The sequence below is a fragment of the Rhizobium sp. BK112 genome (assembly GCF_014193215.1).
In the GTDB taxonomy this organism is placed as follows: Bacteria; Pseudomonadota; Alphaproteobacteria; order Rhizobiales; family Rhizobiaceae; genus Rhizobium; species Rhizobium anhuiense.
Window position 1 is genome coordinate 57,672 of record NZ_JACHYZ010000015.1, and the last position, 57,671, is coordinate 115,342.

Consider the following 57,671-nt stretch of genomic DNA (forward strand, 5'->3'; position numbering starts at 1 on the left):
TTACCTTCTCAGGCTCGATGACCCTCAACGGCGGCGATCTGACGCTGGAGCTCATTCATACGCCAGGACATACGCCCGACCATATCGCCATATGGATTCCCGAACTTCGCACCTGCCTGGCCGTCGACGCGGTGGAATACCCCATTCCCGAAGTCTGGAGCAGAACTGCTGGCGACCTTCGCCTGATCCGTTCCTCGCTCGAGCGCATACGCCACCTCAAAGCCAGACTGGTCATCCCTGCGCACGGCCGCACGTACTCTCCTTCGGCAGTCGATGAGAACCTGGCCTATTTCCAGGCCCTGGCCGATCGTGTCGGCAGTTTGAGCGAATGCCGGCTGGCGGATTCACAACTCGGCAGCTCAAGCGGCCTGCGGCTGGAAGACTTCGTCCCCATCCCCGACGGAATGCCTTCCGACACGGTGACGTTCTACCGGAGCTGTCATGAGACAAACCTCGGCGCGACGGTTCAGGCCCATATCGAAAGACTGAAATCCGCCTAGAATATCTTTGGAGATCGCGAAGTGAAACCATTGGAGGGCGGGCGAACCGCGCAGATCTGGCGCGACGGCGATACCGTCATCCGACCATCGGGCGCATGGACGCCGACGGTGCATCGGTTTTTACGCCATCTGAGGAGCAGCGGCTTTGCGAGAGCACCTGATCCCATTGAGATAACCGGCGAAAATCAGGAAGTCGTCAGCTATGTCGCCGGGCGTGTCTGCGAAGACCTGAACGATCCGTTTGTCGGATCGGAGCGCATGCTGGTTTCCGCAGCCCGGCTCCTGCGCGATTTTCATTCGGCATCTCAAGGGTTTCTGCAGAGGGATCGCGAGGTCCAGACATGGATGCTGCCGCCGCAAGAGCCGTGCGAGATCATATGCCACGGAGATTATGCGCCCTATAATGTCGCCACGGCAGAGCATGAGGCTGTCGGGATCATCGATTTCGACGCCGCCCATCCCGCACCGCGGGTATGGGATCTGGCCTATTCGGTTTATCGCTGGGCGCCCTTATCCGATCCCGCCAATCCGCATGTGCCATTCGACCTCGACGAACAACTGCGGCGGGCGGACATCTTCTGCATGGCCTATGGGGCGACGGCGGAGGAACGGCTCCAGCTCCCCGAAACGATCTGCCGGCGCCTTCAGGCGCTCGTCGATTTCATGCTGGCGAGCGCCTCAACCGGAGATGAGACATTCGTCGAGGACGTGAATGCAGGAGACGCCCGGCTTTATCTCAGCGATATCGACTATATCGGGAGCCATCGGGATCGACTGCTGAAGGCGCTGTGCTGACGCGCCTCGCCAATGCAGACGTCCCGTCTGCCGCGTGTCCGCAGCGCTCACGTATCTAGAGCCATTTCCTCCGACGGAAGAAAGTGAAGAGGAACAGACACAAGAAGGCGATGACGGCTAGCACGACGAAATAGCCATACTGGAATTTCAGTTCCGGCATATCGCTGAAATTCATCCCGTAGATGCCGGCGATTGCGGTGGGGACGGCGAGAATCGCCGCCCAGGCGGCGAGCTGGCGGGCAATCGCCGTCTGCTCCGTCTGGCCAATCATCACGCTGGCCTCGAAGGCGAAAGCGAGGACCTCGCGCAGCGCGTCGATATCCTCCTGGACCCGGCGCACGTGATCCGTCACATCGCGAAACAGCGACTGGAGCGTCGGATCCATGCCGGGAAGATCGATATGCTCGTAGCGCCGACAGACGTCGACCAGCGGCACCACGGCGTTGCGCAGCCGCAGCAGCTTGCGCCGCAACAGGTAAAGCCGCTCGATGTCGGATTTTGCCAGCTGTTCGCGCAGCACCAGATCCTCGAGCTTCTCAACCTCCTCCTGCACGACCTCGATCACCGGCATGTAATTGTCGACGATGAAATCGAGGATGGAATAGAGAATGTAATTCTCGCCGTGGGCAAGCGCCGTGGGCGTGGCCTCGCATCGTAGCCGCACCGCAAGGTACGAGGACGAGTCCCCGTGGCGAACGGAGACGACATAGCCGCGACCGACGAACAGATGCGTTTCGCCGAAGACGATTTCGTCATCCTTCATATGCGCAGTCCGGGCGACGATGAACATCGCGTCCCCATAGATCTCCAGTTTCGGGCGCTGGTGGGGCTGTGCTGCGTCCTCGATCGCCAGCGGATGGAGATTGAACTCGGCCTGAACCTGGTGCAGCAGCACTTCATCCGGCTCGTGCAGGCCGATCCAGACGATGGCATTCTCCCGGCCTCGCCATTCGCCGGCCTCTTCGATCCTGATGTCCCGAATGCGTTGCCCATGCTGGTAAACGGCGGCAGCCACGACACCGGGCCGTTCAAACGGCGGCGATGTCGAACCGCTCCCTCCCCACTTGGGAATACTGTCCAGATCCTTCAGCTGTTCCAATCCTGCCACCCTCCCATCCCTACGCATCACATATCCGCGGCCAACTCGTCCGCCGGCCCGGCGCGCAGCCGATCATAATGCTATTTGGTAAAACATGCATCATCCGCCTCGGTGGCGGCTGACTAGGCGCTTTTCGTGGCCGGACCCGGGCCGCATCATGTGTCCGTGGATATATCGTCCCAGTCCTGATCCATGTAACCGGTCAGCCAGTTGAGGGCGTAATGCCGTTCGTAAACCACGCCCTTATCCAATCTGGCGGGTGGCTCTTCGCCCTTCAGCCGCGCGTTCACGGCGGCCCAATCGTAACGGTAGACAAGGTCGGCGGCGTCGAGCAGCTCTTTCTGCGGGCGCAGCCTGGCACGCCGCATGAGCCCTTCCGTCCCCAGTTCGCGAAGCGTGTTCGCAATGAATGGCACATCGCAAATATGGTCTGGACGCTCGAGGTCCGGCGAGATTCCGAGCGCCCACAGCATGACGTGGACACCCTCGTACCGCCAGGCGAAATTCGTCCGCTCCTGATCCGAGGGATCCGGATCGTCCATGAACGCCTGTTCCTTCGGGGTGAAAAAACCTGCGGCGTTAAACTGGCGGATGAGAGCCTGACCCATTGCGTGGTCGCCGGTCTCGCCTTTGACGGCAACGATTGCAAAGGCGATCGTGCGCTGAACGACAGCCTTGGTATTGCGGCGGGTGCCCTCGTTTTCGGGCTCGATGGTCGGCAGATGATCGATGGTCGGAACGCCTTCCGATCGAAGCTGGGCGATAGACCGGGCTTTACGCGCTCCCGCCTCGTCAGCGGGTTGCGAAACGGCTGCCTGCACCGGCAGGATCAGTGCGAGATAGGCGGAAAAAATGCGCTTCATCATTATCTGGCTCCCAGCATCGCCGACGACGCATGGATAGCCATTTTCCAGTCTGAGCGGGATCCCGAGACCGAAGGCAGCGGCGATATTCCGGAAAACTGGTAAACGGCTTTTTTACATCCCGGAACAAATCGTTAAATTTTTTTCGATACAAAAGTTCTCAGCCAAACCGGTATGAGGCCGGACCTTCGATGGGGACTTTCAATGCGTCGTCCAAACATAAAATCGAGTTTGCTGTTGATTTTCAGCGGCATAGCTCTTCTTTTCGGCCTTGTCGCCTATCTCGCGGTCGACGGCCTTCGAAAGACGAACGGCTCCACCGAAGAAATTGCTGCCCATTGGCTGCCGAGCGTGCAGGCTTCCCAGGCGATCAATCTCGCCATGACGAATTTGCGCCTTGCCTATCGTGATCACATCATCGCGCAATCGGATGCGGAAAAGAAAACCCGCGAAGAGGCCATCAAAGTCGCCGAGGATACCGTCGGCAAATCGGTGGACGCCTATCTTTCGCTGGCTTCATCCGAGCACGAGCGCGACCTGATCAAGACGATCAAAGAGAGCGTTGGAGGCTACATCGCCAGCAGCTCGCAGTTGCTCGCCCTTTCCCGCGCCAACAAGACCGAAGAAGCCGGGCAATATCTGGGCGGGGAGATGCGCTCCTATTCGGACAAGCTCAAGGAAGCCACCACGACCCTGGTCGAATTGGACGTCAGCGGCAGCAACAAGGCTGCCGAACTCAGCGAGGAAACCTTCGACTCCATAGAATTCTACCTGCTTGCCACAATCGGCGTTGCAGGACTGCTCGTTCTCGGCGCCGTCGCCTTCGTGCTGACCGGCATCGCCAACCCGATTACCGGCATCACCGCCGCGATGCGGCGGCTGGCCGAGGGAGACACCGCTTCGAAGATTCCGTTTGCCGACCGCGCCGACGAAATCGGATCGATGGCGGGCGCGGTGGAGATCTTCCGCCAGGCCGCGATCACGAACAAGCGCATGGAAACGGAAGCCGAGGAAAGCCGCAACAGGGCGGAAGGCGATCGCATTGCCGCTCAGCAGCAGGCGGAAGCCGACGCCTCGGAGCGGCTGCGCATCGCCACCTCGGGTCTCGCCGCCGGTTTGAAGCGACTGGCCGCAGGCGACCTCGCCTTCCAGCTCAACGAGGCCTTCGCCCCCGACTTCGAGGCGCTGCGCCATGACTTCAACCAGTCCGTCAACCAGCTTGGCGCGACGCTGAGAGCAATTTCCGAAAGCATCGGCACGATCGACGAAGGCACGCGGGAAATCTCCTCAGGGGCGAGCGATCTTTCGAAGCGTACGGAACAGCAGGCGGCCTCGCTCGAAGAGACGGCGGCAGCGCTGGAAGAGATCACGGCAAACGTATCGAACTCCAGCAAGCGAACCGAGGAGACGCGTACGGTCGCCACGGAGGCAAATCGCAGTGCCGGGGTCTCCGCGGAAGTGGTCTCCCACGCCGAAGAGGCGATGGAGCGGATCGAGACCTCGTCGCAGCAGATTTCCAACATCATCAGCGTCATCGACGAAATCGCCTTCCAAACCAACCTTCTGGCGCTCAATGCCGGCGTCGAAGCGGCAAGAGCCGGCGAGGCCGGCAAGGGCTTTGCCGTGGTCGCCCAGGAAGTGCGCGAACTCGCACAGCGCTCGGCAAGCGCTGCCAAGGAAATCAAGGGCCTGATCCAGAACTCCTCGAAGGAAGTGGAAAGCGGCGTCAAGCTGGTGCGCGATACCGGCCAGGCCCTGAAGACCATTGGCGGCTTCATCACCCAGATCAATCACCATATGGATTCGATCGCCACCTCTGCGAAAGAGCAGTCCATCGGGCTGAGCGAAGTCAATGTTGCGGTCAACCGGATGGACCAGACGACGCAACAGAATGCGACCATGGTGCAACAGTCGACGGCGGCATCCGATTCGCTGGCGCAGCAAGCCCAGAAGCTTCGCGAACTTATCGCCCAGTTCAGGCTCGACGATGGGGCCTCCAGCCAGTCCGCAGCCCTTCGCTCGACGGCCAGAACGATGGCGCAGCCCTCTGCCCGTTCAACCATGCATGCGGTCGCCGCACGCCGCTAAAACACATGGCGGCAGGAAATCGGATATGAAAGGCGCCCGGCAATTGCCGGGCGCCTTTTCATTCGGTCATGACGCGAAGGCGGGATTGCGGCGCGCGCCCATTCTCAACACGAAATAGATCGCCCCGCCGATGGCGACGCCGAAGAACCAGCCGTAGGTGCCCCACCAGTCCGGAAGGATGGACGTGAAGGTCGGCAGGATCGAGGAGAACAGCGCCCCCACGGCAAATGCGACGAAGGCGCTGCCGTGCCATCCGCTCTGGAACCGGAACTCGCCATTCTCATGGTAGAGCGCCTCAACATTCAGCTGGCTTTTCCGGATAAGGTAATAGTCCACCATCATGATGCCGAAGATCGGCCCCATCGTCGATCCGATGAAATTGACGAAATGCGCCGCACCCGTCTCCCAGGGAGCAAACGGGTAAAGCACGAGAGCGATCAGGGCGGCGATATATCCCCCGCGTTTGAAGTTGATCTGCCGCGGGAAGACATTGGCGAAGTCGAAGGCCGGCGACACGAAGTTCGCGACGACGTTGATGCCGAGCGTTGCGATCGCAAATGTCAGCGCCGCAAGCAGCGCCAGGAACCAGCTGTCGAATTTCGCCGATATCATTTCGGGATGTAGCAAGACCTCGCCATAGACTGTGAAGGCGGCCGTGGTCGTAACACCCGCGACGAGGCAGAACGCCAGGAGATTGATCGGCAGCCCCCAGAGGTTGCCTTTCCGCAGCGCCTTTTCGCTCGTGGCATAGCGCGAGAAATCGCAGAAGTTCAGGTAGAGCGCCGCGAAATAGGTGATCCAGGTGGCCGCCACGGCGGCAAGCGCCGCGATCGAGCCGGGTTCACCCGGCACGCCGGCATCCTTGGTCTTCTCGATCAGCACTTCGCGCGGGATTTCGGAACCGAAAGAGAAGGTGCCGGATTTGACGACCAGATAGACTGCGAGGATCAGCATCATGATCCAGACGGCGGGACCGGCCCAATCCTGGAATTTGCGAACCGTTTCCATCCCCCGCTGGATGATCAGTAATTGCAAACCCCAGACGATGACGTAGCAGATGACTTCGAGGGTCGAGTGGCCGAGCAGGTGGCTGTTCTGATGGAAGGCGAGCAGGCTTTCGTTGCGGATCAGCAAGGCGACGATAGCGCCGGACGCGGCCGCGGTTTGCGCCCCATACCAGAAGCAGGCGACCACCGCGCGGACCAGTGCCGGAACATTCGCCCCGAATGTGCCGAAGGAGGCGCGCGCCAGAACCGGAAAGGGTACGCCGGTACGCACGCCGGCATTGCCGACCAGGCTCATCAGAAAGAAGATGACGAGGGATCCGATGCCGATGGCGATGACGAAATTGACGAAGCTGCCGCACAGCAGGAACAGGCTCGCCGCCAGATAATAGCCCCACAGGCTGTGGACATCAGATGTCCAGACATTGAAGATGCTGAATGCACCCCATTTGCGCTCCTCGGCGGGTGCAAGATCCTCGTTATACAACGAGGGAGACGGATTTCGTACGCTCATGAATGCCCTCCCATATCCTCGAGGTCAATTTGACCACAGGCGGAAGTCTGCTCTTCATTTGGGCATCTGACAATTTGATAGTCACATTGTACACATCTCTTGGCGATGCCTGAGGATTAGCCATCGCCGCCGGCTCTTGCTTCAGTCCATTCATTGCGCGCCGACGACACGTCCGGCCAGGCGAAACGGACTTGCCACCGCGGCGCCGGCGGCATCGAAGACATAGGCACCAACATCACCGGCGGTCGAACGCCGCCCGCTTTCGAAGGAGGCGAGCTGCGCGCCGAACTTGGCGAGCGATGCATAGCGATCATGCCCCAGCCCGTCGGAGGCCTGGATCGAAGTGATGTCGATGACCCGAAGCCTTTCCTTCAAGGCAGCCTCCTCGATGACGGGATCGTCGATATCGAGGCGCCCGACGCGCGGCCGCTCCCCCGCGATGAAACTCGAAGCCACGAGCGCCCGGTCGTCCTTCGATACGAGAAGGGATATCGGGAGCGGCATGCGCCCGATATCCTTCAGCTGGGATCGGAAGACATCGACGTCGATGTCAGGGGCGGCCAGGATTACCGCCAGCTTGGCGATGACGTCATCGCGATGTTCCAGCTTGAGCTGACGCACCGTTTCCATGACCAGGAACCCGCCCATGCTGTGGCCGAAAAGAATGATGCGTTTCACCTTCCCCGAAGCCGAAAGCGATCTGACGAGGGCGTCGAGGTCGCTGCGCGAGGAGAGCGCCGCATCCCGGTCGGCGACATAGCCGGCAACGGCCGCAGCCGAGGGCCAGGAAAATAGGATCGGTGCACCCGGAATGTTGGCGTCCGCGGCGATCTGGGCGGTGCGATAGAGCGCCTCCTGGTAGCTGTAGTTGTAGCCATGCACGAAGATGCCGACGGTGCCGTCGGGTTGCACGGAGGCGAGCGCCTGATGCACGAAGGCGTCCTTCGGCAGCTGCTTGCGCTCGACGACCGCAAATTGGCGTTCGGGATCCGGTTTTGCGCTGGGGTAAGTGATGGCGGTATTCTTCCTGCCGGAAGGGACCGAAAATGCGTACTGCTCGTAGGTGAGATTGTCAGCCCATGCACTGCCGAAGCCGCCCCGCACACTGTCGGGAGTTCTGTTGGTCGCGGCAAGAACGCTCACGCGATCCGGTGCGACGTCATCCGCATGAGAGGCTTCATCGCGATGAACCGCCAGATGGACCGGGTTCAAGACCTCTGGCGAGGGCCTCGTGGCGCAACCGGCGAGCACTGCCAGACCGATCGTGGCCAGCATCGGCGGCGCGCCCTTCGGAAGCCATTTCAAACGCAGTTCCGTCATCGAGCCGTCCCCTCGGAGACCAGGAGATGCAGCGGCCGCCCTGGCGGCCGCATGCGATATTCGGGGACACGCGTGCTCATGCTTCTGCAACGGCGTCGGCCTGGACGTCTTCATCGCGCGGGATCCGGAACCAGGCGACATAGAGCGCAGGCAGGAACAGCAGGGTGAGCGCGGTGCCGACGACGATGCCGCCCATCATGGCGTAGGCCATCGGCCCCCAGAAGATTTCGCGCGAGATCGGGATCAGCGCGAGGGTGGCGGCGGCGGCCGTCAGCATGATCGGCCGCATGCGGTGTTCGGTGGCCTCGATGACCGCCTTCCATGGCGCCATTCCTTCGCTGCGCAGATGCTCGATCTGGACGACCAGGATAACCGAGTTGCGGATCAGGATGCCGATCAGCGCCAGCACGCCGAGGATCGCGACGAAGCCCATGGGGGCGTTGCTTAGCAAGAGTGCTGCGACCACGCCGATCAGGGCCGTCGGCGCGACGGCGAACACCAGGAAGAGACGGCTGAAGCTCTGCAGCTGGATCATCAGGATCGTCGCCATCGTAAAGAGCATCAGCGGAGCGACCGCAGCGATCGGCCCTTGGGCTTCCGCGCTGGATTCGACCGCGCCACCCACTTCCACCTTGTATCCCACCGGAAGGTTCTTCTGGAACTCCTCGACCTTCGGCTTCAGCTGGTCGACGATGGTGGCCGGCTGTGTCGAACCGATGACGGCAGCCTTGAGCGTGATGGTGGGTTGCCGGTCACGACGCCAGATCGTCGGCTGCTCGAGTTCGTAGCGGAAGTTCGCCACGGCCGAAAGAGGCACGACCTTGCCGTTGGAGGTGGAAAGCTGCAGGTTCTGCAGCGTCTGGATGGAGTCCCGTTCGGATGCCCTGGCTCGCCCGATGACGTTGACCAGATAGATATCGTCGCGGACCTGCGTTGCCGTCGAGCCTTCGACGATGCCGTTGAGGGCGGTGGCAATATCCTCCGAGGAAACGCCGAGCTGGCGCGCCTTGTCCTGCAGCACGTCGACCTTCACCACGCGGGACGGCTCGTTCCAGTCCAGGACCATGTTCGACAGCAGCGGATGCGAGCCGACGACGCCGGCAAATTGCTGCGAGATGTCGCGAACCTTTTGAATATCGGGGCCGCTGATCCGGTACTGAACCGGCTTGCCCACCGGCGGGCCGATGTCGAGAAGCTTCACGAAGGCGTCGGTGCCGGGGAAGGTTTTTGTCAGATAGTCCTGCAGCTCCGCCCGCACCTTGTCGCGCACCTCGAGCCCTTTCGTGACGATGATCGTCTGTCCGAAGGTGACATCGGGTGTCTGCACGTCGAAAGACAGGATGAAGCGGGGCGCACCCTGGCCGACATAGGTCGTCCAGTGATCGATATCCTTATTGTCGGCCAGCATCTCCTTTTCGAACTTGGCCATCTGCCTGTTGGTCTCGGCGATCGAGCTGTTGTGGGGAAGATTCCAGTCGATCACGAGCTCGGTTCTGTCCGAGTTCGGGAAGAACTGCTGCTGCACCAGCCCCATGCCGCCGACCGAAAGGCCGAAGACGCCGACCGTGAGGATGATGGTGACCCAGCGCCAGCGCATCGCCAGCCCCAGAAGCCAGGAGAAGATCGAGGCGAAGCGCCCCTTCTTCTCATGATGCGACTTCATGGTCTTCGGCAGGATCGTGACGCCGAGAAGCGGAGTAAACAACACCGCCACCACCCAGGAAACGATCAGCGACACCGCGATGACCACGAACAGCGTGAAGGTGAATTCGCCGGCGGCGCTGCTGTTGAGACCAACCGGAATGAAGCCCGCGATGGTGACGAGCGTTCCCGTCAGCATCGGAAAGGCGGTCGACGTGTAGACGTAGGTGGCGGCTTTCCTGAGATCGTCGCCCGCCTCCAGGCGGGCAACCATCATCTCGACGGCGATCATCGCGTCATCAACGAGCAGTCCGAGCGCGATGATGAGCGCGCCGAGCGAGATACGCTGAAGCGAAATGCCGGAATATTCCATCACCACGAAGGTGATGGCGAGCACGAGAGGTATGGAGATCGCCACCACCATGCCGGCGCGAAGACCGAGACTGATGAAGCTGATGACGAGCACGATGACGATTGCTTCGAAGAGTGCGCGGGTAAAGCCGGACACCGCTTCGTCGACGACGGCAGGCTGGTCGGAAACGCGGTGGACGTCCACGCCGATCGGAAGATCGGCGACGACGCGCTTCATCTGTGCGTCCAGCGCCTCGCCGAATTCCAGGAGATTGGCGCCCTGCTTCATGCCGATGGCAAGCCCGATGGCGGGCTGGCCCTTGAACCGGAACAGCGACGAGGGCGGATCGACGTAGCCGCGTTTGATCGTGGCGACATCGGTCAACGGGAAGAAGCGGTCGTTGATCCTGAGGTTGATCGTCCGGAGGCTTTCCTCGGAAGTGAACTGTCCGCTCACCCGCAGGGCGATGCGCTCCGGCCCGGCATCGACGAAGCCGGACTGGGTGACGGCATTCTGCGCCTGCAGGGTCTGGATGACCGACTGCTGGTCGATGCCGAGTGCTGCGATCTGGCGCGTGGAGAACTCCAGATAGATCGCCTCGTCCTGAGCGCCGATCACATCGACCTTGCCGACGTTGGGCACGGTCAGAACCTCGGAGCGGGCATTTTCGACGAGATCGCGAAGCTGCCGCTGGGTCAGTCCGTCGCTCGTGAAGGCGTAGATATTGCCGAACACGTCGCCGAAGCGATCATTGAAGAAGGGACCGACGACCCCGCTCGGGAAATCGCCCTTGATGTCGGCGATCATGTTGCGGATGCGCAGCCAGGTCGGTGCGACATCCCTGGCCTTGGTCGTCGGCAGCAGTTCGACGAAGACGGTCGTCTGGCCGGCAACGGTCTCGCTCTTGGTGTAGTCGAGCGATTCCAGTTCCTGGAGCTTTTTCTCGATCCTGTCGGTCACCTGCCGCGTCACCTCTTCGGCGGAGGCGCCGGGCCACTGGGCGGTGATCACCATCGTCTTGATCGTGAAGTTCGGGTCTTCCTCGCGGCCGAGGTTCAGATAAGAGAAGGTGCCTGCGAGAATGAAGACGATCATGAAGTACCAGACGAGCGAACGGTGTTCGAGCGCCCAGTCGGAAAGGTTGAAGGACTTCACTGGCTGATCTCCTGGTCGATCCTGATGGTCTGGCCATCTTCAAGTTTATGCACGCCTGCCACGACCACCCGTTCTCCAGCGGCGATCCCTTCGGTGACGCGGACGGTACCGCCGTCTTCGACGTCGCCGTCGATCGTCACGCGGCGCAGCGATACCTTTTTGGCCGGCGCGTCGACGATCCAGACGCTCGGGCCGTCGCTGCCGACAAGGATGGCAGAGGAAGGCAGAACGATCTGCGGATCGGCGGCAATGGTTGCCGAGGCCGAGATGACGGAGCCGAGCCTGAAAGTTTCAGGCGGATCGCTGAGCGCGATCTTGGTTCTGCTCGTGCGGGTGGCGGTCTCCGCCTCCGGCGCGATCTCGCGCACCACCCCGGATGTGCGGATGGTCGGATCGAGCTGCAGCGTCACTTCGAAAGGCGCGCCGATTTTCAGTTTCTGGGCGGCTGCCTGTGGCACATCGACCACGGCGTCGCGCCTGTCCGGCCGGGCGATGGTCACGACCGTCTGGCCGGCCGAGACGACCTGTCCGACCTCGGCCGAGGTCGCCGTCACCACGCCATCGAATTCCGCCTGAAGCTGCGCGTAGCCGAGCTGCTCCTTGGCCTTGTCGAGGTTGGCCTGCGCCTTGGCGACGGCGGCCGCGGCCGTCCGTCTCGCCTGCTCGGCCTCTTCGAGCGAGGCTTCCGTGCCGGAACGCGACTCCACCAGCGCCCGCTGGCGCTGCTCCGTGGTCACCGCGTTTCTGAGCTGGGCGTCGCTGTTCTCCACGTCCGACTGTGCGTTACGCACGGCAAGCTCCAGCGCCAGCGGATCGATGGCGGCGACGACGTCGCCCCGCTTGACGATATCCCCGACATTGACATTGCGGGCGATCATCCGCCCGAGAATCCGGAAGCCGAGTTCGGTCTCGATCGTCGGTTCGATCGTGCCGGTCAGGCTGAGGCTCGAAACGGACGTCTGTTTGACTGTCATCGACAGCACGGGACGGGGCGCATCCTCCTTGCTTTCCTCCTGCTTCGTGCAGGAGGAAATCAGGGCCGTACCCATCATCAGGGCGACTATCTTGGGACGAATACTCACTTGGAAGCTTCCTTGACATAAGACACGATTTCAGCCGGCCTGAGGAACTTGGTCCCGTCGGTCACCACGACGTCACCCGCCGACACGCCTGATTTGACGATGAAGCTGCCGGTCTCGTAGCCGGCGACATCCACAGCCCTTGCCGAAACCGCAGAGGATGCGGGATCGACGATCCAGACGGCCGGCTTGCCGTCCTTGGACGTCATGGCGGACCAGGGAAGCTGGATGACGTTCTGCGAGACGTAATTGAATCTCCCGACGACGGGAGCGCCGAGGGGAATGGGCGCGTCGCTCGATATCGCAACCTTGACCTTGATGGTTCCGGTGGAGGAATCGATGGTCGGCGAAATCTCGCGCACCTTCGCCGCGATCTTCTGTGAAGGGTCCGACAGAAGGGTCACAGTTCCGTCGCCGTCGATCGGGCGTAGGAACGCGCTTTCGACCACCTCGAAGACGGCATCGCGGTCGCCGCCATGGGCAAGGGTGAAGACGACCTGCGCGGCCTGCGCCACCTGCCCGACCTCGGCATTGCGGGCGGTGATCATCCCGTCGGCATCCGCCTTCAGCTCCGTGTAGGACAAAGTGTCCTGAGCCGTTTCCAACAGCGCCTGCGCCGACTTCGTCGATGCCTGCGCGGTCAGAAGCGCCTCCTGCGCCTGGTCGAGCGCCGCGCGCGTCGTCACCTGCGTTCGAAATAGGCTCTGCTGACGGTCATAGGCGAGCTGTGCCTGGGTCTGCTGGGCTTCAGCCGACTGAAGATTGGCAGCCGCCACATCCAGTTCGGCCTTCTGCTCTTCCGGATCGATCCGCGCCAGCAACTGCCCCGCCTTCACGGACTGTCCGACTTCCACCAGCCGTTCGATGATCTTGCCGCTGACACGGAAGGACAGATCGGTCTGGACACGTGCGCGAACTTCCCCGGTGATCGCACCGCCCTCAACCAGCGGCTCGGGTTTGGCGACGACGACGGTGACCTGCCGCGGGGTGGACTCAGTCGGCCCGCCCGCATCGCTGCATGATCCGAGACCGATGGCGCATACGATCGCTGTGGCGACCAGAATGGTTCTCATAGTTGACCTCTTGCTCTCAACGGCAGCTGCTATATAATTGACTGACGCATTAGTCAATGAAACTTTGTGCCGCAGGGGACGAGGCGCGCACGACACGGGAGGCAAGGAAAAAAATGGCAACTCCGAAGAAACTCACACGCGCGGAACAGAAAGCGCTGCGGCCCATCCAGATCCTGGATGCGGCCTTCGAAGAATTCGTCAGAAGCGGTTTTTCGGGCACGCGTGTGGAAGACATCGCCGAAAGGGTCAACGTCACCAAAGGCACGGTCTATGTCTACTTCGAGACGAAGGAGAAGCTTTTCGAAGCGATGATCCACCATTTCTCCGTGCCGTTTCAGGAGTTGCTGGAGACGGCCGAGGGCCTCAGCGGCAGCGCTACCGACAGGCTGCTTTCCATTCTCGGCCTGCTTTACGAGCAAATTGCCGAGGATCGCACGACCCGCGAATTGACGCGGCTCGTCATATCCGAAGGGCAGCGGTTTCCCGACCTGATCGACCGCCACCATGATGAGTTCATTGCGCCGATCATCGCCAAGGTCGACGGCCTCATTCTGGAGGGCGTGGCGTCGGGGGAATTTCGGGCAATTCCGGTGGAATTCTCCGACATCGTGGTCGCACCCATCCTGACGACGACGGTTCTCAGGCTTATATTCGACGACCGCCGCGAGCCGCCCCCCAACAAGGAGGCCTTCCTGCGGGCCTATTTCGACCTGCTGCTGCACGGCCTGCTGGCCAAGCCTCACTGATCACAGAATGACGAAAAATACCGCGCAAAGCGCATAGCTTTTCTCAAGTTTTTATGTGAAAACATCGAGTTAGCGATGCCTTCGAAGGCATAGCCTCAATTCGTGACGGAAAAAGTGGAACGCAAAGTCAATCTCAAGGATGTCGCGCGCGATGCCGACGTGTCGCTGAGCACGGCCTCGCACGCGCTGAACGGAACCGCGCCGCTGACGATCGAGGTGCGCGAGAGGGTTCTCGACTCGGCCAAACGCCTGGGTTACCTCGACCGCCGGAGGAAGAAGGCGACGATCGCGGCCTTGCGCGTTCTGCTGCTTGCCATTCCCGACGACGCCGCGCCGCAGAGCGATCTCAACCTGGTGAGCTGGACGATCCTCAACGGCCTTCGACGGGAGTGCGAGCGCCGCGGCATCAGGATCGTGCCTTTCGTCAGCACCGGCCGACGCATCGACGGCGCTCAGGTCAGGCAGATCGCGCTCACGGAGCGCGCCGACGGCATCGTGATCCTGAACGACGATCAGCCGGAACTGATCCGAAGCCTCGCCTTCCCCGACATGCCCGTCGTCCTCGTTAACGGCGAGGATCCAGCCATGCTGGTCGATACGGTCACGCCCGAAAACCGTTTCGGCGCGCGGCTCGGCATCGAGCACCTGCTGGGGCTCGGGCATCGCCGCATCCTGCACCTGACCTGGAAGGGCCGCACCACGATCCAGCGCCGGTATGACGGCTTTTCCGATGCCTATCTCGCCGCTCAGCTTCCCGTGCCGGAGGATATGATCGTCGAGGCCGAAGGATATGAGCCGAGGCATGGCGAGGCTGCCATCAACGCGCTGCTCGACCGCGATCCCACAATGAAAGGAGCGACGGCCGTCTTCTGCGCCGCCGACAATCTGGCGCTCGGCTGTTTGAAGGCCTTGGCCGATCGCGACATCCGTGTGCCCGAAGCGATTTCCGTCCTCGGCTTCGACGACATCGTCCCCGGCGAATTCAGCCGTCCGCCGCTTTCGACGATCAGCGTTCCCACCGACAGGCTCGGCGCCGCCGCTTTGGCGCTCATCGAGCAGCGGCTGATCGCCAACGACCCGCAGCGGCCGGCCCATCGCCTGGAGCTCGGATGCCATCTCGTCTTGAGGGGTAGCGTCGCGCCGCCGCGCTAATGTCTAGTTCCGGGCACTAGGCTGAATTCCCGGCATTTTCGTAAAACGGAATTGGAGAGATCCAGGCGATCACGTGCGAACCTCTGTGCCTAGGCGACGGTGCGTGTCGCTCGAAAAATGGCCGGCCGCCTTGGGGGCCTCGCACAACAAAGACCGAAGCGCGCCGCATGAAACAAGTTCAATGCGACGCGCTTCAGTCGGGAGGAAGACGCAGTATGGGTTCTCCGACGGGGCGAGGAGATCTTTCTCCCCGCCTTGCCGTTCACTTCATCCCTGTTCCGGCAATGCCTGTGGTGATGTACTTCTGCAGGAACAGGAAGACGACCGTGACAGGCAGCAGGCTGAGGAACGTCATTGCCAGGATATAATGCCACTGCACAGAGAACTCGCCCTGGAACGCGTTCAGACCGACCTGCAGCGTGAAATTCTCGCGGCTGTTGAGGACGATGAGCGGCCAGAGGAAATCGTTCCAGCGCCAGAGCACGGAAAAGATCGCCAGCACCGCCAGTGCCGGCGCCGTCAGCGGCAGGATGATACGCCAGAAGATGCAGAATTCGCTCGCCGCATCGACGCGCGCCGCCTCTATCAGCTCATCGGGTATGGTCAGCATATATTGCCGCAGCAGGAAGACGGCGGTCGGAGAGGCGACCGTCGGCAGGATGACGCCCCAGAGATTATCGGCGAGCCCGACCCCGACGATAACGAGATAGGCCGGCACCATGACGACGGCGAGCGGGATCATCAGGGTTGAAATGATGATGACGAAGACCGCGGTGTCGCCTGCAAATTTGTATTTCGACAGGGCAAAGGCCGCCATGGCGTTGACGATCAGCGTCAGCAGCGTTGCGACGAAGGTGACGAAGACCGAATTCTTGAGGAAGGTCAGGAAGTTGAAGCGCGTCAGCGGATCGGTGTAATTTTCCGTGGCGACCGTCAGCTTCTGCACCGGCGTCAGCCCCTTCACGTCGACGCTGACGGGCTGTCCCGGATTTGCGGGGTCGACCATCTGGGCCTTGAGGCCGATGCGCCGAACCATGGCCATTTCGCGCTGTTGGCCGTCAACGGTGACCTGCCAGAGGCTGAGCGGCTTGTCGAAGCCGGGTACGGTCTGCTCCACGGCGGCCCGGGGAAGCAGGGTCGGTGGAAACCGGGTAATTTCGGCCGCCGGCTTCAGCGAGGAGAGGCCCGCCCAGAGGACGGGAACCAGCACCGCGAAGGTTCCGCCGATCAGCCAGACCCATGACAATATGTCGGTTATATCGATGCGTCCGGCCCGGCGGGTGCGCGTGAGAAAACTGATCGGATTCATACGGCTGTTCATCTCAGGACTCCATTCGCTTGCCGATGCGCAGCTGTATGAGGGTGAGGACCAGAAGCACCAGCCCCATCAGAACCGATGCGGCGGATGCGAGACCGAAGAGACGGAGATCGCTGCCGAATGCCATCTGGTAGATATATTGCACGATGAAGCTGTTGGCCGTGCCGGGACCGCCGCCATTGGTCAAAACCCAGGCCTCGTCGAAGATCTGGACCGATTTGATCATCAAAAGAATGAACACGACCAAGAGATTCGGGGCCAGCAGGGGAAGCGTGATCCTGAAAAGCGTGCGGCGCGGTGAAGCAGCATCGATGGAGGCAGCCTCGTAAAGCTCCTTCGGAATAGCCTGAAGGCCGGCGAGCAGGATGAGGGTATAAAAACCCATGTGAAACCAGACCGAGACCACGACGACGAAGAAGCGTGACCAGCCGACGTCGAGCAGGAAGATCTCAGGGGGAACGCCGATCATCTGGAAGAAGGCGTTCAGGAGCCCGTTGCGATCGAGGAACCATTTCCAGATGAGGCCGATGACGACGGGAGACAGCAGAACGGGATAGAAAAACATCGCCCGGAAGAAGCCGCGCGCGACAATCGCCCGATTGAGGATCAGTGCCGTGATCAGCGCCACCAGCAAGGTGGCGACGACATTGAGGGCCACGAACCAGAGCGTGTTCCACACAGCCGTCCAGAACAGCGATTCCTGGCAGGTTCCCGGCTGCAGATAATTGCCGCAGGAAAGCAGTGTGCGGAAATTATCCAGGCCGACGAAGGGCCGCTCCGAGACGAAAAGGTTCGTGCCGCCGGTGAAGGCGTAACCGATCGCGATCGCGATCGGAAGGAACGTGAAAATGGCGAACAGAACGAGGTTCGGCGCCAGGAACAGCCATGGCATGCGTTTGCGGCCGAAGATGCGCTCGACCACATTCATCGGGGCTTCGACCACCCGCATCGCCGTTTCGCCTGCCTGGGACAGCAATGCACCTGCCTTGAGCGCCGCCATGTTCAGCGCCTCCCCTGTCCGGGCCGCCGGGCAAAAGCCAGGCCACTTTCGGGATCGAACAGGTGAACCCGTCCCGGGGCGGCGTCGATCAGGATGTGATCACCCGGCGCCGGCGCGAAATGGCCGGCCTCATGAATGATGATCTGCTCATCCTGGCCTGCAAGGTTGCCGTAGACATAGGTTTCTGTGCCGAGGCCCTCGTGATACTGGACGATGAACGGCAGACCTTGCTCGCTGGAGCGTGAAAAATGCGCGGGCCGGATGCCGGCGAGAACGGCCTGCCCGACGGCAATCCCCGCAGGATCGACATCGCTGACGATTTTGCCGCCGTTGCCGACATCGATGGCGACGCCGTTTTCGCCGATGCCTGAAACCTTGCCCTTGATGATGTTCATGCGCGGCGAACCGAGGAAGCCGGCGACGAACAGATTGCGTGGGCTATCGAACAGGTCCAGCGGCGCGCCGACCTGCTCGACCCGCCCGGCGCGCAGCACGACGATCTTGTCGGCCATCGTCATCGCCTCGACCTGGTCATGGGTGACATAGATCATCGTCGTCTTGATGTCGCGGTGGAGCTTGGTGATCTCGGCGCGGGTCTGGACGCGCAAGGCGGCGTCGAGATTCGACAGCGGCTCGTCGAAGAGGAAAATGTCCGGTTCGCGCACGATGGCCCTGCCGATCGCCACGCGCTGACGCTGGCCGCCCGAAAGCTGCTTCGGACGCCGGTCCAGGTAGGGTTCGATCGCCAGCATCCTGGCGGCTTCGGCAATCCGCGCCTCGATCTCGGCGCGCTTGAACTTCAGGTTCTCCAGGCCGAAAGCGAGGTTCTTGCGAACGCTCATATGCGGATAGAGCGCATAGGACTGGAAGACCATCGCGATCTTGCGCTCGGCCGGCGAGAGCGCGCTGACGTCGCGGCTCCCGATCGCGATTGCGCCCGTCGTCACCTCTTCGAGACCGGCGATGACGCGCAACAGGGTCGACTTGCCGCATCCCGACGGACCGACGAAGACGACGAACTCGCCGTCCTTGATATCGAGCTCGACGTCATGCAGGACTTTGACAGAGCCATACGACTTGTTGACGTTGGAAAGCTTCAGTTCTGCCATGCCCCACTCCCATCAGGTGCCGCCGTTTCGAAGACGGCGTCGTTTTTGTTCCAGCCTTGCGGCAGCGGTGTCGGTCTTGTGATCCGCACCTCGTTCATCAAGATCCCGGTGACATCAGCCACGTAGACGGCCGGCATTCCTCCCGGATAGTTCTCAAGGCCGATCACCCGCCCGTCCGACCCGCGGGTCCAGGCATTGGCGCGGCCGCCGCCATCGGCTTTCGGGGAAAGGTCGGCGTTCGTCGGGCGCAGGTCGTAGGATCGTGCCGTGCCGAGTTGCCCCGGCTGCTGGTCGATGGCGATACGCGCCAATGATGCGTTCCGGATGCCGGCCGACGAGGTCGAAATGACCGTGATCGCCCCCTCCATCCGGCCGGTGATATCCTCGACGATGAGATTTTCGATGGCGCCTGCCGTGCGCTCCGCGATGCGGTCAACCACATTGACGGTCAGCGCCTCGCCTGAGCCCCAGAAACCATCGGGGGTCTCGCGGCATTCCACCGCAATTCGCGAGAACCTCACATTCGATATCCGGCCGCCATCGCGGGAAAATATGCCGAGCGCCCTGTTGGAGGATGAGACGTTGCAATCCTCGAACACGACGTTGGTGACGTCGCCATGGGTTTCCGTGCCGATCTTCAGCGCACAGCTGAGGCTCTGAACGGAGCAGCGGCGGACAAGAATGTTTTCGCATCGTCCGATGGCGACACGATCGGGGCCGATGCTCGTCTTCAGGCATACGCCGTCGTCGGCCGTCGATATCCGGCAGTCCTCGATCACGGCGCCGCGGCAGGCATCCAGCACGATACCATCCGTGTTGGGAAGGCGACGGTCGTTGTCGATGGTTACGTTGCTGACGACGACATCGGTGCAATTGACGAAATGCAGCGTCCACATCGGCGAGCGGCTAATATGGACAGAGCTGATCTCGACCTCGTCGCAGCCCTCGAATACTACGACGCGCGGACGAAACTCGGCCGGAATGAAGGTTCCGACGGTCTCGTCGTCTCCCACGATGAAGCTGTCGCAACCGGCTTCGATGCGCCCCGCCCCCGTCAGGCTGATCCGCCGTGCATCCCTAGCGACGATCATGCCGCGGTCCGACTTTTCGGCGATCACCGAAACACTCGTATGCGCATAGGCCTCGTAATCCGCAACGGGACGCAGGATCGCGCCGGCGGCCAGATGAAGGTCGATGCCGGACTTGAGCTGGAGCCCCCGGCAGACATGGATGCCGGCCATGAGCTCCACGCGTCCGCCGCCCGAAGCCGACAGGCCGTCGATGGCCGCCTGCAGGCGGACCGTATCGTCGCCCTCCGCCGGCTCGATCGCGACAAGAGACACGGGGCTCATTGGCGATCGCCGTTCTCGAGGACGACTTCCGTCAGCAACAGCATGGTCAGCGCCTGGCCGTAAGGCGTCGGCACGTTCGGGATGCGCCTGTAGAAATCGAGGTCATGCCCCATCGGCGTGCCGTCCGAGACGCCGTGGACCACACCTTCCTCGTCTATCTGCGCCAGCACTGCCGCAAGCGCCCGCTCCGCGTAGGCCTTGTCGCTATCGTCGAGAATGCCGGCATCGACGGCGCGCAATATGCCATAGGCAATGCCTGCCGTGGCCGAGGTTTCCAGCGGCGAGGACGGGTCGTCCAGAAGCGTCGTGAACATCCCGTCCGGCCGCTGGCATTCCTTCAGCGAGCGCACCTGGCTGACGAGGACGTTCGACAGAAAACGCCGGTCCTTCTCGCCGAGCGTCGGAACGAGATCGAAGAGCTCGGGGATGGCAACGGTGATCCAGGCATTGCCGCGCGCCCAGAAGGCATTGGCGAAATTGTGCCGCCCGTTGAAGGTCCAGCCGTGATACCAGAGGCCGCTGACCGGATCGGAGAGGTAGCGGGTGTGGATCACGAACTGATAGACGGCCTCGTCGATCCAGTCGCTGCGTTCGCAGAGCACGCCGGCCCGGGCGAGAAACAGGCAGGCCATGAAAAGCGTGTCGTCCCACAATTCGCCGTCGTTGAGGCGCTCCTTGACGACGTGCTGAAAACCGCCGTCTTCGGTCTTCGGCAATTCCTTGACGAGCCATTCGGCCCAGTCCTCGACAAGAGCGCGAAAATCGGGACGGTCGACATGCTGGACGAGGATCGCAAGCGGCAGCATCGGCGCCGTGCTGTTGATCTGGCGCGGCGGCAGGCCGCGTTCGATCTGGCCGGCATACCAGGCAACAAGCTCCTGCAGCGCTTTCTGGTCATCGGTGGCAATGGCGCGCCGCAGGAAACCGTAAAGACCGACGCCGACTTCCCAGTCCCATTCGTCGAACTGGATTCCCGAGGCGGAATTTCCGGTCACGAGACCTTCCTTGATGCCCTTGAGCCGGCTGAAAGCCGTTGCAACGCGATCGATCGTCGTCAGGAGAGCGGCGTTATCGACAGATGTTGTGTTCATGCTTGGAGACCTATGTTTCAGGAGTAGAACGGCCCGTCAGTGCCGGCCCCGGAGGCTGCACTGTCGTGGGTGAGGATCGGGTGTGGCTGATCGTACGTGAACGGCCTCGCCTTGCCGGCGATCGAAAGACCGTCGGCATAGGACAGGCAGAGCGCCGGGCCGCCCGGCGGCGTCAACGCGAGCCGCCGAAGCCCGGGATCGAAGGAAACCGTCGTCTGGCACAGGCGTTCGATGAACGCCTTGAAGGCATCGTAGCTGCCGCATCCGACGACGGCCGCCCAGCCGCAAAGCGGCCCGTAGGAGCGCGCCTCGCGCCCGGCGGTCGGGCCGTCGGTGATCAGCTCCAGGCCGTTCGACGCCCAGAGGGCGGCAAATCCCCTGCCCGATCGCGCAATCAGCCACTTGTCTTCGGTGATGAGATCGTCCAGGCCGTCGCGACCGATATAGGCATGCGTCCATGCGTGCCGCGCATCGCTTGTGTCCTCGATCAGCAGGGCGACGTCACGATGCTGGGCAACGCGCGGCAGAATGCCGTTGCCGGCCCAATAGGACGGCCTCTGATTGCCCCAGGGATCGTCCTCGCCGGGATGGTTGACCCAGAGCCTCGCCATGGGGTGGCCGGCGAGCCGGATGTCGAGCACATGCTGCTGATGGCCCTTCTGGCCGGTCTTGTGATCGACGACGGTCGAAAGCTGCGCCGCCTCGTTCTTGAACAGCACGAGTTTTCCGCTCTCGAGCCCCTGGCTGTAACGCGCCTCGACGCTTCTGGTCCTGGCAAGCGACGCAAGCTCGGCGAGATCGGCCGGCGGCTCGTAGCCGCCGACGCAGAACATGGTCAATGCCGCCACGCCATTGTTCAGCCAGCCGGTTCCGAAGGCGACCTGGGCGAAAGGTGCAAGCTCTGTCAGCGGGCCGGCGCGCAGTTCCTTGTCGTAGGCGCGGCCCTGCGATCCGGCCGGAACGCCTGCGAGCGTGTGAAGGGCGATCATGCGGAAGATGAGATCGATCTGGCCGCGGGCGCGCTCCGAAATCGCCGTCTCGGCCCAGCGCTCCAGCGCCAGCAGGCCGATGAAGTCGATCGGGTAATAGGCCGCCGAGTTCCACTCCGCCAATCCGTGGGCTTCGACGCTGTCGAACCAGCGCGCGAGGCGCGCGCGGCCAAGTTCCGCCTGCTGCCGGCCCGTCCTGCCCGAGGCTGAAAACACCTCGTCGGGCAGAAGAAGTCCGGCCAGCAGCTGGCTCGTGTGAAAGCAGAGCACATGGTTCTCGCTCCAGAACCACATCGCATCGTTGCCCGGCTCGTCGACCCAGTAACGATAAGAGAGAACGGAATGCCGGATGCGATCGACCACCGCCGCGGGCATCCGGTCGGCATAGGCGCCGAGCAGCCACAACAGCGGCACCATGATGAAATCCGAGCAATCCTCCCGCGCATCGATGGAGGCGAGCGTTGCGTCGATGATGCGGTCGAAGCTTTCCTGGTCGTGGTGACCGGTTTCCATCATCGCAATGAGACGCCCGACGCGGTTGGCGCCGAAGCGGGCGCTGTATTCCAGCGCCTGCCGCTTGCGGGCAGAAAGCGATGTCTCGGCCGGCAACGGCGAAATGCTGCTCATGAAGGCGGCATCGATGACGCGGGTGACCGAGCCCGTACCGGAACCGATCGTCATGTGGATGCCGTGATAACCATCTGCGATGCCAGAGACATTCTCGGCGACCAGACGGTTCTGATGAGCATGCAGGGTCAGTTTCGAATGCGCGAGAACGGGACGCTCGTGACCATGGCCGATGACCTTGAGCTCTACAGGCAGGTCGCGCTCCGGCGCCGTGTCGAAGATGATCTCCAGCGGCTGGTTGACGAAGACGTCGCGGGCCGGGCGAACGCCGCGCACAAGGGCTTCCAGCTCGCGAACCTCATCCTGGTCCAGCGATACCGGCAACAGCACGCAGAGCGGCTCCTCATCCAGCAGCTCTAGCTCGAAAAACCACGTCGTGTCGCGCTCGGCCAGGTCTTCGGTGTGAACGAGAATGTGGTTGTCGCCGGCTTCGAGCGTCAGCTTTATGTCGGTTGCGCTCTCGACATTGCGCTTGAAGGGTTCGAAGCGCACCGCCTCCTGTCCGTTGACCCATATGCGAACGCCGCCGCAGGTCTTCAGTCTGAGATTGAGCATTCGCGCGGTCTCCGTCCTGAACGTGCCCCTCAGCCATCGCCTGAGATGCGTCGGCACATGCCAGAAGCCGGTGAACTCGACGCGGCGGTTCGAACCGGGAAGATAGAGGCTCTCGGTCGGCCAGGACGTGTAGGGCGAGAGCGGCCGCCCCACCATGGTGGACCAGAAGGCTTTGCGGCAAGGCAGGTCGCCGACATCGACGAAACCGTTGATGAAACGATAGTTTACGCGGTCTTCGGCCGGCGCCGGCTCGCCCGGAAAATAGCTGGCGATGAGGCCGGATACCGCCCATGCCGTTACCGTCTGGCCCGCGGCCACGCCATATGCCGGCGCCATATCGTCCGGCCGCTTGATGCATTCCGTTTTCACAGACCGCCTCCTCCGCAATCCTATGAAAATATTTTCATTAGGTCATTTGGGTGCGTTGTTTTTGAAAAATGCTCAAAAACATCGCTATTGCCTCAGAAAATAGCTTGACGGGACGAATGTCAAGTATATGAAATTCATTTATCGATGGCTGACGCCGCGATTGATGAAAATGTTTTCATGGGAGGATGAAAATGAAAACCTATCTCTCAGGAGCCCTCGCACTGGCGCTGGCTACCGTTTCTTTCGCATGGGCCGGCGCGGCCATGGCGGAAACCAAGACGATCACCTTTCTGTTTACCGACGACGACCAGGCTTACGTCGAGCGGATGGAAGCGCTGAGCAAGGAATTCGAGACGGCGCATCCCGACGTCAAGGTCAACTTCGTCTCGTCGGGCTATGATGCGGTCGCCAAGCAGCTGCCGGTGCAGCTCGCCGTCGGCGAAGGTCCTGACATCGCCAAGATCACCGACTGGCAGCTTGCGCCCTACTACCTCGACATGCGTCCCTACATGAAAGACCCGGACGGCTTTGCCAAGCTGCACGGCGACAGCCTGAACACGCTTCGCTTCCCCGGCGTCAACGATCCGAAGTCGATCAACGGCTATATCGCCTCGCAGACCTTCAACCTGCCCTTCGTCAACAAGACGCTCTTCGAACAGGCCGGCGAACCGCTTCCGAAGCCCACCGCCACGCTGAAGGACATCGTCGAAGCCTCGGCGCGCGTCGCCAAGGCGACCGGCGCCCAGATCCCCTTCACGATGGATCGCTCGGGCCATCGCTTCTCCGGCGCGGCATTCTCCTACGGATCGAACTACGTCAAGGACGGCAAGTTCTTCTTCCCCGACGATGCCGCCAAGCGTTATGTCACGGATCTCTACGGCTGGACGAAGGACGGCTCCTTCCCCAAGGAAATGTGGGGCGCTGCCGGCGGAACCCAGTACAAGAACATGGGCGACGAATTCGTCAACGGCAACGTCGTGACCTATCTCGCCGGCAACTGGATGGTCAATCCGTTCCAGAAGAAGATCGGCGACGCCTTCGATTGGACGGCGATCAGCGCCCCCTGCGGCGATGCCGGCTGCTATGCGATGCCGGGCGGCACCGCGATCGTCGGCTTCAAGCGCACCAAGTATCCGGAAGCCGTGGCGGCGTTCATCGAGTTCCTCGGCTCCGAAAAGGTCCAGCGTGAAATCGCCGAAAACTACGTCATCCTGACGGGCGCCGACATCAAGGACCCGCAATACAAGCTCGAGAGCAAGAATGCTAAGGACGCCATGGCCGTCTTCCTCGGAAGCCGCAATAGCGTGCCGCAGGCAGCCCGGGACCTGGAACGTCTCAAGGGATCCTCCGCCATCTATCAGCTGATCGTCCAGAGGATGAGCCAGTTGATCGTCGGCGAGCTTTCCCTCGACGAGACCTTCAAGGCCATGAGTGCCGACGTCGACAAGGTCAACGGGGCACTCGCCGCCAAGTAACCCGGTCACGCGTTGTCCCGCAAAATGCGCGCATGCAGCAGCCACGGCCTCGCAACAGGGCCGTGGCTTTTCATTTTCCCTACGGACACTTCGACCAGTTTCGAATTGTCGACGGCCTGAACCACGCTACGTCTGCCTTCAAAGTGTTGCAGCGTCCCTTGCGCGTCTGAAAAGACGCACGGCGCCGTACTGGAAAGGCAGCGTCATGCACTCAATCGAACAAGGCACCCAAGCTTACTCGCAGTTGAAGCCGGCCGCTCTCGCCATTCTTTGCCTCGGCGTGATAGTAGCGCAGGTCGATACATCGGTCGTCAATCTGGCGGTTCAGCCGATAGGGCTCGATCTCAGGGCCTCCGTCACCGAGCTGCAGTGGGTCGTCGACGCCTACAATCTCGTTTACGCCGCACTTCTCATCAGCGGCGGCCTGTTCGCCGATCTTTACGGCCGGCGCCTGATGTTCGTGATCGGCTGCGCTGTTTTTGCCCTGGCGAGCCTTGGCTGCGCTTTCGCCTCGACCATCGCGGTCCTCATTGCGGCGAGGGCCCTGACCGGCTTCGGCTCTGCCCTCCTCCTGCCCGCTTCTCTTTCGCTGATCCGGGTCATCTACCGGGATGAGAAGGTCCGTGCCCGGGCGCTCGGAATCTGGGCCGGCTGCAATGGAATGTCGCTGGCGATCGGTCCGAGCCTCGGCGGCCTCCTCATCCGTGATTTCGGCTGGCGATCCGTCTTCTTCGTCGTCATTCCCATCGCGCAGATCGCGGCGGCGGCAGCACGGTTTTTCGTTCCGGAAAGTGCCGATCGGCAAGGCCGGTCCTTCGACATGCCGGGGCAATTGCTGGGGATCGTATCTCTCACCGTGTTGACCCTCGCCGCAATCGAATCATCGCATCTGCCGCCCTTATGGATGGCACTCATGGCAATCGCCGGCGCGCTGCTTCTGCTGCTTTTCATCATCGTCGAGAAGCGCCTGGAGCAGAAGGCTCTGGTTCCGATCTCGATGTTTTCGGGCAGGCAGTTCCGCGGTGCCATGGCCGGAACGGCCGCAATGACTTTCGGCATGTACGGCACGCTTTTTCTTTTTCCGCTCGCCTCCCTCGGCCTCGGACGCCTGGCCTCGGTGGAGGTCGGACTGTCGCTGCTGCCGATGGCTCTCAGCTTCATCGCGATCTCACCCTTCTCCGGCTCGATTTCGGAACACCTTGGGAAGAACCGCACCATATCTGCTGGACTGGCGCTGATGGGTTTGGGCAACCTCCTGCTCGGCTCATCCTTTCTGGCCGACTGGCTCATCGCCGAAGAGATCGGATTGTTGCTGACCGGGATCGGGATGGGCATGGCGACGGGGCCTCTGACGGCGGTTGCGGTTTCGACCGTCACCGCCGATCGCGCCGGCACGGCAAGCGCCCTGATCAATGTTGCCCGCATGGTCGGGGCGACGATAGGCGTCGCTTTGCTCGGGGCGATCTTCGCCTTCCTGGGGGAGGCGGAAGCTGCCTTCATCGTCGCGATGACGGCGGGCGGCAGCGCGCAGCTGCTTGGAAGCTTTATCGCCTGGCGCTTGCTTTGAACGCGCGGCCGGATGTCGCGGTCATGCGCAGCCTCCGCATCCGCCGGCGAAGGTCTCGTGACACGAGCCCCGCGAGAGGCTATAGGCGTTGTCGGTCTGCGCCAGCCTGCGGGTCCGTTAATTCACAAGTGCCGGCAACCCGGTTACGTCCGGCGACCCAGCGACTGCCTACCGTATAGAGGTGCATTTCCATGCCGATGGGCTCCGAGCATCCGCTGCGAAGGGAACTTCACAACGAGCTGCACGCGCGGCCGTCGCTTTATTTCGACGGCGACACCGATGTCTGGCACGTCGCCATCGTCGGCGAGAATGCTCCTCCTTCAATCCCAGTCTCGCTGCCGGGGCTGGAAGATGTCTCCACGACTCGCGAGGGTAACCACGGCATCGGCCGTTTCGGCGACGGCCGGCTGAAGTGGGAGGCCCATACCGAGTTCCTGACGCTGACCTTCGTCGTTCCGGCATCGGCCGAACCCGGCAGCCAGCCGCCGGAAGCCTTTCAGGCCTGCTGCCGCCAGATCGACGGAAAGATCATTGCAGCCGTTCGGGTGCTGGTGCGGGACGAGAAGGACGGACAGCGTCCGGAAAAACCGAAACTCGACTATGTCGCCTCTCAGGTCGGCGGCGGCGATGCGGAAGTGCATTCGAACTTCCGGCTGACCGACAGCGGTTTCGTCGAATTCCTGTTCTTCAACCGCAACCTCAACGCCTATCGCACCGGCCGCATGGTCAGGCGTTTCCTGGAGATCGAGACATACCGGATGATGGCGCTGCTGGCATTGCCGATGGCGCGCGAGACGGTCTCGAAGCTCTCCGTCTTCGACCGGCGCCTCGACTTGCTGATCGCGCATATGCAGAGTGCTATCAAGGTCGACAAGGCGCTGCTTTCCGAGGTGACCAGGCTCTCGTCGGATGTTCTCAACTTCTCGGCGCTGGCCCGCCACCGCTTCGGAGCGACGAAAGCCTATGCCGAAATTGTCGCGAGCAGAGTGTCGGAGCTTCGCGAGACACGCGTCGAGCAGCGCCAGAGGCTCGGCACCTTCATCGACCGGCGCTTTCAACCGGCCGTCCGCTCGGTCGAAGCCGCCGAGCGCCGGCTCGACGAACTCGCCGAACGCGTGAGCCTGGCTGGAGACCTTCTCAGGACGACCGTGCAGGTCCAGCTCGAGGATCAGAACGCGTCGTTGCTGACGTCGATGGAAGAGCGGGCGCGCATCCAGGTGCATATCCAGCAGGCGGTCGAAGGCTTCTCCGTCATCGCCATCACTTATTATACCGTCGGGCTGGCGAAGATCTGCCTGGAAAGCATTTCCGAACTGGGTGTCGATCCGCATGTGGCGAAGCTCGCCGTACTCGGCGCCATCCCGCTCGTGCTCTTTGCCGTCTGGACGGCGGTCCGTCACGTTCGCAAGAGCATTGCCGGCGCACCGCACGGTCCGGCATCCGGGAACCACTGACGCGACCGCCGCCCTTTCGGGCGGCGGCGCTTACTTTCGTGCATCGATGGAAGGTCAGGATGCCAAGGCGTAGTGCCGATGCTCCGATGCCCGGCCGCTGCTTGTCCTGAAGCGCCGCAGCAATTCGGCAAGGCTTTCGGTTTCATGCGTCAGGCTCTGGGCGGCGGCCGTGGTCTCTTCAACCATCGCGGCGTTCTGCTGCGTCACCTTGTCCATCTGGTCGCCGGCGGCCGACACCTCCCGCAGGCTCGTCGCCTGCTCGCGGGCGGCAACGGCGATCTCGGCCACGGTCGCATTCATGGCGGTGACCTGCTCGACGATCTGTTCGAGCGACAGGCCGGATTCACCCACCAGCTGGACGCCTGTCTTGACCTGCGCCGAGGAAGTGGAGATCAACTGCTTGATCTCCCTTGCCGCGTTGGCGGAGCGCTGGGCGAGCTCGCGGACTTCCTGAGCGACGACGGCGAAGCCCTTGCCGGCCTCGCCGGCACGCGCCGCTTCCACGCCGGCGTTCAGCGCCAGCAGGTTGGTCTGGAAGGCGATCTCATCGATGACGCTGATGATGTTGCCGATCTTCGACGATGAATTTTGAATTTCCGTCATCGCGTCGATGGCGCGGGCAACGATCTCGCCGCCCTTTTCGGCATTGGTGCGGGCGGTTGCCACGACACCCTGGGCGCGGCTTGCGCCCTCCGCCGTTCCGTTGACGCCACGGGTCACGTCACCCAGCGCCGCCACCGTTTCTTCCAGGGACGCTGCCTGCTGCTCGGTGCGGCGGGCGAGATCGTTGGACGCCGTGGAGATTTCCGCAAGGCCGGACCGAATGGTGGCGACCGCGCGAATGACGGAATCCACCGCCTCTTCGAGGCTCGCAACCGAGTTGTTGAAATGATCCCGGATCCTGACGTAGCGATGATCGACTTCGCCGACGCGGACGGTGAGATCGCCCTTCGACAATGCGTCCAGCCCGACGGAGATCTGGCGGAAGGCATGTTCCATCACCTGCGCGTCGGAGAGCCGCTCGGCCTCCTGACGGAGCCGTTCCTCTTCGGCAGCGAGGCGCGCGCGTTCGGCATTGGCCTCGGCGATCAGCTTGGCGCGGCCTGTCTCCTGGAAGACCTTCAGCGACCGGGCCATGGCGCCCAATTCGTGGCGATGCTCGACGCCGGTGATGACGATCCCTTCCTCGCCGCGGGCAAGCTGTTCCATCGACTGAGCCATGTTGCGCACCGCCGAGGAAATCAGCCGGCCGACGAAATAGGAAAGCACCAGGCCGATGACGATCAGGAGACCGCTGATAACCAGCGTCGTGCTGGTCGCGGAGGCAACCGTTGCATCGACCGAACCGTCGAGGTTCTTCTGCGCGCCGGTCACTGCCGCCTGCAGGTTCTTGAACTCGCCTGATATCTTCGGCGCCAGCACGTTCAGCTGCGTCTGGCGGATATTGCCGGCAGCCTGCAGCACCTCCTTCATGTCGCCGAGACGGGCGGTGTAGTTCTGCATGAGCTGGCCGGCGCCCATCAGGCGCTTCTTCTGCAGCTCGTTCTTTGCAGCCTTGGCGGCGGCATCGTTGAGCGCCACGGCTTCGGCGAGTGCTGCCTGCGCCGTATCATAGGCGGCGAAATCATCGGAATGCACGAAGCGTTCGGAGAAATAGAGGCTGCGGTTCAGGGCCTCCAGCGTCGCCGCCGTCATCTGCAGCAGGGCCACGTCGTTCTGGCGCCAGGCGCTGCGCACGACGTCGTTGAGCGCGATGCTGGTCCAGGGGCCGAATTCGGTGACCTTGGAGATCAGCATGTCGCGTCGGGCCTGGAGGGAAACAATTTGTTCGAAAGCCTTGCCATAGGCGGTGATCTCCTGACGGATCGCCGCAAGGCCGGACTGCAGCTCCTTGTTGCCGGCAAAACGCGGATCATCCGCCTCGAAGGCCTTCACGCCGGCGCGAAAGCTGTCGACCACGGCTTGTGTCGGCGTCGAGCGGAACGCTTCCGCCGACATCTGAATTTCGTTCAGCTGCTCGCTGTAGTCCGAGATGGCGAGACTTTGACCGGCCGTGACGCGATAGGATGCGAAGATCGCGGCGAGGCCGTTCATGCCCGAGATGGCGCTGACCGTGAGCAGGCTCATCAACAGGATCAGCGGCACGAAGCCGGAGGTGATCTGCGCGCGAATGCCGAATTTATTCCAGAAATGCAACATGATAGTCCTCTTATGCTTACTGGCTCTTCGGCAGATAGGCGGCAATGTTTTCAGGTGTGACGAGTTCGAAGGGAACGTTGTTTTCGCGCGGCACCTTCTCTTTGTTGATCAGTTTCACGGCGGCGTCGACAGCGGCAGCGCCCTGCCCGACGGCGCTCTGGAGAATGGTGACGTCGAGATCGCCGGCCACCATCGCGGCGAGCGCGTCGTCGGTCGCGTCGACGCCGCCGACGACGACGTCCTTCATCGGGATATTGGCCCTCTTCATGGCGCGGATCGCACCAAGCGCCATCTCGTCATTATTGGCGATAACCGCATCGAACTTGACGCCGGCCGCCAGCCATTCCTGCATCTGCTGATCGGCATAATCGCGTGACCAATAGGCCGCCTGCCGCTCGACGATCTCGAGGCCTTTGCATTCCGGCGTCGCAATGACATCGGTGATGTCCTGGGTGCGGGTGCGGGCAGCCACATGGAAGACCTCCCCCATCAGCACGACGACGCGGCCCTTGCCCTTGAGGAGAGAGCATACCTGCTTCGTCTCGAGCGTACCGGAGTCTTTCTCATCGGAGGCGACGACGACCTGATTGTCCGGCAAGTCCAAAAGATTGGAGGGCGTCGTGTTGATGTAGATCAGCGGAATGCCGGCATCCGCTGCGATCTTGGTCATTTGCGGCCCGAGATCGCCATCAGACAGCATCATGATAATGGCATCGACCTTGTCGGCGACGAACTGCTGAACCTGCTTCTTCTGCAGTTCGTTGTCGCCCTTGGCATTCGCGGTGACGAGCTTGAGGCCTGATATCGTCTTCCCGTGCGAGACGACGCCGTTCAGAAGCATCTCTCTGAATTTGTCGAGATTGGTCATCGAAACCGCGATCGTCTGCGCATTGGCAACAGAGACCGATATCGCCAGAGCGATGGATGCAAGCGTGGCCGTTTTCATGAATTCCCCTGCGCAATTCGGATACAACTGCGTTATTTCAAATTTTGGTTAAATTTTACTTTTCGACCGGAAACAAACGTTAAGCAGGGGATATGATCTTGCAACGCGAGCAGCGCGTTCTTCGGCGGCAATCGGCCGGACTTCAAGGACATCGCATCGAACTTGACGCAATGCGCTTAAGTCCTTGTACTTATAGACATCAGCGCCCACCGAAGCCGGAGCCGACGCTGATGCCTTTGTAGATCACCCTCTGCAGCACGATGGCGAGCACGACGCCCGGCAGCATGGAGATCGTCGCACCCGCCATGATGTAGTTCCAGGCGGTGCCCTGCTGCGTCTGAAACAGGGTGAGGCCGAGTGGCAGCGTGGCTTTTTCGAGGCCGCTGGTGGCGATCAGCGGCCAGAGAAAACTCTTCCACTGCGCGATGAAGGTGAAGAGCGCCAGGAGACCGATGGCCGGCATGGCAAGCGGAACGATGATCCTGACCAGGATGCGCAGGCGCGAGGCCCCGTCCATCATCGCCGCCTCGTCGAGATCCTTGGGAATGCCGAGGATGAACTGGCGCAGCAGGAAGGTGCCGAAGGACGAGAAGGCGACCGGCAGGATCATGCCGTGATAGGTGTTGATCCAGCCGAGCTTGCTGACGAGAAGGAAGAGCGGGATGACCAGCATCACCTGGGGGATCATCAGCGTGCTGAGAAAGGTCAGCAGCAGTCCTTCGCGGCCCGGAAACCGCAGCCGTGCGAACGCATAGGCGGAAAGGCAGGATACCGCGATCACGATCGCGGTGACGCCGCAGGCGACGATGAAGGAATTCAACAGGAACGTGCCGAACGGCAGCGACACCAAAGCCTCGACGAAGGTGCCCCAATGATATTCCTCGGGGAGAATGCGGACCGGCACGGCCATGACCTCGGCATTCGAGCGCACCGCGTTCGACACCATCCAGAAGAAGGGAAAGAGGAACAGCAGCGCGACCAGCGAAAGCCCCGCATAGCTCAGGAAGGTGCCGATCCCACGCAAGATGCGGCGGCGATCCGCAGAGACGGAATGTGGGTGCCGTGAGCTCGGATCAATCGTCATAATGCACCCATTTGCGCTGCATGTGGAACTGCAGGATGGTGAGCGCCATGATCATGACGAACATCACCCAGGCAAGAGCTGAGGCATAGCCCATCTGGAAATTGGCGAAGCCCTTCTGGTAGATGGCGAAGCCGAGTGTCGACGTCGCCGAGCCGGGGCCGCCGCGCGTCATCGCAAAGATCTCGTCGAAGACCTGCAGCGAGGTGATCGCCGTCATGACAGTGGCAAAGAAGATGGTCGGCGAGATGAGCGGCAGGCGAATGCGCCAGAAGCGCTGCCAGGCATTGGCTCCGTCGATCGTCGCCGCCTCGAGATAATGCTTCGGCACCAGATCGAGCGCAGCGTTGAACATCACGACGTTGTAGCCGACATTGGCCCAGAGCGTGACGATCACGACCGCCTGCATCGCCCAGCTCGAACTCAGCAGGAAATTCGGCAGGCCGAGGCCGAGCGCGCGGATGACGCTGTCGGCGAGCCCGTCCGGCGTGAAGATCAGCAGCCACACCACCGAGGCGGCAATGGTAGGGGTGAAGGTCGGCAGGAAGAAGATCACCCGGAAGATCGCCTTGCCGTGTTTCAGGCTGGATATCCACACCGCCAGCGTCAGCGAGACGATGATATTCACGGCCAGATACTCGACGGCGAAGAACAGCGTGTTGTTCAATATCGTGTAGAAGGCCGGATCGACGGTGAACAGCTTGATATAATTCTGAAAGCCGACGAAGGACGGCGTCGAAAGCAGCTGCCAGTTGGTGAAGGAGAGCGCCAGCGACGCCAGGATCGGCAGGGCCATGAAGATCATGAAGCCGAGGAAACTCGGCAGCAGGAACAGCATGGCCGTCTGCGTCTCAGGCTTCAGAAAGCGCCGTGGCTGACCGGGCTGCAACGGAATTTCGGCGACGGCGCTTTGCGACATGTCTTCCTCCATGCGCGGCAATCCTGCCGCGCCATCCTATTGCTGCGCGAGGCTCTGGATCGACTCCATCGTCTGCTTGGCATCGGCGCTGCCGGCGAAAGCCGGTGGGAAATACTGGTTGAAGAGGTTTTCCACCGCCGCCCAATTGTTGGTGATCACATAGGGCACCGAATGCGCCAGGGAATAATCGAGCGCCTCGCCGCCATTGGTGATGTCCTTGGCCGCCACCTTATACCAGGAGGATTGCGAGGCCGTGCGCGCCGGCAGCGCGCGCCCCTGTTCGGCGAGATATTGCAGCGCCTCGGGACTGGTCAGCACCTGGATCGCCTTCCACGCCGCATCCTTGTTTTTGCTTGTCGTGGCAATGCCGAAACCGGAGCCCGCGGTCACGGCTGAAAGTTCGCCTTCGGCGCGCGGCAAGGTGGTGAGGCCGATCTTGAACTTCGCCTGGTCCTTCATGCCGATAATCGACCAGGGGCCATCGATATACATGGCGACGTTGCCCGAATTGAACCGGCCCTGAACGACCGTGCCGACATCGGCGCTCGGCGGCACCAGCGGCGCGATCTTATCCTTGGCGGCAAAGCCGATCAGCCTGTCGGCAGCGGCAACGGCGCCAGGATTGGTCAGGTCGAGCTCTCCGGCGTTGTTGACATATTTATCGCCCCAGGCCGAGGCCAGGACCGAATAGTTGACCGGGGTGATGCCGAAGCCGTACTTGCCGTCTTTCGTCAATTTCTTGGCGGTATCGGTAAACTCGGCCAGCGTCCAGCCCGGCTTCGGCAAGGGAATGCCGGCGGCTTCGAGCGCATCCTGGTTATAGTAGATGACCCACGGACCGACATCATAGGGCAGACCGTAAAGCTGCTTGTCGACCGACATCCCGCCGATGATCGAGGGGGTAAAGGCTCCGACGTCGAACTTGTCGGCCGCGATTCGGTCATTCAGCGGCTCGAGCAGCGAATAGAAATTCGGCATGCGCAACGACTGCATGGAAACGATGTCGGCGAGCTGGCCGGACGCTGCCAACACCGGCAGCCGCGTCCAGTAATCGACCCAGCCCGTCGTCGTCAGCGTCACCTTGATATCGGGATATTTGGCCGTCACCATGTCGGCCAGGTGCTGCCAGCCCTTGGTGTCGGCTTCGGAGCCGGTCCACATCTGCCAGGTCAGGTTGACCTGTTCGGCCGATGCGGCTGTGGCAAAAAGACTGCTGCCGATTGCGGCAAGCAAAAGCGTTTTCTTCAGAACCTTCATGGGTTTCTCCTCCCTCCATGAACGCAAAGGACACGCGAGTGCGATCGAGCTCACGCCTTCAGGATGATCTCGATCACCGGCACGGTAACGTCCGGGCGCCGGACCGGCAGTTCGAGTGTGATCATGCCTTCCGGCACCATCACGCCGATATTGGAATCCACATCCTTGGTGTGGCTCAGCCAGCGCACTTCGCTGGCGTCGTGCAGGAATTGCGCATAGGCGATCCTGTCGGCGAGGCCTTCGATGTGGATGTGGCGATAAGGCCAATTATAGACATGCAGGTAGAGGCGGTTGCCGCGCTGGGTATAGCGGCAGCCGGCCGGCACCGGATAGTCGGATGGCCCGGCCCCATAAATGGAGCGTGCGTTGACCTCAATCCAGTTCTGGTAGATTTCGAGCGCGCCGATGGCGCGCGCATCGAGCGTGCCGCGGCCGGTCGGGCCGACATTCATCAGGAGGTTGCCGCCGAGCGCGACGGAATCGATGAGCAATTGGATGATCTGTTCCGGGCTTTTCCAGCTATCCTCGTCGCGGTGATAGCCCCAGGAGCCGCTGAAGGTGTGGCAGGCTTCCCAGAGCACCCCCTGGCTGGCGATAGCGGGCGCCACGCGCGGCGTATATTGCTCCGGCGTCGTCACGTCGGGCAGATTGCCGGGCGGCAGATCGAGCCGGTTGTTGACGATGATGCCGGGCTGCAATTCACGCACCAGTGCGAGCAGGCGCTCGCTCTCCCAATCGGCACGCCCCTTGCCGGGCAGGCCGCGATATTCGCGCTGGGGATAGCTGAAATCGAACCAGATGATGTCGATGCGGCCGAAACCGGTCAGAAGTTCGCGCACCTGTTCGCGCATATAGGCGGCATAGTTGGCCATATCGCGGCCAGCATTCAGCGCCTCGGCCTGCGGATGGTTGCGCAAGGGATGGTGGACATCGATCGGAAAGTCCGGATGGTGCCAGTCGAGCAGCGAATAATAGAAGCCGATCTTCAGTCCTTCGGCGCGAAAGGCTTCGACCAGCGGCGTCAGCAAATCTTTGCCGCAGGGCGTGTTCGTCGCCTTGTAACCCGTCACCTTGCTGTCCCAGAGGCAGAAACCCTCGTGATGCTTGGTCGTCACCACGACATATTTCATGCCGGCAAGACGTGCCCGGCGGGCCCATTCCTTGGGATCGTAGAGATCAGGATCGAAATTTTCGAAATAGCGCTGGTAGTGGTCGTCGGTCAGCTCTTCGCGGTTCTTCAACCATTCATGCCGGGCTCCCAAGGCATAGAGGCCCCAATGGATGAACATGCCAAGGCGGTCGTGGCTGAACCAGGCGTGCTTGCCCGCTCCTTCCGATGCCGGATTTTCCGACAGGCGTTCCGAATTCGTCACAGGTTTCTCCTCCCTGCTTTCCGGCTCAATATCATATCGAACCGGTTCGGTGAGTAACAATCTTACTTGATCCAGCACCTGTCAAGCCAAATTCGCGGTCGCAGTTTTAGAAATGCAAGCCCTGCGGAATAACCAGTTTGAGGCATGGATGTTGCGCCGATCAATAAAATCGGACATAACAATGCATTAGAACCGGTTCGACAGACATGACCACGATACGAGACGTAGCGCGCATTGCGGGGGTTTCCATCTCGACCGTCTCGCTCGCGCTCAACAGCCCGAAGCGGGTCGGCGCCGAGACGCTCGACCGCATCCAGCAGGCGATAAATTCGACGGGCTACCGCATCGACCCGGTGGCCCAGACGCTGGCGCGCGGACGCAGCTCGCTGATCGGTTTCGTTTCGGCCAATCTCGGCAACATGTTCTTCGGCGACATCCGCCGCGAGATCGAGCACCAGGCGCTCGATCACGGCTATTTCGTCCTGATCGCCGACTCCTCCGGCAGGGCCGACCTCGAGCGGGCACTGCTGGAGCGGCTGGAGGCGCAGAAGATCGCCGGCATTGCGCTGGCGGCAAACGGGCGCGGCGAGGAATACGCCACGTTCCTGCGCGACTTCAAGACGCCGATCGTGATGTTCGACCAGAAGGTGGAGGGTGCAGAGCGCGATTTCGTCGGCTCCGACAATCCGCTGACCACCACCATCCTGACGGAACATCTGCTGCAACTCGGCCACCGGCGTATCGGCTTCATCTCCGGGCCTTCCGGTCTGCACACCGCCGACGAGCGCCTGAAAGGCTTTCTGAACACGATGACCGGCGCCGGTGTGGAGATCGACCCTTCGCTGGTGGTCGAAGGCGGCTACACCAGGACCGGCGGCCATGCGCAGGCGATGCGGCTGCTGACGCGCCGCGACCGGCCGACCGCCATCATCGGCGCCAACAACATGACGGGCCTGGCCGCACTGCAGGTGATGCAGGAGATGGGTTTCCGCTGCCCTGACGACGTGTCGCTGGCGATGGTCGACGACGTGCCATGGAGCAACGTCATCACGCCGCGCATCACCATGGTGGTGCAGGATGCGCAGAAGCTCGGGGAATTGGCGGCACAACGTCTGCTGACAAGAATAGCAAGCCCGGAGGGCGCCGCCGCGCCGCCTGAGGATTTCATCCTGACGCCGAGATTCGTGCGCGGGGAATCGACCAGGCGGCTGTGAGCGCTTCTACCGATCTTCCCGCGTATGCCAAAGCCGCAATACATAGATTGTCGACTGCTGGATTTCGTAGCGGAGCTCGTAACGGCCGACGAGAATGCGGCGAACCTCTCGAGGATCAAACTCCTCGAGTCGCTCGCCGAGACGTGGCTGCTCAAGCAGCCGCGCAGGGGCTGCCGTCAGCGCCTGTACGGTTCGGGCCGCAGCCCGCCGGTCGACCGGAGAGAGAAAGTCGTATAAGCGGGTAACATCCGAAACCGCTTTGTTCGTCCATTTGACTTCCATCACCGGGGCAACGAAATCGGCTCGTCACTGTCAAGACTATCAGCCCAGGCCTGAACAGCCTGGTGATCGACAACGTTTCCACTATCCACGTCGGCCAACGCCTCAAGCGTCAAACGCCGACGCTCCTCTTCCTGGTCGATCCATGCAGTCAGTGCCTGCTTGACGATCCAGCCGCGCGAGCGTTCGAGCCGCGATGCAAGTTGATCGACCTTCTGCGCAAGCGGCAGTGGAACATGGGCAGTCAGAACTTTGGTCTCCATCGAAAACTCCTTGTCAATCACTTATAATCATAGCGATTAATTCTGATTATATCCAGTCACCTATATCTCAGAAAAGCTCGAAACATGTCGGCGGACTGACGGAATGCCGAGAGTTTGCGATAAAACACAGCGGCTGATCTCCGAGTAAAAACCGCCAAGGAACAAGCCCGACTGCCGCGGCCATTGAAAGAGTGCGAAATTTGTCATACATGTGTGATGAATCATGAGTTTCGCAGTGCCGCGCGTTTGGACGGCATTCGGATCAAGCCGATGCGGGGGCAGGCGTGGCTATGCAGATGAAGGATCGCAGCAAAGGCTCCGGGTCGCTGGTCTCACAGGTCGGCGAAAGCCTTCGGCAAGCCATATTGAGCGGCCAGTATTCTGCCGGCGACAAGCTTCCGAGCGAGCATGAACTGACCGAAACGCACAGCGTCAGCCGGACCGTCGTGCGCGAGGCGGTGGCCGCGCTTCGCTCCGACGGGCTTGTCGAGGTGCGCCAGGGGGCAGGCATCTTCGTCCTCGGCGCCGATCCGGCTGTCTCCGCTGGGAAAGCCGACAAGGCCCGCGTTGTTTCCGATCTGGAAGTGCTCGAGATCAGAACGCCTGTCGAAATCGAAGCTGCCGGTCTTGCGGCCTTGCGCCGCTCGCCCGCGCAGGAGGAGGCGATTTTCGAATGCCACCGGAAAATTCTCCAGTGCATCGAGAGCGACCAATCCATTCGCGAGGCCGATCTCGAACTCCATGCCGCCATCGCCGAAGCTACGAACAATCCGCTGTTCCGGCAGTTCCTGGAGTCCCAGGGCTCGGCGATCATCCCGCAGTCCAGGCTGGTCCCGGAAACAAGGACAGCCGAACAGACTGCTTACCGAAGGCTGATCCATAGGGAGCACGAGGCGATCGTCGTCGCCATTTCCGACAGGGACGATCAGGCCGCCCGAAATGCGATGCGCGAGCATCTGGTCGGCAGCCAGGCAAGGTACCGCAACCTGCTGAGGGATCTGCGAAGCTTTACCAGCTGATAGTCGGCCCAGGAACTGTCTGAAAGCGCCCGTAGCGATTGGCGCGAATTGTCCGCTATTTGTCCGGCGCGCGCATTTTCCCGTGCCATCAAATTGCCGAATATGGCTTCATGATCAACCGCCATGGAGCAAAAAATGTCCGGCCATGATACTGTCCTTCTCGTTATCGACGCCCAAGAGTCTTTCAGACAACGCGATTACTGGGATGAAAACCTGGCATCCGCCTACATCGATCGTCAGCAGGCGTTGATCGACGGCGCGGAAGCCGACGGAATACCCGTCATCCAGATCTTCCATGTCGATGAAAACGCGCCGTTTTCGGAGGCATCCGGGTTCGTCAGGACACTCGCACCGCTCAGGATCGCGCCGAAGGCTACATTCAGGAAAAACCGCCATAGCGCCCTGGTCGGTTCGGGTCTCGACGTGTGGCTGACCGAGAACGGCGTCCGTCGTCTCCTCGTCTCCGGCATCCGCACCGAACAGTGCTGCGAGACCACCACCCGCCACGCCTCCGATCTCGGCTATCAAGTCGACTATGTCGGCGAAGCGACCCTGACCTTCCCGATGACCGACGCCACAGGGCGCACCTGGAGTGCGAGAGAAATCCGGGACCGGACCGAACTGGTCCTGTCAGGCCGTTTCGCTCGGATCGCGACCGTCGAACAGGCCCTGGCGGGGCGTGAAAAGCCACTCGCCGCATGACAGACGCCGTGCAGCCCTTCGATATTCCGGTCTTCGTCGTCGTGCCGCCGCGCGTGCTGCTGCTCGACGTGGCCGGTCCGATCGAAGTGCTGCGCAAGGCAAACCTCGAACAGCCCACAGTGCGCTTCACCGTCACCTATATCGGCCCGTCGGCGACGGTCGGCAGCTCGATCGGCCTTGCCGTTACGGGCGTCGCAGCATTGCCGGAATGCTTGCCCGATAGCGCGCTTGTCGTCATTGCCGGCAGCACCGACGTTCCGATGGAAAGCAGCCATCGGCGGGACGAACAGGAACGCGCCGACCAGGCTGCCATTGTCGCATGGCTGCAGCGCGCCATTCGTCCAGGAATTCGACTGGTCTCGATCTGCTCGGGCGCATTGCTCGCTGCCGAGGCCGGAATGCTCGACGGCCGCGAGTGCACCACCCATCACGGCTGCATGGAAGATCTGATCCGGCTCGCGCCGACGGCGCGCGTCCGGGACAACCGGCTCTATGTCGAGGATGGAGACCGCCTCACCAGCGCCGGCATCACCGCCGGCATAGACCTCATGTTGCATATCGTCGCCGAAGCGGCGGGACATGCCTGTGCGCTTGCGGTGGCGCGATACCTTGTCGTCTATCTCAGGCGCGGCGGCTCGGATCCGCAACTTTCGCCCTGGCTCGAAGGTCGCAACCATATCCACCCGGTCATTCATCGTGCGCAGGATGCAGTGGTCGCCGACCCCTCTCGGGACTGGTCGGTGGCATTGCTCGCCCGCCTCAGCGGCGCCAGCCCGCGCAACCTTTCACGGCTGTTCAACGAGCAGACGGGCATGAGCGTTACGGATTTCGTCAACCGTATGCGCGTGGCTCTTGCCCGCGAGATGCTCGCCGGTTCGCGACTGGACATGGAGGCCGTCGCCATGCGCGCCGGCTTCGGCTCGGCGCGGCAGCTGCGCCGAGCCTGGAATCGTCTGAATGATGGCCCGCCGAGCACGGCACGGTCGCGGCTGCAGCTGAAAGCTAGTTGAAAGCTTCGACGTCATAGGAAGGGGCAGCATCGTGGAGGAGACACGGGTCAAGGGTGGCGAGACGACGATGCGAGCAAACCACAGGAGGAGATTTCCATGCGTTCTTCACGCAGCCTTTTTCACACCGTCGCCTTTTCGACGCTTCTCGCCGCAGCATCTTTCGCTACGAGTGCCGCAAACGCAGCCGACAAGATCACCATCATGGTCGGCGGTTATGAGAAGCAGATCTATCTGCCCGCCAAACTTGCCGAATCGCTCGGTTATTTCAAGGACGAGGGTCTCGACGTCGAGCTCTTGAACGAAGCCGCCGGCGTCGATGCTGAAAACCAGCTTCTGGCCGGCGCCGTCCAGGGCGTGGTCGGCTTCTACGACCACTGTGTGGACCTGCAGGCCAAAGGCAAATTCGTCGAATCCATCGTCCAGTTCAGCCAGGCGCCGGGCGAAGTCGAGATGGTCTCGAGCAAACATCCCGACATCAAGTCGCCGGCCGACTTCAAGGGCAAGAGCCTCGGCGTCACCGGTCTCGGCTCGTCCACCAACTTCCTGACCCTCTTCATGGCCTCGAAGGCCGGCCTGAAGCCCGGCGACGTCGTGACGGTTCCAGTCGGCGCCGGCGGCACCTTCATCGCCGCCATGCAACAGGACCAGATCCAGGCCGGCATGACCACCGAGCCGACGATTTCGCGCATGGTCAAAACAGGCGAAGCGAGTGTGCTCGTCGACATGCGCACGGTCGAGTCGACCCGTCAGGCGCTCGGCGGCACCTATCCGGCCGCCTCGCTCTACATGGAGGCCTCCTGGGTCGACGCGCACAAGGAAGAGGCACAGAAGCTCGCCAACGCCTTCGTCAAGACGCTGCGCTATATCAACACGCATTCCGCCGCCGAGATCGCCGACAAGATGCCGAAGGACTTCTACGTCGGCGACAAGGACGGCTACATCAAGGCTCTCGACGAGGGCAAGGGCATGTTCACGCCCGATGGCGTCATGCCGGAAGACGGTCCGAAAACCGTGCTTGCCGTGCTCTCGGAGTTCTCCAAGAACGTCAAGGGCAAGCAGATCGACTTGTCCAAGACCTACACGACGGAATTCGTCAAGAACGTCAAGTAGGGCGTCACGCCGCTTCCGGCACCAACCGGAAGCGGCCAACCGATCGATCCATGGGCATTGCGTGCACGCGCCCAAAGGCACGCTTCAGGTATCATCATGCAACATGACAACAACCAGATTCCGGCGATCGAGCTGATCAATGTCAGCCGCCGCTTCGTCTCGCCGACCGGCAAGTCCCTTACCGCCTTGCGCGATTTCAACATGACCGTCGCCCGCGGAGAGTTTGTCGCCGTCGTCGGCCCCACCGGCTGCGGTAAATCGACGACCCTCAACCTCGTGACGGGTCTTGCACGCCCGAGCGCCGGCGAAGTCCGGCTGATGGGCGGCCCGATCACCGGCATCGACCCGCGTGTCGGCTTCGCATTCCAGACCGACGCGCTCTTTCCCTGGAAAAACGTCATCGACAACGTCATGGCCGGCCCGCTGTTTCGCGGCAAGTCGCGCACTGAAGCGGAAAAGAGCGCACGCGACTGGCTGGCCCGCGTCGGCCTTTCGAAGTTTGTCCATCACTATCCCCACCAGCTTTCCGGCGGCATGCGCAAGCGCGTCTCGCTGGCACAGACCTTCATCAACGAGCCGGAAATTCTGCTGATGGACGAGCCTTTCTCGGCCCTCGACGTCCAGACCCGCACCGTCATGCATGAAGAGCTGTTGAAGCTGTGGGCGGAGCGAAAGGCCTCGGTGGTGTTCGTGACCCATGATCTCGAAGAGGCTGTCGCGCTCGCCGACAAGGTCTATGTCCTGACCGCCGGCCCCGCGACGGTCAAGTCGGTCTATACGATCGATCTGCCGCGCCCGCGCGTCGTGTCGGAAATCCGCTACGAGCAGAGCTTCATCGACTATTGCAAGACGATCTGGGAAGACCTCCGCGAGGAGGTGGAGACCAGCTACCGGCGCGCGAGCGAAGCGGCCTGAGGGAGGATATCATGGCACACACCACTCTTGAGGCCGGTTCGGCCACCCTGTTTCGGCCGGGCACGTCGGACTCGGAAATCGAGGCGTCGGCGCTGAAGGCGATGCGCCGGCGCAACACCGCGGTGCGCTTCTGGCAGATTGCCATCCTGGTCTTCGTGATCGGCATGTGGGAGCTTTCTTCCAACATGCAGTGGATCGACCCGTTCTTCTATTCGAGCCCGAGCGGCGTCGTTGAGCGCCTCTACGAATGGGCGACCGAAGGCACCACGGAAGGTTCGCTCTGGTATAATCTATGGGTGACGATGGAGGAGGCCTTGATCGGCTTCTTCGCGGGCTCGATCACCGGCGTCTTCGTCGGCATCGGCCTTGGCCGCAACCGCTTCCTGTCGGACATCTTCTCCGTCTACATCAAGGCGATCAACTCGATCCCGCGCGTCGTTCTCGCCCCGATCTTCATCATGATCATGGGTCTCGGCCTGCCGTCCAAGGTTGCTCTCGCCTTCATCATGGTGTTCTTCGTGGTTTTTGCCAACGCCTTCCAGGGCGTGCGCGAGGCCGACCGCAACATGATCGCCAATGCGCGCATCCTTGGCGCCTCGGACTGGCAGGTCACCCGCACGGTGGTCATCCCCTCGGCGATGAGCTGGATCTTCGCCAGTCTGCACGTCTCCTTTGGTTTCGCGATCATCGGCGCAATCGTCGGCGAATTCGTCGGTGCCCGGTTCGGCATCGGCCAGCTGATTTCGATCGCCAAGGGTACGTTCGATGCCGCCGGCATGTTCGCGGCAATCCTCCTCGTCATGGTCGTCACGCTTTTTGCCGAATATATCATGACGCTGATCGAGAACCGCCTGGCGAAGTGGCGCCCGCAGCAGCATCTCGATACGCAGTGATCCAATCCGACCTCCTCCCAAGGCAGATCGAACAGGAGGCCGGGTGCATGCCCGGCCTTCTGTCATTTGATGCACTTGAGGTTTAAGCAAGCGGAAGCCGCACCGTCACGACCAGCCCACCGCCTTCCGCGTCATCGAGCGAGACTGAACCTCCGGCGCCTTCAACAACCTCCCGCACGATCGCAAGCCCCAGACCGCTCCCCTCGGCTTCGGTCCCCATGATCCGGTAGAAGCGTTCGAAAACCTGCTCGCGCTCGCCGATCGGAATACCCGGTCCGTCGTCCTCGACGGTGACGACGGCGTTGCCGTTCGCCTGGCCGATCGCGACGGTCACCCGTCCATTGGCACAGGTATAGCGTATGGCGTTGTCTATGAGGTTGACCAGCATCTCGCGCAGCATCGTAGCGTCGCCTTCGACGATGACCGGTCGGTCCGCTTCCAGTCCGAGATCGATGTTGCGCTTGAGCGCCTCTTCGGCATGCGCTTCCAGGATCTCGCGGGCAGCCTTGCTGAGATCGGTCGTATCGCTGCGCGGACGGCGGCTTCCGGGCTCGGCCCGTGACAAGGTGAGGAGCTGGCTGGCAAGACGCGAAATCTGCTTCGTGCTGGTGCGAAGGGCGAAAAGCGCCTCGTCGCGGCGAGCCGTATCGGCTTCGCGGGCCGCCACGCTCGCCTGCGTCGAAATCAGCGCGAGCGGCGTTCTGAGTTGATGCGCGGCATTCGATACAAAGCGTCGCTGTGCGGCCATCTGGTTCTGGACACGCTCCATATGGTCATTCAGGGCATGAACGAGCGGTCGCAGTTCGCTCTGCACCATCTCGGGCGGCAGCGGATCGAGACGGTTGCGCCCGCGCTGGCGCACGGCGTCCCGCAGTCTCAGAGCCGGTGCCAAGCCCCGCTGAAGCCCGAGGATGGTCACCAGGCTTGCGACGAAGACGAGCACGAACTGCTTCGAAAAATCCGAAAGCCATAGCTGCCTTCGCATCGCATACTGGCTGTTATGCGTCACGGCGACGGTGACCGAGATCGTGCCATCATCGGGAAGGCCGACGACAGGATGGTCGAGCATCAGGACGCGCACATCGGCACCATGGAACGCACGATCCTCGCCCGCCCGCTGTACGGCTGGCAACGGCAGGTCGGGAAGACCGCTCACCAGACTGCCCCATACAGTGATGACCTGGTAAAATACCCGGTCGCCGAAGCCTGTATCGAACATCTCCAGCGCGGAAGGCGGCACGTCCACCTGAACATTGCCACCCTCATCGACGCGGACGGCTTCAGCTATGACGCGGGCAGAGGCCAGAAGCGTTCGATCCGTCACCAGCTTTGCTGTCGCATCCGCCGTCCAGAAGCTGTCGTAAAGATTGAAACCAATCGCGCCGAAGAGAGTGAGCAGCACCCAGCAGAGCAGCTGTACCCTCAGGCTCTGGCTGAGCCGCGCGATCGTGGCGCCCAGCTTTGTGACGAGGCTACTGGACATGTCGGAGGAGATAACCGAGCCCGCGCAACGTCGCTATCTGAACCGAACTGCTCTCGAGCTTCTTTCGCAGCCTGTGGATGTAGATTTCGATGGCGCTCGGATCCGCCTCGTCGTCGAAACCGAACACGCTTTCGGAAAGAGCGGCTTTCGAGATCGTGTTGCCGAGCTTCATGACGAGCTGTTCAAGAACGGCATATTCGCGCGGCGTCAGTTGCAGCGGTTCGCCTGCGACGAAAAACTGCCGCGTTCCACCGGAGAAGCGCAAATTGCCGACGGTGATCTCGGAGGATGCCCGATCCTGGCCGCGGCGGACCACCGCACGGATCCTCGCCTCGAGTTCGGCAATTTCGAAGGGCTTGGCGAGATAGTCGTCGGCACCGCTGTCGAGCCCCGCCACACGACCGTCCAGGCTCGCATTCGCGGTCAAGATGATGACCGGCAGTTTGTTCCCGGACTGCCGCAATCGTTTCAAGAGCGTCAAGCCATCAAGCTTGGGCAGCGCCAGGTCGAGGATCATCGCGGCATATTCCGCCACCTTGAGCATGTGCTCCGCATCCTCGCCATCGTGGGCAATATCGATAGCATATTGCGCCTGTCGCAGGGCTTTCCCCAGCCAGGCCGCCAGATCCTTGTTGTCCTCCACCACAAGCAGTCGCATCCGACCTCCTTAGCATGTGCAGAGTGCTTGGCGGAAGCGCATCCGTGGGGTCATAAGTTGAGAGGAAGAGCGGCCGGCTCTGGTTTATCTTCGGCCGCAACTGCGACGTCCCGATCGACGGCGCCCGGCACTTCCGTTCCCCAGATCTCGATCTGGGTCAGCGCCGGAAAGGGCGAGGCATCCTCGGCCTTGATCAGTCCATGCAATTCCACCCATTCGACGATACAGGGTTCTATGGAAAAGCTCTGAGCAACACCCGATTTCACCAAGGGAAAGCGGGAGGTCCTGCCGTTCGAGAAAGTGACGCTGGCCTCATTCCACCAAGAATCATGCGGGAAATCGGCCCGGAGATAGAAGACGATCTCGTCAATGCTGACCGGCCGGCCGAATTCCAGCTTCAGCGCCGCCTGCGGATCGCGATTGATGCCCCAGCTCGTATAGGGCCAGAAGCCGTGATCGTCGTTGGCCTTTTCGCCGTCGATCGCGTTGCGCGCGGCAAAGGCCGCTTCGCCCCGGGTCTCCACATTGGCGCGCGCATGCGGAAACAGCGCCCGGTTGGCATGATCGTCCCAGGGGTTCAGAGCGAGATTACGGCGTTGCACGATCTCGTCGGGGCGCGCGCTTCGCGCCGAAAGCCGGTGGAGATCACCCCGGAAGGCATTCGGCGAATAGGGCTTGCGCTTGTCGCCGAAGGGCACGGCGAGGGCATAGGCGCATTCCTTCATATAGACCAGGCCGGGTTGGATCGCGCCATCGAGGGCGAGGAAGACATGTCCAGGCTCGGAGACCTCCAAGACCACGCGATCGCCTTCGCGATAGCTCTGTCGATAGACCAGGAAGGTCTCCTCCCGCCCTGTGGAGCTTGCCAGCACCAGCCCATCGGCATCCACGATCTTCAACGTCAATTCCATGCTCGCCTTCCTCATACGATCCGCAATCTCAGAACCCTGCCGGCGAACGGCACGCGCAGCCGGTAGATTTTCCCGGGCCAGGCCGATCTCAGCCGGGCGTCCTCCACGTCGATTTCGTCGATTTCGATCTCGCCACCGCCATCGACGAAAATGCTGCCGAGATCGGCGAGATCGATCCTGTCCGGGACGACGGTCGGCGCCAGGCACGTCATCAGCGACAGCACCGCCGGCTTGCCGCCGTCATAGCTGTCGACGATCTCGACATGGCGGCCGCGCAGCAGGGAAACGATGCGCCGGTAGCTGTGCAGCTCTGCTTCGGCGGGATAGGCGCCTGCTATATCGAGCGATATGCGCGCGCGCTCCTCGTCAAACCCGACCTCGACGTCTCGCGCGCCGAATGTGTCGCCGGCCGACTGCATGACGCCTGCGAATGTCGGCAGATTGTGGAACGCCGATTGCATCGTCCAGATCTCGTAGCGCCGCGCCGAAAAGGTCTTTGCGGTATAGGTCTCGACACCGACATCGATCAGGAACGGGCGCCCATTCTTGTAGAGCGTCACGCTTCCGACATCGTTGTGATTGTGGCCCTCGCCATTGTTGCCGCCCTTGACGGCGAGCGAAAACTGCTCGTCGCGGGCGATGAACAGGCCAATGCCGGGATAAAACATATCGCGTCGGGACGCAGGATGCGGCGGGGCGGCATCGGGAAGCGTCGGGCCGATCAGCACTTCCTGCACGCGATACCAGAGGTTCCATTCTCCGGGCAGGTGCGAGCTTCCGGAGGCCGCCCTATCGGCCGCGGCGAACTCAGCCAGCACCTGCGAACCGACCGCCTGTCCGAACAGATATTCCCGCACACTGCAGGGTTCGACCACCGCGGAGGAATCGGCGAAGTTGAAATAATAGCGGCCGGCCACATGCATATGGGCGATATATTCAGCCATGCTGCGGATTTTCGGCTGTTGCCAGAGCTTGCCGAACAGGCCCGGCGCCACGCCATCCAGAATGGTCAGCGCGCCATGCAGGCAGAGTGCTGCGTGGCGATAGTAGAGCACGCCTTCCTCGCAGGCCCCGTCCTCGGCATAGTCCTTCAGGAAAGCATCGAGGCTGCCGAGCGCCTTTTCGACAACAGCACGGCGCGCCGGCTGGTCGGTTTTCAGCGAGAAGACCGTCAACAGGACATTCTGGCTTATCCAGGCCGTCCAGTTGTTCATTCGCTCCTCGCTGCGGCCCATCCACCAGAAATGCCGGCCGAGATAGGGCGAGAGGATGCGGATCTGGATCTCGCGTTCCACCCGGGCGGTAATTTCAGGGCTGATGCCGTCGAGCGCGTCGCCCAGCAAGGCGACGACGGTGGCAAGCAGCGCCGCCGTTTCGGCGGCGAAGAGATCGACGACAGGCTGTGAATTGTCGGGAAGCGGCAGCCGCGCGCCGCTTCGTTCATAGGCGTTGTGCGCCGGGAGCTGCCAGCCGCTCTCCTCGGCAATCAGGAAGATGCCGTCGACAATCCCAGGCAGGAACCGCGCCCCGCCTTCGACGAGTTCGCCGAGCACCAGATTGTTGAGCATCCGGCGCCGCGTGAAATAAAGCTCCTCGAAGCGCGAGCGGTTGCCCGTTGCGGTGAACTCCCGGTAATCCGAGGCGGTGATGAGCGGAAAGGCGCGCGCAAGCGTCTCTTCGGCGTCGCGAATGATCCGTTCCCGGACCGTCTGCGGCACGGAGTTCCATATGGCGCGATCTGAGCAAATCGACCCAGGCGTGAAATCGCCCAGCACATCCGGCAGCTCCCCTGAAATCTCGCTGAACATGTCCCTCCCCGCACCGGAAAGCATTGATGAGCGTTTGGCCTGCATGCTCACCTATCATATGTATTTTGCGCTTTCTATTAAATTCGTATGACCTATTCAGAACTTGTTTGACCAGTATCGGAACTGTGCTATGTGGTTGCGAGAGGAAGAGGAGGCATCGGTGTCCATATCGAATTCGGCCATCGCTGGAGATGGCGCTCTGGCAACTTCCGGCAGGAAAGCCACCGTCTTGTCCAAGCGCCAGCGCAGGATACGCAGCGCGCTCGTCGCCTATTCCTTCATCGCGCCGAACTTCCTCGGCTTTGCCGTCTTCACGCTCGGCCCGATCCTGTTTGCCTTCGTGCTCGCCTTCATGCATTGGGACGGCTCGAATGCGATTACCTTCGCCGGCCTCGACAATTTCTGGCGACTTTTCGAGGACAAGGCCTTCATCGCGGCCTTCTGGAACACAGTCATCTATACGGTCGCCTCCGTGCCGGCGACGCTGCTCTGCGCGCTCGGCCTCGCCGTCCTCCTCAACCAGAAGATTGTCGGACGCGATTTCTTCCGCACGGCGATGTTCTTTCCCTATGTCGCCTCGCTGGTGGCCGTCGCGGTCGTCTGGAACATGATCTTCAATCCCGAAATGGGACCGGTGAACATGATCCTCTACACGCTGGGCCTCGATCCCAAGAACATGCCGGGATGGGCTGCCGATCGCCACTGGGCAATGGTGACGGTGATCCTCTTCGGCATCTGGAAGAACATGGGCTATTACATGGTCATCTATCTGGCCGGTCTGCAGGGCATCAATTCGGAGCTCTATGAGGCCGCCGATCTCGATGGCGCCAATTCCTGGCAGAAGTTCATCCATGTCACCGTGCCGCAGCTCGGACCGACGACCTTCTTCGTCACCGTCATGCTGACGATCCAGTCGTTCAAGGTCTTCGACCAGATCTACATGATCACCCAGGGCGGTCCCGGCACCTCGACCCTCGTCCTCGTCTACCACATCTACAACGAAGCCTTCATTTCCTGGGATCTCGGCTATTCCAGCATGGTTGCGCTCGTTCTGTTCTTCCTCGTGCTCGCCGTCACCGTCTTCCAGTTCCGGCGCCAGAGGGAGGACGAGGCATGAGGATCGCAGGACGCAGAGTCACCGCCAAAACGGTCCTCCTCTATGCCATCGTGATCACGGTCACGGTGGTCATGCTGATGCCCTTCGCCTGGATGCTCTCGGCATCCTTGAAGCTCAGCCGCGACGTCTTCGCCTTCCCCATCGAGTGGATACCGGCGGAGCCGCAATGGCAGAATTACGTGGATATCTGGACGAAGATCCCGCTCGCCCTCTTCATCTACAACACCTCGAAACTGACGATCATCGTCACGCTGCTGCAGCTGTTGACCTCCAGCTTTGCCGCCTACGCCTTCGCCAAGCTGAATTTCCCCTACAAGAACACGCTGTTCCTCGGCTATATCGCCACCATCGCCATGCCCTGGCAGGTCTATATGGTGCCGCAATTCCTGCTGATGCGCGAATTCGGCCTCAACAACACTCATCTGGCGCTGATCTGCCTGCAGGCCTTTACCGCCTTCGGCGTCTTCCTGATGCGGCAGTTCTACATGTCGATCCCGACCGAGCTTTGCGAAGCGGCCCGCATCGATGGCATGAACGAGTACCAGATCTGGGCGCGCATCATGCTGCCGCTCTCCAAGCCGGCGCTCTCGACGCTGACGATCTTCACCTTCGTCACCACCTGGAACGATTTTCTCGGGCCGATGATCTATCTGACCAAGACCGAGCTGAAGACCGTTCAGATCGGCCTGCGCATGTTCATCTCGCAATATTCGGCCGAATACGGGCTGATCATGGCGGCCTCCGTCGTCGCCCTCATTCCGGTCCTCATCGTCTTCCTCTCTCTCCAGCGTTTCTTCGTCGAGGGCATCGCCTCGACCGGACTGAAGGGTTAAATCCATGAACGCCGTTCCGTCCGTCGCCCCGCAACCGATCACCGACGAGGAAGTGAAAGCCGCGCTCGATCTTGCCGTCGCGCAGATCCGCCGCAACCTTCCTACTTTCACCTATGCTTCGCAGAACCATTCGAGTGTCGGGAATTTCTATCCGGCTGTAGCGAACACTCAATGGACCGCGGGCTTCTGGCCCGGCGAACTCTGGCTCGCCTTCGAGCATAGTGGCGATCCGGTCTTCCGACATGCGGCGCAGATCCAGGTCCAATCGTTCCTGCATCGGATCGTGAACCGCATCGAGACCGATCATCACGATATGGGCTTCCTCTATTCGCCGTCCTGCATCGCCGCCTGGAAGCTCGTCGGAGACGAGGATGGCCGCAGGGCCGCCTTGCTCGCCGCCGACCAGCTGATCGAGCGTTTCCAGCCCGTCGGCCAGTTCATCCAGGCATGGGGCCGCAAGGGGGTGGCGGAAGAATACCGCTATATCATCGACTGCCTGCTGAACCTGCCGCTTCTCTATTGGGCAAGCCGCGAGACCGGCGATCCGAAATACCGCGAGATCGCTCTCACCCACGCCCGCACCACGCTCGCCAATTCGGTTCGGCCGGATGATTCCACCTACCACACCTTCTACATGGACCCGGTCACCGGAGCGCCGGTGCGCGGCGCGACCAAGCAGGGCTACCGGGACGACAGCGCCTGGGCGCGCGGACAGGCCTGGGCAATCTCGGGGATGGCGCTCTCCTATCGCTATGAGCGGATCGAGGAATATCGCCAAACCTTCGACCGGCTGCTTGCCTTCTATCTCAACCGGCTGCCGGCCGACATGGTGCCCTATTGGGATCTCGTCTTTTCCGACGGCGACGGCGAGCCGCGCGACAGCTCGTCGGCCTCGATCGCCGCCTGCGGTCTTCTGGAGATGGCCGATCTCGTCGAACCGGAGCCGGCCGAGCGTTATCACATACTGGCGCGGCGCATGATGAAGAGCCTTGCCGATCACTATGCGGTCAAGGATCCCACCGTCTCGAACGGCCTGGTGCTGCACGCCACCTATTCGAAGAAATCGCCCTTCAACACCTGCCGCGGCGAGGGCGTCGATGAATGCGTCTCCTGGGGAGACTATTATTACATGGAAGCTTTGACGCGCCTTTCGCGCAGCTGGTCTTCCTATTGGTGAATTCAGGAGAACCCGATGGCCAGCATTTCGCTTAAAGAGCTGAACAAGAGCTACGGTGCGCTTACCGTCGTCCACGACATCGACCTCGAGATCGCAGACAAGGAATTCATCATCCTGGTCGGCCCCTCCGGCTGCGGCAAATCGACGACGCTGCGGATGATCGCCGGCCTCGAAGAAATATCGGGAGGAGAGCTCAAGATCGGCGGCGACGTCATGAACGACGTTCCTTCCAAGGATCGGGATATCGCCATGGTCTTCCAGAATTATGCGCTCTACCCGCATATGACCGTCTACAAGAACATGGCATTCGGCCTCCAGCTCAGGAAGGTGTCGCGCGATTACATCGATGCCCAGGTGCAGGATGCCGCCAGGATCCTCGACATCAGTCATCTCCTGAACCGCAAGCCGAAGGCGCTTTCGGGCGGCCAGCGCCAGCGCGTCGCCCTCGGCCGCGCCATGGTGCGCAATCCCGCCGTCTTCCTTCTTGACGAGCCGCTTTCCAATCTCGATGCCAAGCTGCGCGGCACGATGCGCTCCGAAATCACCAAGCTGCACAAGCGCCTCAATGCCACCTTCATCTATGTCACCCACGATCAGGTGGAGGCCATGACCATGGCGGACCGGATCGTCGTCATGAAGGACGGGCATATCCAGCAGGTCGACACACCGCAGAACCTCTATGACCGCCCCGTCAACATGTTCGTCGCCGGCTTCATCGGCGCGCCGCAGATGAACATGCTGCCCTCGACCATCCTGCGCCGTGGCGAAGGCTACGTTGCCGTCTTCGACGGCCGGGAACTGCCGCTGCCTGCCCATTTCGACCAGAACAGGATCGCTCCTTACGAAGGCCGCGAACTGGTGCTCGGCATCCGCCCCGAGAATTTCCACGAACTGCCGCCGGCCGACATCGCACCGGAGAACCTGGCGCCCCTCAAGGCGGTCGTCGAGCTTGCCGAACCCATGGGCTCTGAAGTGCACCTGAACATGGTGGCGGGCGGACGCAATCTCATCGCCCGCGTCTCGCCGCGCTACCGGCCTGATATCGGCGAGGAGGCGACGCTGGTCGCCGATATGACCAACGCGCAGCTGTTCGACAAGGAAACGGAACGTTCGATTCTATACTGAGGCGCCTGCGGGAGACGGCTATGCAGTGGTTGCGGGAGATGTGGACGAGGGAGGGACCGGGCATTCCGAAGGATGCTCCGAAGAAGACCGGCCTTGCGCTGTTCGCCGAGATCCTCGTCCGCGAATGGTGGGAGATGGTCAAGCTCAACATCCTGTTCATCCTGGCCTCGCTCCTCGTGGTGACGCTACCGGCAGCCCTGGTCGCCATGGCCCGGGTCTCGGTGACCTTTGTGGAAGATCGCAACACCTACCTGCTGCGGGACTTCACCGAAGCTTTTCTGCGCTATTTCTGGCGCGCCACCGCTTGGGGGCTGGTGCTCGCGGGCGGGCTTGCAATCGGCATCCATGCGATCGTTGCCTATACCGCCGGCGCGCGCGACAACCTGCTGCTGAGCGTGCCGCTGGCGATTGCCCTCGTCGCCACCGCCTTCGTCACCGTTCTCGCCTGCCATCTCATCATTCTGATGGTGATGCGCGATCTGCCGGCTTCCAGGCTGCTGCGCCTCGCCGCGCTCGCCTCCATCATCCGTCCGCTCCCGGCGCTTGCAGCGCTCGCCTTCGTTGCAAGCCTCTGGCTGGCGCATATCCTCTTCTATCCGGTTTCCGTGTTCATGCCGGCAACCTTCAATTTTTCACTCGGAATGTTCGCCGTCGTATTCGGCGCCCATCGGGCGGCGGTGATGGTTCTCGAGCTGCCGCCGTACCGCAAACCGCATGCACGAAACGCTTCATAAATAACTGATCCAGAGATGATCCAGGGAAGGAGAACGGGAATGTATTTGGATAAATTTGGGAGGACGATGAAACTTGCCTTGGCGGGTTTCAGCTTGGCTGCAACGACGGCCGGGGCAGCATTTGCCCAGGACGCCGTGACGCTCAAATGGGCTTTGTGGGACTGGGACAAGACTGCCTATTACAAGCCGCTGATCGAAGCCTATCAGGCCAAACACCCCAACGTGAAATTCGAGCAGATGGACCTCGGCTCGCAGGACTATCAGCAGATGATCTCGACGCAGCTGACCGGCGGCTCCAAGGACATCGACATCGTCACCATCAAGGACGTGCCGGGCTACACCAATCTGGTGCGCGCCGGCAACATCGCCGATCTCAGCAGCTTCGTGAAGGATCAGAAGATCGACCCGGCTCCCTATGGCGGCCTGATCGAGGAACTGACCATAGACGGCAAGATCTATTCGCTGCCGTTCCGCTCCGACTTCTGGATCGTCTATTACAACAAGGACATATTCGACAAAGCCGGCGTGCCCTACCCCACGAATGACATGACCTGGGCGCAATTCGACGCGACCGCCGAGAAGCTTACGGGTGGCATGGGTACCAACAAGACCTATGGCGCGCTCCTGCATACCTGGCGGTCGACCGTCCAGCTGCCCGGCGTCCTCGACGGAAAACACACGCTGGTCGACGGTGAGTATGACTTCCTGAAGCCCTGGTACGAGAGGGCGCTCACCCTACAGAAGGATGGCGCGATTCCCTCCTACGCCTTCCTGAAGACGTCGAACACGCATTATTCGGCGCTCTTCTTCAACGGTACGATCGGCATGCTGCCGATGGGAACCTGGTTCGTCGGCACCCAGATCACCAAGGTGAAATCAGGTGAATCGAAGAGCAAGAACTGGGGCATCGTGAAATTCCCGCATCCCGACGGCGTCGCGGCCGGCACGACGGCCGCCCAGATTTCCGGCCTGGCGGTCAACGCCAATTCCGACCACAAGGATGCCGCACTCGACTTCATCAAGTTCGTCACCGGTCCCGAGGGTGCGGCCGTTATCGCGTCGACGGGCACGTTCCCCGCGCTCAAGACGGATGACGTCAGCGCCACGATCGCGGCAACGCCCGGCTTCCCGCAGGACGAGGCCAGCAAGGCGGCGCTGAAGCCGACGAAAACCTACCTGGAGATGGCGGTCAACCCGAACGCCGCCAAGATCGAGGTCGTGCTCAACCGTGCGCATGACGCAATCATGACCGACAACACGTCCGTCGACGACGGGTTGAAGGAAATGACCGACGGCGTGAAGGCCATCAAGTAGACGTCAAGAAATGTCGACGGCCGCGGGCAATATCTGCCCGCGGCCGATCCAGTTTTTCATGAATTTCGAGCCTGACAATGATATATGATCCCGCCCGGGCCAATCCGCTCTTCGGCAATCCGCTGAAGACCCGCGACGACCTCGCCAAGGCCGTCACCGATCTCTTCGAGCCGCTCCTGCCGTATTTTTCTGAAAGCGGCGCCCGTGTGCGCCTCGGTGCGGCCGGCGCGATCTTCGACCGGGCGGCGGCGGATCTGGAAGGATTTGCACGGCCGCTCTGGGGCATTGTTCCGTTCGCTGCAGGCGGCGGCGCGTTCCCGCATTGGGACCTCTATCGGCGCGGGCTGGCGAACGGCACGAACCCCGCTCATCCCGAATATTGGGGCGATCTTGCCGACCGCAATCAGCGACTGGTCGAGCTCGCCGCCGTCGGTTTCGCGCTGGCACTTGTCCCCGAACACATCTGGAAACCGCTCAGCGATAGCGAAAAGAAGACCGTCGCCGCCTATCTTCTCAGCGCGCGCGAACTGGAATTCATCGACAACAACTGGAAATTCTTCCGCGTCCTCATCGATCTCGGGCTGGAGCGCGTTGGTGTCGCCTTCGACCACGGGAAAACCCTTGCCTATCTCGACGAGTTGGAAGCCTTCGACCTCGGGGAAGGCTGGTATCGCGACGGGCCGGTGCGTCGGGTCGATCATTACATCCCCTTCGCCATGCATTTCTACGGCTTGATCTATACCGTGTTGGCGCGCGGCGACGAAGCGCGCAAGGACCGCTTCCGGGATCGCGCCCAGACCTTTGCCGGGGATATCCGCCACTGGTTCGGCCCCGATGGCGCAGCCCTTGCCTTCGGCCGCAGCCAGACCTACCGCTTCGCGGCCGGTGGTTTCTGGGGCGCGCTTGCCTTTGCCGGCGTCGAAGCGCTGCCCTGGGCCGAGATCAAGGGCTATTACATGCGCCATATCCGCTGGTGGTCGGCGATGCCGATTGCCGAGCGCGACGGCGTTCTCTCCGTCGGCTACGGTTATCCCAATCTCTTCATGAGCGAGAGCTACAATTCGCCCGGTTCGCCCTATTGGGCGCTGAAATTCTTCCTACCGCTGGCTCTTCCCGGGGATCACCCCTTCTGGACCGCCGACGAGGCGCCGCAGCCGGAATTTCCGGAGCCGGTTGCGTTGAAACCGGCGGGCATGGTCGCCATGCACACGCCAGGAAATGTGGTCGTGCTCTCCTCCGGACAGCAGCATGACAAGATGCTCGGCGCAAACGAGAAATATTCGAAATTCGTCTATTCCACGCGCTACGCCTTCAACATCGAAGCCGACGACCGGAATTTTGCCGCCGCAAGCTTCGACGGCATGCTCGGCCTCTCCGACGACGGCGTCCATTTTCGCATGCGCGAAACTATGGAAGAGGCGCTCATCGCCGACAATCGCCTCTATTCGCGCTGGCGCCCCTGGAACGATGTCACCATCGAAACCTGGCTGCTTCCCGAAAACCCCTGGCATATCCGCATCCACCGCATCGCCACGCCGCGCGCCCTCAGCACAATCGAGGGCGGCTTTGCGATCGAACGCGCGGACTTCAATGCCGACCGTTCCGATGCAGGGGAAGGCCGAGCCGTCTGGTACGGACAGACCGATGTCAGCGCGATCGTGGATCTATCGCCCGATCCGAGGGCCGGCCATGCGATGAGCCCGATCCCGAATACCAATCTCATCCACGCCAAGACCCTGCTGCCGCAGTTGCGCGGCCAAATCGGCCCCGGAACCACCGTGCTCGTGACCGCGGCAATGGCATTGCCCAGCCGCGAGAACTGGGCACAAGCGCTCGATAATCCGCCTGCCTGCCCTCGCCTCGAAGACTTGGAGCGGCTCTTTCGCGAGAACGGCGAGCGGGTGCCGGCATTCGCCCTCCAGTCATAGCCTGGGATTGGGGGAACAGGAGTGACTATCGTGCGGTCAACTCGGCACGGTATGCTTCTGCGATGCGCTGTGCCAACTCTGCCATTTGATCGTCAGGTATGTGCAGGACCCCATTCTCCGCCATCAGCGCATGGTATTGCTGCTCTTCGAGAGGCACGCCTGAAGGCAAGGGAACGACATGAAAATGCAGGTGACTATTGGCTTGCTGGCTGCCGAGCGAAAGCACATAAATTCGCTCGGCGTCGAACACGCTTTTGAGGGCGCGCGACAAGACATGCACCTTGCCCTGTAGTCGAAGATATTCATCCTTCGACATGTCTCGCGCCAGATCCTCACGGTGCTCCTTCGGACAGACAAGGCAATAGCCGGGTAACGTGGGATATTTGCTCAGGAAAATGATCGTCTCATCGTCTTCAAAAACGCGATGATGAAAGAAAGCGGGGTCGTTCTTGAGCAAGCCGCAGATAAAGCACGGCCTTGTTCCGATGTCGTGGACATAGGCTTTGAGATCAAATGGCTGGCGTTCGATCATTCCAAACCTCTGCCATCTCGCACGCGGCGTATCCTATTGTCAGATTGATGCGACAATCGGAGGGAAGTCAAATTGACCAAGTCATTAGCGCCAATGACACTCACTGACTCCGGAACCGTCACCAAAGCTATTGCAAAAACCCAATGCGCGCCCGACGCCGCCGTCGCATAACATTTTCGAATTACTCAATAGTTATATTTACATCTCCAACTAATGAATAAGAAAAACCCACTCTTCGCAACATTGCTGTAATGAAATCCGGCAAAGCGCAACAGCATACTTAGCTTTCAGTTTTCCGAGATCTTGAGAGGAGGACACAATGCCTACCATAATGATCTGTCACGACGTCAAGGACACGAAACACTGGCTCGCTTCACCCATCCGCAAACAGGTATTGGAACCCATCGGCGTCACGAACATTCGTACGTTTACAGACCCGCAAAACTCCAACCGCGTTGGTTTGGTCATGGACGTCGCAGACATGGAAAAGTTGATGGCCTTCATGCAGACCAAGGCAGCCGCCGATGCGATGGCGAGTGACGGCGTCTTGCCCGAGACCATAATGTTCCTGGTTCAATCGTAAT

49 protein-coding genes (1 of these 49 only partly in view) are annotated in these 57,671 nt (G+C 61.5%); 23 read left to right on the top strand and 26 right to left on the bottom strand.

Annotation, left to right across the window (positions count from 1 at the left end; genetic code table 11):
• Positions 1-500: the 3' portion of an MBL fold metallo-hydrolase gene (locus FHT75_RS30045; protein ID WP_183845428.1), read on the top strand. 382 nt of this gene lie to the left of the window's left edge; the window shows 500 of its 882 coding nt (coding positions 383-882); its start codon lies beyond the left edge, outside the window; the stop codon is at positions 498-500.
• A gap of 21 nt (positions 501-521) precedes the next feature.
• The gene (locus FHT75_RS30050; RefSeq protein WP_183845427.1) at positions 522-1,295 is read left to right on the top strand and encodes an aminoglycoside phosphotransferase family protein; all 774 of its coding nucleotides are present in this window, start codon (positions 522-524) and stop codon (positions 1,293-1,295) included.
• A 55-nt stretch (positions 1,296-1,350) separates the two neighbouring features.
• Here FHT75_RS30050 and FHT75_RS30055 read toward each other — a convergent pair whose 3' ends face one another.
• Both FHT75_RS30055 and FHT75_RS30060 read right to left on the bottom strand, forming a co-directional pair.
• A complete protein-coding gene (locus FHT75_RS30055) occupies positions 1,351-2,394 on the bottom strand; it encodes a magnesium and cobalt transport protein CorA (protein ID WP_183845434.1) in 1,044 nt (347 codons plus the stop codon).
• 155 nt (positions 2,395-2,549) lie between these two features.
• Complete coding sequence (locus tag FHT75_RS30060; protein WP_183845426.1) at positions 2,550-3,260, bottom strand: DUF4272 domain-containing protein; 711 nt, start codon at positions 3,258-3,260, stop codon at positions 2,550-2,552.
• Between the two features lie 201 nt (positions 3,261-3,461).
• On the opposite strand from FHT75_RS30060, the gene FHT75_RS30065 reads away from it, so the two are divergent.
• On the top strand, positions 3,462-5,345 hold the full coding sequence (locus tag FHT75_RS30065) for a methyl-accepting chemotaxis protein (RefSeq protein WP_183845425.1): 1,884 nt from the start codon (positions 3,462-3,464) through the stop codon (positions 5,343-5,345).
• Positions 5,346-5,411: 66 nt separating this feature from the next.
• Here the strand turns inward: FHT75_RS30065 and FHT75_RS30070 are convergent, their stop codons facing one another.
• From FHT75_RS30070 to FHT75_RS30090, 5 genes are all read right to left on the bottom strand, one after another.
• On the bottom strand, positions 5,412-6,863 hold the full coding sequence (locus FHT75_RS30070) for an NCS1 family nucleobase:cation symporter-1 (RefSeq protein WP_183845424.1): 1,452 nt from the start codon (positions 6,861-6,863) through the stop codon (positions 5,412-5,414).
• A 150-nt stretch (positions 6,864-7,013) separates the two neighbouring features.
• Positions 7,014-8,183 (bottom strand): alpha/beta hydrolase, encoded by a 1,170-nt coding sequence (locus FHT75_RS30075; protein ID WP_168332709.1) that lies wholly within the window; start codon positions 8,181-8,183, stop codon positions 7,014-7,016.
• Positions 8,184-8,259: 76 nt separating this feature from the next.
• A complete protein-coding gene (locus FHT75_RS30080; protein ID WP_097631273.1) occupies positions 8,260-11,331 on the bottom strand; it encodes an efflux RND transporter permease subunit in 3,072 nt (1,023 codons plus the stop codon).
• The gene (locus FHT75_RS30085) at positions 11,328-12,413 is read right to left on the bottom strand and encodes an efflux RND transporter periplasmic adaptor subunit (protein WP_029868245.1); all 1,086 of its coding nucleotides are present in this window, start codon (positions 12,411-12,413) and stop codon (positions 11,328-11,330) included. Before FHT75_RS30085 ends, FHT75_RS30080 begins: the two co-directional genes overlap by 4 nt.
• Positions 12,410-13,483 (bottom strand): efflux RND transporter periplasmic adaptor subunit, encoded by a 1,074-nt coding sequence (locus tag FHT75_RS30090; protein WP_063473553.1) that lies wholly within the window; start codon positions 13,481-13,483, stop codon positions 12,410-12,412. The genes FHT75_RS30085 and FHT75_RS30090 overlap by 4 nt, the downstream gene beginning before the upstream one ends.
• 113 nt (positions 13,484-13,596) lie before the next feature.
• Between FHT75_RS30090 and FHT75_RS30095 the strand changes: the two genes are divergently transcribed.
• Together FHT75_RS30095 and FHT75_RS30100 are read left to right on the top strand one after the other, a co-directional pair.
• On the top strand, positions 13,597-14,229 hold the full coding sequence (locus tag FHT75_RS30095; RefSeq protein ID WP_029868247.1) for a TetR/AcrR family transcriptional regulator: 633 nt from the start codon (positions 13,597-13,599) through the stop codon (positions 14,227-14,229).
• Positions 14,230-14,331: 102 nt separating this feature from the next.
• Positions 14,332-15,381: a LacI family DNA-binding transcriptional regulator gene (locus FHT75_RS30100; RefSeq protein ID WP_244604831.1), complete on the top strand. Its 1,050-nt coding sequence runs from the start codon at positions 14,332-14,334 to the stop codon at positions 15,379-15,381.
• A gap of 262 nt (positions 15,382-15,643) precedes the next feature.
• Here FHT75_RS30100 and FHT75_RS30105 read toward each other — a convergent pair whose 3' ends face one another.
• From FHT75_RS30105 to FHT75_RS30130, 6 genes are read right to left on the bottom strand one after another with little or no spacing between them, the layout of a single operon-like run.
• Positions 15,644-16,690, bottom strand: a complete 1,047-nt coding sequence (locus tag FHT75_RS30105) for a carbohydrate ABC transporter permease (RefSeq protein ID WP_176707322.1) — start codon at positions 16,688-16,690, stop codon at positions 15,644-15,646.
• A 13-nt stretch (positions 16,691-16,703) separates the two neighbouring features.
• A complete protein-coding gene (locus FHT75_RS30110; protein ID WP_063473552.1) occupies positions 16,704-17,699 on the bottom strand; it encodes a carbohydrate ABC transporter permease in 996 nt (331 codons plus the stop codon).
• A 2-nt stretch (positions 17,700-17,701) separates the two neighbouring features.
• Entirely contained in the window at positions 17,702-18,808 is a 1,107-nt protein-coding gene (locus FHT75_RS30115; protein WP_063473551.1) for an ABC transporter ATP-binding protein, read from the bottom strand.
• Positions 18,796-20,160: a glycoside hydrolase family 28 protein gene (locus tag FHT75_RS30120; protein WP_029867879.1), complete on the bottom strand. Its 1,365-nt coding sequence runs from the start codon at positions 20,158-20,160 to the stop codon at positions 18,796-18,798. Before FHT75_RS30120 ends, FHT75_RS30115 begins: the two co-directional genes overlap by 13 nt.
• Positions 20,157-21,251 (bottom strand): glycoside hydrolase family 105 protein, encoded by a 1,095-nt coding sequence (locus FHT75_RS30125; RefSeq protein WP_029867880.1) that lies wholly within the window; start codon positions 21,249-21,251, stop codon positions 20,157-20,159. The genes FHT75_RS30120 and FHT75_RS30125 overlap by 4 nt, the downstream gene beginning before the upstream one ends.
• A 17-nt stretch (positions 21,252-21,268) precedes the next feature.
• The gene (locus tag FHT75_RS30130; protein ID WP_029867881.1) at positions 21,269-23,791 is read right to left on the bottom strand and encodes a hypothetical protein; all 2,523 of its coding nucleotides are present in this window, start codon (positions 23,789-23,791) and stop codon (positions 21,269-21,271) included.
• A gap of 191 nt (positions 23,792-23,982) precedes the next feature.
• On the opposite strand from FHT75_RS30130, the gene FHT75_RS30135 reads away from it, so the two are divergent.
• The 3 genes from FHT75_RS30135 to FHT75_RS30145 all read left to right on the top strand — a co-directional run bounded on the left by FHT75_RS30135 (position 23,983) and on the right by FHT75_RS30145 (position 28,287).
• On the top strand, positions 23,983-25,266 hold the full coding sequence (locus tag FHT75_RS30135; protein WP_029867882.1) for an ABC transporter substrate-binding protein: 1,284 nt from the start codon (positions 23,983-23,985) through the stop codon (positions 25,264-25,266).
• A gap of 205 nt (positions 25,267-25,471) precedes the next feature.
• Positions 25,472-26,833, top strand: coding sequence for an MFS transporter (locus FHT75_RS30140; protein ID WP_029867883.1), 1,362 nt, complete (start codon positions 25,472-25,474; stop codon positions 26,831-26,833).
• 191 nt (positions 26,834-27,024) lie between these two features.
• The gene (locus tag FHT75_RS30145) at positions 27,025-28,287 is read left to right on the top strand and encodes a DUF3422 domain-containing protein (protein WP_029867884.1); all 1,263 of its coding nucleotides are present in this window, start codon (positions 27,025-27,027) and stop codon (positions 28,285-28,287) included.
• Between the two features lie 54 nt (positions 28,288-28,341).
• Here FHT75_RS30145 and FHT75_RS30150 read toward each other — a convergent pair whose 3' ends face one another.
• The 6 genes from FHT75_RS30150 to FHT75_RS30175 form a co-directional block, all read right to left on the bottom strand.
• Positions 28,342-30,486: a methyl-accepting chemotaxis protein gene (locus tag FHT75_RS30150; protein ID WP_029867885.1), complete on the bottom strand. Its 2,145-nt coding sequence runs from the start codon at positions 30,484-30,486 to the stop codon at positions 28,342-28,344.
• Between the two features lie 16 nt (positions 30,487-30,502).
• Entirely contained in the window at positions 30,503-31,432 is a 930-nt protein-coding gene (locus FHT75_RS30155; protein ID WP_063473577.1) for a substrate-binding domain-containing protein, read from the bottom strand.
• A 199-nt stretch (positions 31,433-31,631) separates the two neighbouring features.
• Entirely contained in the window at positions 31,632-32,516 is an 885-nt protein-coding gene (locus FHT75_RS30160) for a carbohydrate ABC transporter permease (protein WP_029867887.1), read from the bottom strand.
• A complete protein-coding gene (locus FHT75_RS30165; protein WP_029867888.1) occupies positions 32,506-33,432 on the bottom strand; it encodes a carbohydrate ABC transporter permease in 927 nt (308 codons plus the stop codon). The genes FHT75_RS30160 and FHT75_RS30165 overlap by 11 nt, the downstream gene beginning before the upstream one ends.
• A gap of 36 nt (positions 33,433-33,468) precedes the next feature.
• Positions 33,469-34,689: an ABC transporter substrate-binding protein gene (locus FHT75_RS30170; RefSeq protein ID WP_029733076.1), complete on the bottom strand. Its 1,221-nt coding sequence runs from the start codon at positions 34,687-34,689 to the stop codon at positions 33,469-33,471.
• Between the two features lie 50 nt (positions 34,690-34,739).
• Positions 34,740-36,062, bottom strand: a complete 1,323-nt coding sequence (locus FHT75_RS30175) for an alpha-L-fucosidase (RefSeq protein WP_063473550.1) — start codon at positions 36,060-36,062, stop codon at positions 34,740-34,742.
• A gap of 206 nt (positions 36,063-36,268) precedes the next feature.
• On the opposite strand from FHT75_RS30175, the gene FHT75_RS30180 reads away from it, so the two are divergent.
• Positions 36,269-37,276, top strand: a complete 1,008-nt coding sequence (locus tag FHT75_RS30180; RefSeq protein ID WP_029733074.1) for a LacI family DNA-binding transcriptional regulator — start codon at positions 36,269-36,271, stop codon at positions 37,274-37,276.
• A 6-nt stretch (positions 37,277-37,282) separates the two neighbouring features.
• Here the strand turns inward: FHT75_RS30180 and FHT75_RS30185 are convergent, their stop codons facing one another.
• Both FHT75_RS30185 and FHT75_RS30190 read right to left on the bottom strand, forming a co-directional pair.
• Positions 37,283-37,558 carry a type II toxin-antitoxin system RelE/ParE family toxin gene (locus FHT75_RS30185; RefSeq protein ID WP_082849646.1) on the bottom strand — a complete coding sequence of 92 codons (276 nt, stop codon included), beginning with the start codon at positions 37,556-37,558 and terminating at the stop codon, positions 37,283-37,285.
• Complete coding sequence (locus FHT75_RS30190; protein WP_047618843.1) at positions 37,558-37,818, bottom strand: CopG family ribbon-helix-helix protein; 261 nt, start codon at positions 37,816-37,818, stop codon at positions 37,558-37,560. The genes FHT75_RS30185 and FHT75_RS30190 overlap by 1 nt, the downstream gene beginning before the upstream one ends.
• Positions 37,819-38,108: 290 nt before the next feature.
• Here FHT75_RS30190 and FHT75_RS30195 point away from each other — a divergent pair, with 290 nt between their 5' ends.
• From FHT75_RS30195 to FHT75_RS30220, 6 genes are all read left to right on the top strand, one after another.
• Entirely contained in the window at positions 38,109-38,837 is a 729-nt protein-coding gene (locus FHT75_RS30195) for a FadR/GntR family transcriptional regulator (RefSeq protein WP_049808181.1), read from the top strand.
• A 123-nt stretch (positions 38,838-38,960) separates the two neighbouring features.
• A complete protein-coding gene (locus FHT75_RS30200; protein ID WP_029733070.1) occupies positions 38,961-39,539 on the top strand; it encodes an isochorismatase family protein in 579 nt (192 codons plus the stop codon).
• Entirely contained in the window at positions 39,536-40,549 is a 1,014-nt protein-coding gene (locus tag FHT75_RS30205) for a GlxA family transcriptional regulator (RefSeq protein ID WP_029733069.1), read from the top strand. The genes FHT75_RS30200 and FHT75_RS30205 overlap by 4 nt, the downstream gene beginning before the upstream one ends.
• Positions 40,550-40,645: 96 nt before the next feature.
• Positions 40,646-41,659 carry an ABC transporter substrate-binding protein gene (locus tag FHT75_RS30210; RefSeq protein ID WP_029733068.1) on the top strand — a complete coding sequence of 338 codons (1,014 nt, stop codon included), beginning with the start codon at positions 40,646-40,648 and terminating at the stop codon, positions 41,657-41,659.
• A gap of 96 nt (positions 41,660-41,755) precedes the next feature.
• A complete protein-coding gene (locus tag FHT75_RS30215; protein ID WP_029733067.1) occupies positions 41,756-42,574 on the top strand; it encodes an ABC transporter ATP-binding protein in 819 nt (272 codons plus the stop codon).
• A gap of 11 nt (positions 42,575-42,585) precedes the next feature.
• Entirely contained in the window at positions 42,586-43,467 is an 882-nt protein-coding gene (locus FHT75_RS30220; protein ID WP_029733066.1) for an ABC transporter permease, read from the top strand.
• A gap of 82 nt (positions 43,468-43,549) precedes the next feature.
• Here the strand turns inward: FHT75_RS30220 and FHT75_RS30225 are convergent, their stop codons facing one another.
• From FHT75_RS30225 to FHT75_RS30240, 4 genes are read right to left on the bottom strand one after another with little or no spacing between them, the layout of a single operon-like run.
• Entirely contained in the window at positions 43,550-44,950 is a 1,401-nt protein-coding gene (locus FHT75_RS30225; RefSeq protein WP_063473548.1) for a sensor histidine kinase, read from the bottom strand.
• Positions 44,940-45,608 (bottom strand): response regulator, encoded by a 669-nt coding sequence (locus FHT75_RS30230; RefSeq protein ID WP_047618835.1) that lies wholly within the window; start codon positions 45,606-45,608, stop codon positions 44,940-44,942. Before FHT75_RS30230 ends, FHT75_RS30225 begins: the two co-directional genes overlap by 11 nt.
• A 50-nt stretch (positions 45,609-45,658) precedes the next feature.
• On the bottom strand, positions 45,659-46,519 hold the full coding sequence (locus FHT75_RS30235; protein WP_063473547.1) for a hypothetical protein: 861 nt from the start codon (positions 46,517-46,519) through the stop codon (positions 45,659-45,661).
• An 11-nt stretch (positions 46,520-46,530) separates the two neighbouring features.
• Positions 46,531-48,327, bottom strand: a complete 1,797-nt coding sequence (locus FHT75_RS30240; RefSeq protein WP_063473546.1) for a heparinase II/III family protein — start codon at positions 48,325-48,327, stop codon at positions 46,531-46,533.
• Positions 48,328-48,457: 130 nt separating this feature from the next.
• Between FHT75_RS30240 and FHT75_RS30245 the strand changes: the two genes are divergently transcribed.
• From FHT75_RS30245 to FHT75_RS30275, 7 genes are all read left to right on the top strand, one after another.
• Positions 48,458-49,444, top strand: a complete 987-nt coding sequence (locus FHT75_RS30245; protein ID WP_025554591.1) for a carbohydrate ABC transporter permease — start codon at positions 48,458-48,460, stop codon at positions 49,442-49,444.
• Complete coding sequence (locus FHT75_RS30250; protein ID WP_025554593.1) at positions 49,441-50,277, top strand: carbohydrate ABC transporter permease; 837 nt, start codon at positions 49,441-49,443, stop codon at positions 50,275-50,277. Before FHT75_RS30245 ends, FHT75_RS30250 begins: the two co-directional genes overlap by 4 nt.
• Positions 50,278-50,281: 4 nt before the next feature.
• Complete coding sequence (locus FHT75_RS30255; RefSeq protein WP_063473545.1) at positions 50,282-51,454, top strand: glycoside hydrolase family 88 protein; 1,173 nt, start codon at positions 50,282-50,284, stop codon at positions 51,452-51,454.
• Positions 51,455-51,469: 15 nt separating this feature from the next.
• On the top strand, positions 51,470-52,579 hold the full coding sequence (locus FHT75_RS30260; protein WP_025554597.1) for an ABC transporter ATP-binding protein: 1,110 nt from the start codon (positions 51,470-51,472) through the stop codon (positions 52,577-52,579).
• Positions 52,580-52,599: 20 nt separating this feature from the next.
• Positions 52,600-53,313, top strand: a complete 714-nt coding sequence (locus FHT75_RS30265; protein WP_025554599.1) for a YesL family protein — start codon at positions 52,600-52,602, stop codon at positions 53,311-53,313.
• Positions 53,314-53,352: 39 nt separating this feature from the next.
• Positions 53,353-54,627: an ABC transporter substrate-binding protein gene (locus tag FHT75_RS30270; protein ID WP_063473544.1), complete on the top strand. Its 1,275-nt coding sequence runs from the start codon at positions 53,353-53,355 to the stop codon at positions 54,625-54,627.
• Between the two features lie 77 nt (positions 54,628-54,704).
• On the top strand, positions 54,705-56,555 hold the full coding sequence (locus tag FHT75_RS30275) for a DUF2264 domain-containing protein (protein ID WP_063473543.1): 1,851 nt from the start codon (positions 54,705-54,707) through the stop codon (positions 56,553-56,555).
• Positions 56,556-56,580: 25 nt separating this feature from the next.
• Here the strand turns inward: FHT75_RS30275 and FHT75_RS30280 are convergent, their stop codons facing one another.
• Complete coding sequence (locus FHT75_RS30280) at positions 56,581-57,087, bottom strand: HIT family protein (protein ID WP_048338436.1); 507 nt, start codon at positions 57,085-57,087, stop codon at positions 56,581-56,583.
• Positions 57,088-57,406: 319 nt separating this feature from the next.
• Here FHT75_RS30280 and FHT75_RS30285 point away from each other — a divergent pair, with 319 nt between their 5' ends.
• Complete coding sequence (locus FHT75_RS30285; RefSeq protein WP_183845423.1) at positions 57,407-57,670, top strand: hypothetical protein; 264 nt, start codon at positions 57,407-57,409, stop codon at positions 57,668-57,670.
• Position 57,671: the final 1 nt, after the last annotated feature.

Bases quoted from the DNA above. Each gene is read 5' to 3' on its own strand.
- FHT75_RS30060 (WP_183845426.1), bottom strand. From the start codon at position 3,260: ATGATGAAGCGCATTTTTTCCGCCTATCTCGCACTGATCCTGCCGGTG.
- FHT75_RS30065 (WP_183845425.1), top strand. From the start codon at position 3,462: ATGCGTCGTCCAAACATAAAATCGAGTTTGCTGTTGATTTTCAGCGGC.
- FHT75_RS30070 (WP_183845424.1), bottom strand. From the start codon at position 6,863: ATGAGCGTACGAAATCCGTCTCCCTCGTTGTATAACGAGGATCTTGCA.
- FHT75_RS30075 (WP_168332709.1), bottom strand. From the start codon at position 8,183: ATGACGGAACTGCGTTTGAAATGGCTTCCGAAGGGCGCGCCGCCGATG.
- FHT75_RS30090 (WP_063473553.1), bottom strand. From the start codon at position 13,483: ATGAGAACCATTCTGGTCGCCACAGCGATCGTATGCGCCATCGGTCTC.
- FHT75_RS30095 (WP_029868247.1), top strand. From the start codon at position 13,597: ATGGCAACTCCGAAGAAACTCACACGCGCGGAACAGAAAGCGCTGCGG.
- FHT75_RS30105 (WP_176707322.1), bottom strand. From the start codon at position 16,690: ATGAATCCGATCAGTTTTCTCACGCGCACCCGCCGGGCCGGACGCATC.
- FHT75_RS30110 (WP_063473552.1), bottom strand. From the start codon at position 17,699: ATGGCGGCGCTCAAGGCAGGTGCATTGCTGTCCCAGGCAGGCGAAACG.
- FHT75_RS30115 (WP_063473551.1), bottom strand. From the start codon at position 18,808: ATGGCAGAACTGAAGCTTTCCAACGTCAACAAGTCGTATGGCTCTGTC.
- FHT75_RS30120 (WP_029867879.1), bottom strand. From the start codon at position 20,160: ATGAGCCCCGTGTCTCTTGTCGCGATCGAGCCGGCGGAGGGCGACGAT.
- FHT75_RS30125 (WP_029867880.1), bottom strand. From the start codon at position 21,251: ATGAACACAACATCTGTCGATAACGCCGCTCTCCTGACGACGATCGAT.
- FHT75_RS30135 (WP_029867882.1), top strand. From the start codon at position 23,983: ATGAAAACCTATCTCTCAGGAGCCCTCGCACTGGCGCTGGCTACCGTT.
- FHT75_RS30140 (WP_029867883.1), top strand. From the start codon at position 25,472: ATGCACTCAATCGAACAAGGCACCCAAGCTTACTCGCAGTTGAAGCCG.
- FHT75_RS30145 (WP_029867884.1), top strand. From the start codon at position 27,025: ATGCCGATGGGCTCCGAGCATCCGCTGCGAAGGGAACTTCACAACGAG.
- FHT75_RS30150 (WP_029867885.1), bottom strand. From the start codon at position 30,486: ATGTTGCATTTCTGGAATAAATTCGGCATTCGCGCGCAGATCACCTCC.
- FHT75_RS30155 (WP_063473577.1), bottom strand. From the start codon at position 31,432: ATGAAAACGGCCACGCTTGCATCCATCGCTCTGGCGATATCGGTCTCT.
- FHT75_RS30160 (WP_029867887.1), bottom strand. From the start codon at position 32,516: ATGACGATTGATCCGAGCTCACGGCACCCACATTCCGTCTCTGCGGAT.
- FHT75_RS30165 (WP_029867888.1), bottom strand. From the start codon at position 33,432: ATGTCGCAAAGCGCCGTCGCCGAAATTCCGTTGCAGCCCGGTCAGCCA.
- FHT75_RS30170 (WP_029733076.1), bottom strand. From the start codon at position 34,689: ATGAAGGTTCTGAAGAAAACGCTTTTGCTTGCCGCAATCGGCAGCAGT.
- FHT75_RS30180 (WP_029733074.1), top strand. From the start codon at position 36,269: ATGACCACGATACGAGACGTAGCGCGCATTGCGGGGGTTTCCATCTCG.
- FHT75_RS30185 (WP_082849646.1), bottom strand. From the start codon at position 37,558: ATGGAAGTCAAATGGACGAACAAAGCGGTTTCGGATGTTACCCGCTTA.
- FHT75_RS30190 (WP_047618843.1), bottom strand. From the start codon at position 37,818: ATGGAGACCAAAGTTCTGACTGCCCATGTTCCACTGCCGCTTGCGCAG.
- FHT75_RS30195 (WP_049808181.1), top strand. From the start codon at position 38,109: ATGCAGATGAAGGATCGCAGCAAAGGCTCCGGGTCGCTGGTCTCACAG.
- FHT75_RS30200 (WP_029733070.1), top strand. From the start codon at position 38,961: ATGGAGCAAAAAATGTCCGGCCATGATACTGTCCTTCTCGTTATCGAC.
- FHT75_RS30205 (WP_029733069.1), top strand. From the start codon at position 39,536: ATGACAGACGCCGTGCAGCCCTTCGATATTCCGGTCTTCGTCGTCGTG.
- FHT75_RS30210 (WP_029733068.1), top strand. From the start codon at position 40,646: ATGCGTTCTTCACGCAGCCTTTTTCACACCGTCGCCTTTTCGACGCTT.
- FHT75_RS30215 (WP_029733067.1), top strand. From the start codon at position 41,756: ATGCAACATGACAACAACCAGATTCCGGCGATCGAGCTGATCAATGTC.
- FHT75_RS30220 (WP_029733066.1), top strand. From the start codon at position 42,586: ATGGCACACACCACTCTTGAGGCCGGTTCGGCCACCCTGTTTCGGCCG.
- FHT75_RS30225 (WP_063473548.1), bottom strand. From the start codon at position 44,950: ATGTCCAGTAGCCTCGTCACAAAGCTGGGCGCCACGATCGCGCGGCTC.
- FHT75_RS30230 (WP_047618835.1), bottom strand. From the start codon at position 45,608: ATGCGACTGCTTGTGGTGGAGGACAACAAGGATCTGGCGGCCTGGCTG.
- FHT75_RS30235 (WP_063473547.1), bottom strand. From the start codon at position 46,519: ATGGAATTGACGTTGAAGATCGTGGATGCCGATGGGCTGGTGCTGGCA.
- FHT75_RS30240 (WP_063473546.1), bottom strand. From the start codon at position 48,327: ATGTTCAGCGAGATTTCAGGGGAGCTGCCGGATGTGCTGGGCGATTTC.
- FHT75_RS30245 (WP_025554591.1), top strand. From the start codon at position 48,458: ATGTGGTTGCGAGAGGAAGAGGAGGCATCGGTGTCCATATCGAATTCG.
- FHT75_RS30250 (WP_025554593.1), top strand. From the start codon at position 49,441: ATGAGGATCGCAGGACGCAGAGTCACCGCCAAAACGGTCCTCCTCTAT.
- FHT75_RS30255 (WP_063473545.1), top strand. From the start codon at position 50,282: ATGAACGCCGTTCCGTCCGTCGCCCCGCAACCGATCACCGACGAGGAA.
- FHT75_RS30260 (WP_025554597.1), top strand. From the start codon at position 51,470: ATGGCCAGCATTTCGCTTAAAGAGCTGAACAAGAGCTACGGTGCGCTT.
- FHT75_RS30265 (WP_025554599.1), top strand. From the start codon at position 52,600: ATGCAGTGGTTGCGGGAGATGTGGACGAGGGAGGGACCGGGCATTCCG.
- FHT75_RS30270 (WP_063473544.1), top strand. From the start codon at position 53,353: ATGTATTTGGATAAATTTGGGAGGACGATGAAACTTGCCTTGGCGGGT.
- FHT75_RS30275 (WP_063473543.1), top strand. From the start codon at position 54,705: ATGATATATGATCCCGCCCGGGCCAATCCGCTCTTCGGCAATCCGCTG.
- FHT75_RS30280 (WP_048338436.1), bottom strand. From the start codon at position 57,087: ATGATCGAACGCCAGCCATTTGATCTCAAAGCCTATGTCCACGACATC.
- FHT75_RS30285 (WP_183845423.1), top strand. From the start codon at position 57,407: ATGCCTACCATAATGATCTGTCACGACGTCAAGGACACGAAACACTGG.